The 53,467-nt window shown below is 67.6% G+C and carries 47 protein-coding genes; 12 read left to right on the top strand and 35 right to left on the bottom strand.

All coding sequences use genetic code 11. The features are described 5' to 3' along the window. Positions 1-433: 433 nt before the first annotated feature. Positions 434-1,306 (bottom strand): NAD(P)-dependent oxidoreductase, encoded by an 873-nt coding sequence (locus NA11_RS35540; RefSeq protein WP_084655331.1) that lies wholly within the window; start codon positions 1,304-1,306, stop codon positions 434-436. Between the two features lie 125 nt (positions 1,307-1,431). Next, positions 1,432-2,139 (bottom strand): nitroreductase, encoded by a 708-nt coding sequence (locus NA11_RS35535; protein WP_245746425.1) that lies wholly within the window; start codon positions 2,137-2,139, stop codon positions 1,432-1,434. A gap of 99 nt (positions 2,140-2,238) precedes the next feature. Here NA11_RS35535 and NA11_RS35530 point away from each other — a divergent pair, with 99 nt between their 5' ends. Beyond that, entirely contained in the window at positions 2,239-2,844 is a 606-nt protein-coding gene (locus tag NA11_RS35530; protein ID WP_069166458.1) for a TetR/AcrR family transcriptional regulator, read from the top strand. Between the two features lie 1,189 nt (positions 2,845-4,033). On the opposite strand, the gene NA11_RS35525 is transcribed toward NA11_RS35530, so the two are convergent. The 4 genes from NA11_RS35525 to NA11_RS35510 all read right to left on the bottom strand — a co-directional run bounded on the left by NA11_RS35525 (position 4,034) and on the right by NA11_RS35510 (position 6,992). Beyond that, positions 4,034-4,543, bottom strand: coding sequence for a PH domain-containing protein (locus tag NA11_RS35525; protein ID WP_069166457.1), 510 nt, complete (start codon positions 4,541-4,543; stop codon positions 4,034-4,036). A 2-nt stretch (positions 4,544-4,545) separates the two neighbouring features. Further along, positions 4,546-5,025 carry a 6,7-dimethyl-8-ribityllumazine synthase gene (gene ribH / locus NA11_RS35520; RefSeq protein ID WP_069166456.1) on the bottom strand — a complete coding sequence of 160 codons (480 nt, stop codon included), beginning with the start codon at positions 5,023-5,025 and terminating at the stop codon, positions 4,546-4,548. A 21-nt stretch (positions 5,026-5,046) separates the two neighbouring features. Then, positions 5,047-6,291: a bifunctional 3,4-dihydroxy-2-butanone-4-phosphate synthase/GTP cyclohydrolase II gene (locus NA11_RS35515; protein WP_069166455.1), complete on the bottom strand. Its 1,245-nt coding sequence runs from the start codon at positions 6,289-6,291 to the stop codon at positions 5,047-5,049. Positions 6,292-6,368: 77 nt separating this feature from the next. Continuing rightward, positions 6,369-6,992 (bottom strand): riboflavin synthase, encoded by a 624-nt coding sequence (locus NA11_RS35510; protein ID WP_069166454.1) that lies wholly within the window; start codon positions 6,990-6,992, stop codon positions 6,369-6,371. 565 nt (positions 6,993-7,557) lie between these two features. On the opposite strand from NA11_RS35510, the gene NA11_RS35505 reads away from it, so the two are divergent. Next, positions 7,558-8,028: a hypothetical protein gene (locus tag NA11_RS35505; RefSeq protein ID WP_069166453.1), complete on the top strand. Its 471-nt coding sequence runs from the start codon at positions 7,558-7,560 to the stop codon at positions 8,026-8,028. Positions 8,029-8,153: 125 nt separating this feature from the next. Here the strand turns inward: NA11_RS35505 and rpe are convergent, their stop codons facing one another. Continuing rightward, positions 8,154-8,810, bottom strand: a complete 657-nt coding sequence (gene rpe, locus NA11_RS35500; protein WP_069166452.1) for a ribulose-phosphate 3-epimerase — start codon at positions 8,808-8,810, stop codon at positions 8,154-8,156. A 96-nt stretch (positions 8,811-8,906) separates the two neighbouring features. On the opposite strand from rpe, the gene NA11_RS35495 reads away from it, so the two are divergent. Beyond that, positions 8,907-9,329, top strand: coding sequence for an ATP-binding protein (locus tag NA11_RS35495; protein ID WP_069166451.1), 423 nt, complete (start codon positions 8,907-8,909; stop codon positions 9,327-9,329). Between the two features lie 149 nt (positions 9,330-9,478). Beyond that, positions 9,479-10,252 (top strand): SigB/SigF/SigG family RNA polymerase sigma factor, encoded by a 774-nt coding sequence (locus NA11_RS35490; protein ID WP_069166466.1) that lies wholly within the window; start codon positions 9,479-9,481, stop codon positions 10,250-10,252. A 6-nt stretch (positions 10,253-10,258) separates the two neighbouring features. Here the strand turns inward: NA11_RS35490 and NA11_RS35485 are convergent, their stop codons facing one another. After that, positions 10,259-10,609 carry an MmcQ/YjbR family DNA-binding protein gene (locus NA11_RS35485; protein WP_069166450.1) on the bottom strand — a complete coding sequence of 117 codons (351 nt, stop codon included), beginning with the start codon at positions 10,607-10,609 and terminating at the stop codon, positions 10,259-10,261. A 134-nt stretch (positions 10,610-10,743) separates the two neighbouring features. Then, positions 10,744-11,379 carry an HD domain-containing protein gene (locus tag NA11_RS35480; RefSeq protein ID WP_069166449.1) on the bottom strand — a complete coding sequence of 212 codons (636 nt, stop codon included), beginning with the start codon at positions 11,377-11,379 and terminating at the stop codon, positions 10,744-10,746. 378 nt (positions 11,380-11,757) lie between these two features. On the opposite strand from NA11_RS35480, the gene NA11_RS35475 reads away from it, so the two are divergent. Then, positions 11,758-12,906 (top strand): serine hydrolase domain-containing protein, encoded by a 1,149-nt coding sequence (locus NA11_RS35475; protein WP_069166448.1) that lies wholly within the window; start codon positions 11,758-11,760, stop codon positions 12,904-12,906. Positions 12,907-13,126: 220 nt separating this feature from the next. On the opposite strand, the gene NA11_RS35465 is transcribed toward NA11_RS35475, so the two are convergent. The 6 genes from NA11_RS35465 to NA11_RS35445 all read right to left on the bottom strand — a co-directional run bounded on the left by NA11_RS35465 (position 13,127) and on the right by NA11_RS35445 (position 19,000). After that, a complete protein-coding gene (locus tag NA11_RS35465) occupies positions 13,127-14,506 on the bottom strand; it encodes an RsmB/NOP family class I SAM-dependent RNA methyltransferase (protein WP_084655329.1) in 1,380 nt (459 codons plus the stop codon). Positions 14,507-15,216: 710 nt separating this feature from the next. Further along, a complete protein-coding gene (locus tag NA11_RS47105) occupies positions 15,217-15,348 on the bottom strand; it encodes a hypothetical protein (RefSeq protein ID WP_281197143.1) in 132 nt (43 codons plus the stop codon). Between the two features lie 218 nt (positions 15,349-15,566). Then, positions 15,567-16,490 (bottom strand): methionyl-tRNA formyltransferase, encoded by a 924-nt coding sequence (fmt, locus tag NA11_RS35460; protein ID WP_069166446.1) that lies wholly within the window; start codon positions 16,488-16,490, stop codon positions 15,567-15,569. After that, the gene (gene def, locus NA11_RS35455) at positions 16,490-17,056 is read right to left on the bottom strand and encodes a peptide deformylase (RefSeq protein WP_069166464.1); all 567 of its coding nucleotides are present in this window, start codon (positions 17,054-17,056) and stop codon (positions 16,490-16,492) included. The genes fmt and def overlap by 1 nt, the downstream gene beginning before the upstream one ends. A 215-nt stretch (positions 17,057-17,271) precedes the next feature. Continuing rightward, positions 17,272-18,195, bottom strand: coding sequence for an esterase/lipase family protein (locus NA11_RS35450; protein WP_084655333.1), 924 nt, complete (start codon positions 18,193-18,195; stop codon positions 17,272-17,274). Between the two features lie 145 nt (positions 18,196-18,340). Next, complete coding sequence (locus NA11_RS35445) at positions 18,341-19,000, bottom strand: PadR family transcriptional regulator (RefSeq protein ID WP_069166444.1); 660 nt, start codon at positions 18,998-19,000, stop codon at positions 18,341-18,343. Between the two features lie 149 nt (positions 19,001-19,149). On the opposite strand from NA11_RS35445, the gene NA11_RS35440 reads away from it, so the two are divergent. After that, entirely contained in the window at positions 19,150-19,701 is a 552-nt protein-coding gene (locus NA11_RS35440; RefSeq protein ID WP_069166443.1) for an SMI1/KNR4 family protein, read from the top strand. Between the two features lie 14 nt (positions 19,702-19,715). Here NA11_RS35440 and NA11_RS35435 read toward each other — a convergent pair whose 3' ends face one another. The 14 genes from NA11_RS35435 to pyrR form a co-directional block, all read right to left on the bottom strand. Continuing rightward, on the bottom strand, positions 19,716-20,129 hold the full coding sequence (locus NA11_RS35435) for an SSI family serine proteinase inhibitor (RefSeq protein ID WP_069166442.1): 414 nt from the start codon (positions 20,127-20,129) through the stop codon (positions 19,716-19,718). Between the two features lie 84 nt (positions 20,130-20,213). Beyond that, entirely contained in the window at positions 20,214-23,126 is a 2,913-nt protein-coding gene (locus NA11_RS46865; protein WP_245746428.1) for a primosomal protein N' family DNA-binding protein, read from the bottom strand. 193 nt (positions 23,127-23,319) lie between these two features. Continuing rightward, positions 23,320-24,531 (bottom strand): methionine adenosyltransferase, encoded by a 1,212-nt coding sequence (gene metK, locus NA11_RS35425; RefSeq protein WP_084655328.1) that lies wholly within the window; start codon positions 24,529-24,531, stop codon positions 23,320-23,322. Positions 24,532-24,744: 213 nt separating this feature from the next. After that, positions 24,745-25,968, bottom strand: a complete 1,224-nt coding sequence (gene coaBC / locus NA11_RS35420; protein WP_069166441.1) for a bifunctional phosphopantothenoylcysteine decarboxylase/phosphopantothenate--cysteine ligase CoaBC — start codon at positions 25,966-25,968, stop codon at positions 24,745-24,747. 137 nt (positions 25,969-26,105) lie between these two features. After that, a complete protein-coding gene (gene rpoZ / locus NA11_RS35415; protein ID WP_069166440.1) occupies positions 26,106-26,387 on the bottom strand; it encodes a DNA-directed RNA polymerase subunit omega in 282 nt (93 codons plus the stop codon). A 91-nt stretch (positions 26,388-26,478) separates the two neighbouring features. Further along, a complete protein-coding gene (gene gmk / locus NA11_RS35410; RefSeq protein ID WP_069166439.1) occupies positions 26,479-27,063 on the bottom strand; it encodes a guanylate kinase in 585 nt (194 codons plus the stop codon). An 8-nt stretch (positions 27,064-27,071) separates the two neighbouring features. Beyond that, entirely contained in the window at positions 27,072-27,392 is a 321-nt protein-coding gene (gene mihF / locus NA11_RS35405; protein ID WP_014986450.1) for an integration host factor, actinobacterial type, read from the bottom strand. A gap of 604 nt (positions 27,393-27,996) precedes the next feature. After that, the gene (pyrF, locus tag NA11_RS35400) at positions 27,997-28,821 is read right to left on the bottom strand and encodes an orotidine-5'-phosphate decarboxylase (protein WP_069166461.1); all 825 of its coding nucleotides are present in this window, start codon (positions 28,819-28,821) and stop codon (positions 27,997-27,999) included. Between the two features lie 31 nt (positions 28,822-28,852). Then, entirely contained in the window at positions 28,853-32,203 is a 3,351-nt protein-coding gene (gene carB, locus NA11_RS35395; RefSeq protein WP_069166438.1) for a carbamoyl-phosphate synthase large subunit, read from the bottom strand. Next, positions 32,203-33,348 (bottom strand): glutamine-hydrolyzing carbamoyl-phosphate synthase small subunit, encoded by a 1,146-nt coding sequence (gene carA / locus NA11_RS35390; protein WP_069166437.1) that lies wholly within the window; start codon positions 33,346-33,348, stop codon positions 32,203-32,205. The genes carB and carA overlap by 1 nt, the downstream gene beginning before the upstream one ends. Positions 33,349-33,374: 26 nt before the next feature. Next, on the bottom strand, positions 33,375-33,890 hold the full coding sequence (locus NA11_RS35385; protein ID WP_069166436.1) for a PH-like domain-containing protein: 516 nt from the start codon (positions 33,888-33,890) through the stop codon (positions 33,375-33,377). After that, positions 33,891-35,198: a dihydroorotase gene (locus NA11_RS35380; protein WP_069166435.1), complete on the bottom strand. Its 1,308-nt coding sequence runs from the start codon at positions 35,196-35,198 to the stop codon at positions 33,891-33,893. It lies immediately after the preceding gene. Next, positions 35,195-36,151 (bottom strand): aspartate carbamoyltransferase catalytic subunit, encoded by a 957-nt coding sequence (locus NA11_RS35375; protein ID WP_069166434.1) that lies wholly within the window; start codon positions 36,149-36,151, stop codon positions 35,195-35,197. The genes NA11_RS35380 and NA11_RS35375 overlap by 4 nt, the downstream gene beginning before the upstream one ends. Beyond that, entirely contained in the window at positions 36,148-36,783 is a 636-nt protein-coding gene (gene pyrR, locus NA11_RS35370; protein ID WP_069166433.1) for a bifunctional pyr operon transcriptional regulator/uracil phosphoribosyltransferase PyrR, read from the bottom strand. Before pyrR ends, NA11_RS35375 begins: the two co-directional genes overlap by 4 nt. A 235-nt stretch (positions 36,784-37,018) precedes the next feature. Here pyrR and NA11_RS35365 point away from each other — a divergent pair, with 235 nt between their 5' ends. Both NA11_RS35365 and NA11_RS35360 read left to right on the top strand, forming a co-directional pair. Then, complete coding sequence (locus NA11_RS35365; RefSeq protein WP_069166432.1) at positions 37,019-37,645, top strand: alpha-ketoglutarate-dependent dioxygenase AlkB; 627 nt, start codon at positions 37,019-37,021, stop codon at positions 37,643-37,645. Between the two features lie 141 nt (positions 37,646-37,786). Next, complete coding sequence (locus tag NA11_RS35360) at positions 37,787-38,236, top strand: SgcJ/EcaC family oxidoreductase (protein ID WP_069166431.1); 450 nt, start codon at positions 37,787-37,789, stop codon at positions 38,234-38,236. 246 nt (positions 38,237-38,482) lie between these two features. Here NA11_RS35360 and NA11_RS35355 read toward each other — a convergent pair whose 3' ends face one another. Beyond that, positions 38,483-39,325 carry a hypothetical protein gene (locus tag NA11_RS35355; RefSeq protein ID WP_084655327.1) on the bottom strand — a complete coding sequence of 281 codons (843 nt, stop codon included), beginning with the start codon at positions 39,323-39,325 and terminating at the stop codon, positions 38,483-38,485. Between the two features lie 145 nt (positions 39,326-39,470). Between NA11_RS35355 and NA11_RS35350 the strand changes: the two genes are divergently transcribed. After that, positions 39,471-40,184: an HD domain-containing protein gene (locus tag NA11_RS35350; protein WP_069166430.1), complete on the top strand. Its 714-nt coding sequence runs from the start codon at positions 39,471-39,473 to the stop codon at positions 40,182-40,184. A 6-nt stretch (positions 40,185-40,190) separates the two neighbouring features. On the opposite strand, the gene NA11_RS35345 is transcribed toward NA11_RS35350, so the two are convergent. After that, the gene (locus NA11_RS35345; RefSeq protein WP_069166429.1) at positions 40,191-40,685 is read right to left on the bottom strand and encodes an HIT family protein; all 495 of its coding nucleotides are present in this window, start codon (positions 40,683-40,685) and stop codon (positions 40,191-40,193) included. Positions 40,686-40,745: 60 nt separating this feature from the next. After that, positions 40,746-41,321, bottom strand: coding sequence for a TetR/AcrR family transcriptional regulator (locus NA11_RS35340; protein WP_069166428.1), 576 nt, complete (start codon positions 41,319-41,321; stop codon positions 40,746-40,748). An 86-nt stretch (positions 41,322-41,407) separates the two neighbouring features. On the opposite strand from NA11_RS35340, the gene NA11_RS35335 reads away from it, so the two are divergent. After that, the gene (locus NA11_RS35335) at positions 41,408-42,388 is read left to right on the top strand and encodes a quinone oxidoreductase family protein (RefSeq protein WP_069166427.1); all 981 of its coding nucleotides are present in this window, start codon (positions 41,408-41,410) and stop codon (positions 42,386-42,388) included. A gap of 363 nt (positions 42,389-42,751) precedes the next feature. Further along, positions 42,752-43,903, top strand: a complete 1,152-nt coding sequence (locus NA11_RS35330) for a serpin family protein (protein ID WP_069166426.1) — start codon at positions 42,752-42,754, stop codon at positions 43,901-43,903. 361 nt (positions 43,904-44,264) lie between these two features. Here the strand turns inward: NA11_RS35330 and NA11_RS35325 are convergent, their stop codons facing one another. The 3 genes from NA11_RS35325 to NA11_RS35315 all read right to left on the bottom strand — a co-directional run bounded on the left by NA11_RS35325 (position 44,265) and on the right by NA11_RS35315 (position 51,976). Further along, the gene (locus tag NA11_RS35325) at positions 44,265-45,500 is read right to left on the bottom strand and encodes an FAD-dependent oxidoreductase (protein WP_069166425.1); all 1,236 of its coding nucleotides are present in this window, start codon (positions 45,498-45,500) and stop codon (positions 44,265-44,267) included. A gap of 38 nt (positions 45,501-45,538) precedes the next feature. Continuing rightward, the gene (locus tag NA11_RS35320) at positions 45,539-46,090 is read right to left on the bottom strand and encodes a DUF4334 domain-containing protein (RefSeq protein WP_069166424.1); all 552 of its coding nucleotides are present in this window, start codon (positions 46,088-46,090) and stop codon (positions 45,539-45,541) included. A 147-nt stretch (positions 46,091-46,237) separates the two neighbouring features. Beyond that, complete coding sequence (locus NA11_RS35315; protein ID WP_069166423.1) at positions 46,238-51,976, bottom strand: WD40 domain-containing protein; 5,739 nt, start codon at positions 51,974-51,976, stop codon at positions 46,238-46,240. A gap of 35 nt (positions 51,977-52,011) precedes the next feature. Here NA11_RS35315 and NA11_RS35310 point away from each other — a divergent pair, with 35 nt between their 5' ends. Next, the gene (locus NA11_RS35310) at positions 52,012-53,271 is read left to right on the top strand and encodes an ArsB/NhaD family transporter (protein WP_069166422.1); all 1,260 of its coding nucleotides are present in this window, start codon (positions 52,012-52,014) and stop codon (positions 53,269-53,271) included. Positions 53,272-53,467 lie beyond the last annotated feature (196 nt).

The raw sequence follows: 53,467 nt of genomic DNA, 5'->3' as shown, positions 1-53,467 counted from the left end.
TTTCTCTCCCGTCGATCGAGCACCGCAACCATGTGACTGCCGCCGATGGGGGTCAACTGCCACTCTCTTCCCGTCGATGGTGATCGGGCCCAGAGTTGGCTCGGCCATGGACCATTCGCGACGGGAAACCTCCGCGAGTGGTACATGACGGAGGCGCTCACGGCGTGTCGCCTCCACCATGTCCCACTCGTGAGAGTGCGGCACAGGAAGTGGGGCGCTGCGGTTGAGCGGATCTCGGCGACACCCGCTAGGGGATGTGCCGAAGTTCCACCCGGCGCTTCCGAGGGCTCGATCGTCGCCTGGCACGGCGGCGGAGGAGCTGATCACCGGGGGTGAGTACCGGCGACGATGACAACGCTTCCCTGGGCGATCCAGCCTTGGAAGCGCGGGGAGGGAACTCGGCGCAGGACCTAGGTGTTACGGGGCGGCAACGTCATTCGCGCAGGAGGTCGATGAGCTTGGTTTCGTTGAGGTCGCCGTGACCGGCATCGATGAGCCGCTCGAAGATGGTGAATGCGGCGTGGCCCATCGCGGCGGGCGCGTTCAGCGCGTCGGCTTGCTCGACGCCGATTCGGGTGTCCTTCAGACGCAGTGTGCCGGTGAAGGCGATGTCGCGATCGTGGACCCCGTTCAGCATCAGTTGGCTGGCGTAGACGAGCGTCGGGCTGGCCACGCCACCGCCGGAGAGGGTTTCGACGACGGTTGGCAAGTCCAGTCCGGCAAGCTCGGCCGTGCGCAAGGCCTCCGCGGTGGCGGCGATCTGGATCGAGCCGAGCAGGTTTTGCAGCAGCTTGTACGCGGTGCCCGCGCCGACCTCGCCGAAGTGAACGATGTTGGTGCACAGCGGTCGCAGGAGTTCGCGTGCCGCATCGAGATGATTCCGGTCAGCACCGACGAACAGGGTCAGCCGGCCTGCCGCGGCGGCATCCGGAAGTCCCGTTACCGGTGCGTCGATGAATCGAAATCCTCGCGCATCAGCACTTTTCGCCAACTCGAGCATCCACGGCCGGGACAGGGTCGAGCATTCGATCGCGAAGGCGTCTGCTGCGCTCTCGGCCGCCAGCGCACCGTCCTCGCCGAGCCATACCGCTCGCGAGGCCGCGTCGTCGGCCACCATCGCGAAGATCGCGTCCGCTCGCTCTGCGGCCGCGCGTGGTGTCGCCGCGAGCACAGCGCCTGCGGCCGCCAGCTCCGCTGCTTTCTCCGGCGACCGGTTGAACACGGTCACCTCGTGCCCAGCGGCCAGCATCCGTGCCGCCATCCCCGAACCCATCCGACCCACACCGAGAAACGCAATCTTCGCCACTCTGGGTACCTTACCGGTCGCCGCACGTTCGGGGAGTGCCCACCGAACCGCCAGCACGCACCGAATCCTGTTCAGCACCAAGGTAATCCGCAAGCTCTCCCCTGCTGCGGTCTGAAGCTACTGCGCTACACGTGGAATCTCGTCGTCTCGGCGAGATCCGCCCTGGCGATCCTGATGTGGTTGACGGGGGCGCAGTCGAGGGCGTACCCGAAGGAGACGCCGAAAAGCACCTTGCCGGTCCGGATCTGCAACGTTTCGCGGATCGTGTTGCCGTAGAAGCCGATCAGACCCTGCGGGCAGCTGGCCACGCCATAGGCGGTCATCGCCAGGAGCAGCGTTTGCCCGTACATGCCCACGTCCGCGGCCATCCGTGGGTCCGCGTTGGCGGGCGCGCACACCAGTGCGACGTGGGGAGCACCGTAGAACCGCAGACTTTCCGCGTTGTGGGCGTCGCGCGCCGCGCGGTCTTCGCGAGCGATGCCGAGCGCTGTGTACATCTTCTCGCCGAAGTCTTTGCGTCGCTGCTGATGAACCTCGCTGTAGAGCTCGTCCGCGTAGGGGAAGTCGACCGAAAGGTGTTTGCGTGCGTCGGCGGCCACCAATGCCTCGCTCAGTCGATCGCGTGCCGCCCCACTGACCACTTCGACGGTCCACGGCTGTGTGTTCGAGTTCGACGGAGCCGCGGCTGCCAGGGAGAAGATCGCCTGCATCGTGTCGTCCGGGACCGGATCGGGATGGAAGGCGCGCACGGCTCGCCGATTACGGATCAACCGCTCGGCGTAGTCGGGCAAGGAATCCTGCGTCGCGATGCTGCGGGCGTGATATCCGGTCAAGGCTCTCTCCTGATCCTTATGTACACATGATCGTTTACATAACGTCCGCAGGCTAGCACCGAGCCACCCGTTAAGTACACGGTCCCGTATGCTTTAGAGGTGAGCGAGGTGAAGACGATCCAGCGTCGCCGCGGCCGTGGCGGTCGTGAGCGCATCATCGCCGCGGCCACCGCACTGTTCGAGTCGCAGGGGATCACCGCGACGGGCATGGAACAGGTGGCCGCCGCCGCGCCGGTGTCCAAACGCACCTTGTACGCGCACTTTTCGAGCAAGGACGAGCTCGTCGTCGACTACCTCCGGCACCTGCTCGAGTCGGGACAGACCGTGGAAGGCCTGCTCGATCGAGCGGATCTGCCCGTCCGCGACCGCCTGCTCGCCCTGTTCACGATCCCCGACGGCGACGGCCCGATCCGCGGCTGCCCCTTCGTCGACGCGGCCGCCGAATACCCCGACCCGCACAGCCCCGTCCACCAGTACGCGGCCGCACAGAAACAGCGTTTCGTCGACCGTCTGGTCGAACTGGTGCGCACACTCGGCGCCACCCAACCCGAAGTCCTCGGCGAACAACTCGCCGTCCTCGCCGACGGCACAGCCAGTCGCTCGATGGTCCTCAACGACCCCACCTGCGCGCAGCACGCAAAAGCAGCAGCAGCAGCCCTACTAGACGCAGCCCTCCCCGCGCCCCCTCCCCGTCAAACCACCTAACCACCACCCCAAAGCCGAAGGCTCCCTTGTACGCCCGCCAATGCGCTCAGCAACCAGCGGTTAACCGAGCCGATGGCATCCGAGAAGGCCGTGTCCAGGTCCAGAATCGGTATAACCAAGGCCAATTCGCCGACGACACCCCACGAGTGGCACATGGCTGAGGCGTTTTACGGCGTGTCGCCTCCACCATGTACCACTCGCGCGAGCACATCTCAGCGAGCGGGACAGCAGCGAGGTCCGAGGTCAAGCTGGATCACCACATGGGCGGACACCGCTGCGAACAAGCCGCGCGCCCAACAGAACTGCCGATTCGCCGCCAAAATCCGGCCCACCGGTAGTCGTCCGCTGGCCCGAACCCAACTCGCATGGGCGGAGTGACTATTGGACGCCGGCCTACTTGGGCGTCAGGGTGCTGGACGGCCGGAGCTACTTGGGGTCAAGGCGCTGGGCGGCGGCCTATTTGGCGTCAAAGCGCTGGGCGGCCGGGCCTACCCGACATCAAGGCGCTGAGCGGCCAGGACTACCCGCCGACAAGATGCTGGGCGGGCACGGCTACCCGGCGTCAAGATGCTGGGCGGCCAGGGCTACCCGACGACAAGATGCTGAGCGGCCGGGGCTACCCGACGTCAAGGCGCTGAGCGGCAGCCTATTTGGCGTCAAGACGCTGAGCGGCCAGGGCTACCCGACGACAAGGCGCTGGGCTGCGGGCTACCTGGCGTCAAGGCGCTGGGCGGCCCGGGCTACCTGGGGTCGAGGCGCTGGGCGGCCAGCGACAAGGCGCCGGGCGGCGGGCTCCTTGGGGTTGAGGCGCCGGGCGGCCAGGGCTACCCGACGTCAAGGCGCTGAGCGGCAGTCTTTTTGGCGTCGAGGTGCTGGCGGCCGGGGGTCGAGGTGCTGGGCAGCCGGGCCTACCCGGCGTCAAGATGCTGAGCGGCCAGGGCTACTCGCGTCAAGGCGCTGGTCGGCGGCCTATTTGGCGTCAAAGCGCTGGGCGGCCGGGGCTACCCGACCACAAGGCGTTGAGCAGCCAGGGCTACCCAGCAACAAGGCGCTGAGCAGCCAGGGCTACCCGACGACAAGGCGCTGAGCGGCAGCCTTTTTGGCGTCGAAGTGCTGGCGGCCGGGGCTACCTGGGGTCGAGGTGCTGAGTGGCCAGGGCTACCCGGCGACAAGGCGCTGAGCGACTGGCCTACTTGGCCTCGGGGTGCTGGGCTGCGGTGTACTTCGCGCCGAGTGCGCGGAGTTTGTCCATTGATTCGGCGGCGTATGCCTTGTCGTTGGAACGGATCGCGAGGAGCGGCACGTAGTCGTCGTTGACGAGTTCTAGGCGGGCCCATGATTTGCGGTCGGGGAAGGTGACGCCGACAACGGTGTTCCAGGGGAAGTCGCTGTCGCCGAGGACGTTTCGGACCGAGACACCGGCGGGGCCGACGCGGACCCGTGGCCGGGTCAGCATCAGGACGGCGCCTGCGATGAGCAGGCCGATGACCACCATCGCGATCTGGTCGGCGACACGGAAATTCACACCGGTGGATCCGGTGCGCAACCAGATGCCGCCGGCGAGGAAGGCTGCGGCGATCAGGACGGCGACGATGCGCGCGGTGCGGACCGCGTGCCGTGGGCGAACCTCGAGGTCCCACTCGGGTGTTTCACCGACGGCGGGTTCCGCACTGCGGCGGAAGATGCGGCTGACCGGCATCGCTACGCGGACTGCCGCAGGGCACGCAAAGTGAGCGCGGCATCCAATGCCGCAGCGCACGCCTGCTCGCCCTTGTTCTCGGCGGACCCGGGGAGCCCGGCCCGATCCAGCGCCTGCTCCTCGTTATTGGTGGTGAGCACCCCGTTCGCGACCGGCGTGCCCGCGTCGAGCGAGACCCGGGTCAGCCCAGCAGTCACCGCATCACACACGTACTCGAAATGCGGTGTGCCACCACGGATCACGACGCCGAGCGCGACCACCGCGTCATGCGAGCGGGCCAGCTCCTGCGCCACCACCGGCAGCTCCATCGCGCCGGCGCACCGCACCACCGTGACATGCAGCACGCCCGCATCCTTGGCCACCTGTTCGGCGTTCGCCACGAGCGTGTCGCAGATCGTGGTGTGCCAGCGCGACGCGACGATGCCGAGTTTGAGGTCCTTGGCATCCGCGAGCGCGAAGGTCGGTACGCCGGTACCGCTCATCGATGTGTGCCTTTCCGTGCGTCAGCGGGCGGTCTCGCCCAGATCCAGGTCGTCGAGCCCGATCAGGTCGTGACCCATCCGGTCACGCTTGGTCCGCAGGTAATGCAGGTTTTCGGCGTTGGCGCGCAACGGCATCGGCACCCGCTCGGTGATCCGCAGCCCGTAGCCGTCCAGCCCCACCCGCTTGGCCGGATTGTTGGTGAGCAGCCGCATCGACCGAATCCCCAGGTCCACCAGGATCTGTGCGCCGGTGCCGTAATCGCGGGCGTCGGCGGGCAGCCCGAGCTGCAGGTTCGCGTCGACGGTGTCGTGGCCGGAGTCCTGCAGCTGGTAGGCCTGCAGCTTGTGCATCAGCCCGATGCCGCGCCCCTCGTGACCGCGCATGTAGAGCACCACGCCACGGCCTTCCATGGCCACCATTTCCAGCGCGGCGTCCAGTTGCGGTCCGCAGTCGCAGCGCAGCGAGCCGAACACATCACCGGTGAGGCACTCCGAATGCACCCGGACCAGCACGTCGTCGCCGTCGCCGAGATCGCCGCGCACCAGCGCGACATGCTCGACCTCGTCGTAGATGCTCTGGTAGCCGACGGCCGTGAATTCGCCGTGCGCCGTGGGGATCCGCGCCTCCGCGACCCGCACCACATGCTTTTCGTGCTTGCGCCGCCACGCGATCATGTCGGCGATCGAGATCAACGCGAGGTTGTGCTCGTCGGCGAAGACGCGCAGCTCCTCGGTGCGGGCCATGTGGCCCTCGTCCTTCTGACTGACGATCTCGCAGATCACGCCTGCGGGCCGAAGTCCGGCCATCCGAGACAGGTCGACCGCGGCCTCCGTATGGCCCGGCCTGCGCAGCACGCCGCCGTCCTTGGCGCGCAACGGCACCACGTGCCCGGGCCTAGTGAAGTCGTCGGCCTTCGCCTCAGCGGCCGCGAGTAGTCGCATGGTGGTGGCGCGGTCGGCGCCCGAGATGCCGGTCGTGATGCCTTCGCGCGCGTCGACCGACACCGTGTAGGCGGTGCCGTGCTTGTCCTGGTTCATCGCGTAGGCAGGCGGCAGGCCGAGGCGATCGCAGTCGTCGCCGGTCAGCGGCACACAGATATAACCGGAGGTGTAGCGAATCATGAAGGCCACCAACTCGGGGGTGGCCTTCTCCGCCGCGAAGATGAGGTCGCCCTCGTTCTCACGGTCCTCGTCGTCGACGACGACGACCGCCTTACCGGCGGCGATGTCGGCGACTGCGCGCTCGATGGTGTCGAACCTGGTCACGTCTGTTGTGCTCCATCTCGAATGGGTCCGTCCTTACACTACGGCGTCGGGCAGTGGCGTTCCCCGACCGGCCGCTGTCACCCGCGTTGCTGCAGGCGTTCGACGTATTTGGCGATCACGTCCACCTCCAGGTTGACCGTGGTGCCGACGGTGGCAAAGCCGAGATTTGTCAGGGCAAGGGTGGTGGGGATGAGGGATACCTCGAACCAGTCGGTGCTGTCCGAATCCGCGGGCTGGTCGGTGACGCCGAGGCCGGAGACGGTGAGCGAGATGCCGTCGACGGTGATCGAGCCCTTCTGTACCACGTAGCGGGCGATCGAGTCGGGCAGCGAGATGCGCACCACGTCCCAGTTTTCCGAGGGGGTGCGGGAGAGCACGGTGCCGGTGCCGTCGACGTGGCCCTGCACGAGGTGTCCGCCGAGCCTGCTGTTCAGCGCGGCGGCGCGTTCCAGGTTGACCTTGGCCCCGGCGTCGAGTTTGCCGATGCTGGAGCGGTTCAGCGTCTCCTGCATGACGTCGACGGTGAACGAGTCGCCGCCGATCACCTCGACCACGGTCAGGCACACCCCGTTCACGGCGATCGAATCACCGTGGCCCGCATCGGAGGTCACCAGCTTGCCCCGGATCGTCAGCCGAGCGGCGTCGGCCAACTGCTCGGTGGCGACGATCTCGCCGAGCTCCTCGACGATGCCTGTGAACATGCCTGACTCCCTGTCGTTGTCCTCGGTTGCGGAACAGTCCGGATCCGGCGGGTATTCCCATCGGTCGGCCCCCGGTGTTCAGCGTAACGACGGCCGGTCGTAGCCGACAGGACGGTTCCGCTCAGCTGTCCGTCAGGACCTCGTCCCGGCAACCGCCGGAAGAAGCAGACCGTCGGCCGGACATCTCGCGACTGAGCGAGCACTCATGAAGAATTAGCGATGAATTGCATTCGAGCATGCGGAAATATCGCCCTTTAACCGTCGGCGACATTCATTTGATCGGATTTCGATACCGCTAGAAAGCAATTATCGGCCCCGAATCCCCTGTTGTACCCACCGGCAACACACTTTTAACGTTTGCTTGCGCCGTGATCAAAATAGACGCAATATTGTTATGTAGCTGATTCTTACCGTTCAACTTCCAAACCGAGCAGTTCAGTGCAGAACGCTTCGACCTGGGGACGCTGGTTGCGCCAGGGAAGTTCGATCCAGGGATGTCCACCACTCGAGGAAGTCAGATAACCACAGTGGGTCAAAACAAGTTCGACACAGTTGGGGGCGCGGCGTGACCACTCTTCTCGATTCGACGCTGGAGGTTCGCTGCGTGCAGTACCGGCGTAAATTCCACCTGCCCGCATCGATCGACCCGACCTCTCGCCGCATTTTGCTGCACATCGGCACACACTATGGCGCGATCACGATGCCCGCCGATCTCGGCGCGCGCGTGCAACAGCGGCTCGAACAGGCCGAGATCGCGGGACCGGTCGTCGATCATCCGCGCGCCAAGCGCTGGACCTTCCTCACCGGGCCGTACCGGCCGGAGGCGCTCACCGCGGCGGTGTCCGCCGAGTTGTTCCGGATGTACGCGACCGTCGCGTGCACCGGCAGCGAGGTCGTCCTGCCCTCGCCGGACGACGAGCACACCGGCTACCGCACCTGGATCCGGCCGCCGGAAGCCGCGACGTCGCGCCCGCCGCTCACCGCGGTGATCGAAGCGACCCGCGCGGTCGGAGCTCGCAAAACGCCTGCGCTGTAACCGAATTCAGGGATCAGCCGACGAGGAAAGACCGGGCGGTGCCGCGGCTCAGACGGCGCCGACCGAACGACCTCGACCGATATGACCGACTGATACGACAGCGCCGACAGACGCTGTGACCGTTCTCAGCCGGCGCGCACCGCAGCGGCTTGCCTGCGCAGCGCCTCGACCGTGGCACCGGGATCTGCCGTGTTGTAGACCGCCGAACCCGCGACGAAACAGTCGATGCCCGCTTCGGCTGCCGCCTCGATGGTGTCGGCGTTGATGCCGCCGTCGATCTCGACGAGCAACCGCAGCTCGCCCGCGTCGACAAGCCTGCGGACGATGCGGGCCTTCTCCAGCACGCTGGCGATGAACGATTGACCGCCGAAACCGGGCTCCACGCTCATCACCAGCAGCGTGTCGAAGTCCTTCAGAATCTCCAGGTACGGCTCGATCGGCGTATTCGGCTTCACCGACAGGCCCGCCTTCGCGCCGGCCGCGCGAATATCGCGCGCCACCGCAACCGGGTCATCGGTCGCCTCCGCGTGAAACGTCACATTGTGTGCACCCGCCTCCGCGTACGGCGGCGCCCAGCGACCCGGGTTGTCGATCATCAGATGGCAGTCCAGCGGAATGTCGGTCGCCTTCAACAGGCTTTCCACGACGGGCAGCCCCAACGTCAGGTTCGGCACGAAATGCGCGTCCATCACATCGACGTGCAACCAGTCGGCGGTCGCCACCTTCTGTGCCTCGTCCGCGAGGTGCGCGAAGTCGGCGGAGAGGATGGAGGGAGCGATCATGGGGGCGGCCGGGCGCGCATAAGTCGGGGTGGACACAACGCCGCAGTCTATCGGTAGTGAGGGTTGTCCAGCGCCGGAGTGGGTAGCCTGCATAGGGTGATCAACATATCGGCGGAACAGGGGCTGTACAGCACCCCGGTGGAGATTCGGGTGGCCGCATCGGTCACACAGCTGCCCATCGTTCGTGGGCTCGCCGAAACTCTCGTCCTACTAAGCGATTTCACGCTGGACGAGGTCGCCGACATTCGGCTTGCCGTCGACGAGGTCTGCTCGACACTGATCGCTGTCGCCGGACCCGACACCAGCCTGAACTGTCGATTCACCGTCGGGGAGACCGAGCTGCTGGTCCGGGTCAGTGGCATCGCCGCCAAGGCGGGCTTACCCGATCAGCGCAGTTTCGGCTGGCACGTGTTGCGTACGCTCACCGATGAGGTGCAGGCGACGCAGGATTCGTTCGATTCGTCAGTTTCCGGATATCCGACGACGGTCGAGTTCCGTCGGGTCCGGGGGAAAGCGTAGTGGCAGACGAGGACACCGTGTTCGAGCCCGAGCGAGACGACAGCGATACCGTCACAGCGGATGCCGGGGACGGCACCGAGGACGCGGAGAGCGTCACCGAGGATGCGGAGAGCGTCACCGAAGCAGACGCTGCGGAGGAAACCGAAACCCTGGAGGCCGTAAGGACGGTCGCCAGTTACGACGACCTCGGGTTGCTCTTCGGGCAGTTGCGTTCGACTACGCCTGGCACGGCGCGGCACACCGCTCTGCGCGCCGAATTGATCAGCCGTTGCATTCCGCTGGCCGATCACATCGCGCGCAAATTCAGTGGGCGCGGTGAGCCGTTCGACGATCTCACACAGGTGGCACGCGTCGGATTGGTGCACGCGGTCGACCGTTTCGACGTGGAACGCGGTTCCAACTTCCTGTCGTTCGCGGTGCCGACCATCATGGGCGAGGTCCGTCGCTACTTCCGCGACAACACCTGGGCGATGCGAGTGCCGCGGCGGGTCAAGGAAACTCACCTGCGCATCGGCGCGGCGATCGATGCGCTGTCGCAGCGCCTCGGCCGATCGCCGACCGCGAAGGAGATCGCCGCCGAACTCGACGTCGACCCGGACGAGGTGACCCAGGCGGTCATCGCGGGCAACGCCTATCAGCCCAGTTCCATCGACGCGGCCACGCTCGGCCGCGACACCGACGCCTCGCTGCTGGACACCCTCGGCGAGGAGGAGACCCAATTCGACCGGGTCGAGGAGTATGTCGCGATTCGCCCGCTGCTGGCGGGCCTGCCCGAACGCGAACGCCGGATCCTCACCATGCGGTTCTTCGAATCCATGACGCAGACCCAGATCGCCCAGCAGATGGGCATCTCGCAGATGCACGTGTCCCGCATCCTCGCGAAAACCCTTGCTCGGCTGCGGGATCAATCCAGCCGGGAATAGTGCAGCTCAATCCGGTTGCGGTGCACGCTGTTTGCGGATCTTCGCCGGAGCGGTGAGCCACCATGCGGCGTCGAGCAATTCGCGAAGCTGCTCGGGATCGACCTTGTCCAGGTCGATGAGAATGTAGCCGTAACCGTCGTAGTGCGGTGTCGTGTAGAACGCCGGGTCGCCGGACGCGAGCAGGGCTGCTTTCTCGTCGAGGTCGCAGGCCAACGCCAGACCACCCTCGGCCTCGTCCCGCAGGCGGCCGAATCCTTTGCCCCCGACCTTCAGGGCCGGGCTGCGCCACCAGGTCGATTCCTCGACGGCAGGCAGCTCGGTTGCGAGGGCGACCACGTCTTGCCACGTCAGAGCCATGTGGTCAGTGTGCAGGAGGAGGTCGTTGCGGGATTGGACGAATGGAATCCGACGCGATTCGCGGGGTGGGATCGAGGTCCTCGGACTCCGCCGGCAGCCCGCGTCTTTGCACGACGCGGGCTGGCGGGCGCTGGCTATTCGCCCCAAGGAGACACACCGGCGGTCAGCAGTTCCAGCTCGGTGACGCCGGTGGCCTGGCGCTCTTTGAAGAGCAGACTGCCGAGGGAGAAGATCGGGGCGCTGGCCGCCGAGCGGCGGGCGTGGTCGACGATCGCGTCGGTGAGCACCTTCACCATGTTCAACCGCGGGTAGGCCGCGTGGATCGCCTCCTGGTATTCGTCGGTGACCTCCGCGTTGTACCCGATGTCCATCTTGCTGCCCTCTGCCGTCAGATACGGCAGCAGACCGCATCGCTCGGCAATGCCCTCCGAGGTGTGAAAGGCGATCGCTTCCCACACCCGATCGACGTCGACGGCCGGCAACCCGTGCGTGGTCAGCAGCGCCGCGGCCATATCCGCGCCTTCGACTTCGAACCGCGCCTTACCCGGCGCCCGCTTCCCGGTCCCGAGGTCGTGCAGCACCGAGGCCACGAACACCAACTCGCGGTCGTACTCCGGGTCGTCGATCAGCCCTCGATGCTTGGCAAGCAGTTCAGCGAACAGGAAGCTACGCACACTGTGGTTGACGATCGGCTCCGGCAGGGAGCTCCACACGATCGCCATAACCGCATCGGCGAGCGAGCTGGACGGCAGATCCAGGGAGAATTCCATGGCGGCGAGAGTATTCGCCCGCGGCGCCGATTCCCGGAGTCAACCACGCCGTGTCGCACCACCGATCCCACTAGCCGACCGCCATAGCCATGGCTATCCCCGAGTAATACCGGCTTTCCGGATCCCCCGTCAGACGTGATACTCGGCGTGGCGGCCGGTGAGATCCCGGATGGCATCGCCGGAATTCCACTGTGCTCGCGCCTCTCATAATGGCTGTATTTTGTTGCGCGGCAGGCTGACCGAAACTGTTATCGTGTGCCGCCCAACAGTCGCGACTACCTGGTCGGTACTGCTGCCCTGCGCTTGGTCGACGATCGGCCTGGTCGACGGTCGCCAGGACCGAAAGGTCATCCGTAGTGCGAGAAGGGATTTACTCGTATGAGCCCGTTTCGGCGTGTGCTGGAACGCACGGTCCTGCTCGGCGCGACCGTAAGCATGATCGCAATGAACTCCTATGGCGTCTATGCGAATTCGGAACCAACGGAATCGGGTCGCGCAGAGGTCATGCAGGCGTTGGATGCCGTGGTGCGGGCAGGGGTGCCCGGAGTTCAGGTCGTGGTCAGCGAGCAGGGGCGGGACTGGACGGCCGCTGCGGGCGTCGGCGATATCGCCACCGGTGCCCGATTCCCCGACGACGGGCGGGTCCGGATCGGCAGCGTCACCAAGTCGTTCACGGCCACGGTACTGCTGCAACTGGTCGCCGAGGGGAAGGTGGAACTCGACGTTCCGGTGGAGCGATACCTGCCCGGCGTGCTGCCGGGCAACGGTAACGACAGCATCCTGGTACGGAACTTGTTGCAGCACACCAGCGGTCTGGCTAGCCACACCGATCTGCCCGCCCCGGAGACGGGCGAGATTCTGAACCGGTGGCGACGGTTCGACACCGCCGATCTCGTCCGCCGGGTACTGGCGTTGCCGCCGCACTTCGCGCCGGGCGCGCAGGCGGAATACAACAACATCAACTACCTGATCGCTGGATTGGTGATCGAGCGGGTGACCGGGCAGCCTGTGGACGTGGCGATCACGCGCCGCATCATCGAGCCGCTCGGGCTGCAGGCGACCTACTATCCGGCGGCCGGTGAAACCGCGCTGCGCGGACCGCATCCGTCGGGGTATCTCGAATTCAGCAATCAGCACATCGAGTACACCGATATGGACACGTCCCTCTACGGAGCGGCGGGCGCGATGGTGTCGACCGGTGCCGAGGTGAACCGGTTCTTCACCGCTCTGCTCGGCGGAAAGCTTTTACCGCAAGCACAATTGGACGAGATGAAGCGCAGCCTTGTGCCGCTGACCAACCGAAACAACAGGCCGTACGGCCTCGGTCTCGCCCCCAGATCGGTGTCATGCGGCAAGGAGGTGTGGGGAAGCAGCGGCACAGTCCCGGGTTTCACCACGTACAACGGCGTCACCTCCGACGGCCGTGCGGTGGTGGTGACGCTCAACCAGACGGCCGTCGACAGCAGTCCGCACACCGACAACGCGATGATGAAGGCGTTCGAGACCGCGATGTGTGCCGCGTCCTGACCGCAGGCCCCACGGCGCGCCTGCCCGAGGTCATGCTGTGGATCGACACTGACCTCGACGAAAACTGCTCTGCCACAACATGCTCGACCGCGGATGAGCGCTTGTCACCGAAACCGTTCGCAACGCCGCCGGGCCGGTGGTTGCCAGCCGCCTCGGAGACGGCGCTCGGTAGTCACAGCATGCGGCTGTGACTACCGACGCGCTCTCGGTGTACCGCGGGTCACGGCTTGCGAAGAGCGGCCATGAACATCGCGTCGGTGCCGTGGCGGTGTGGCCACAGTTGGACGGTGGGACCGTCGCCGATATCGGTGACGCCGGGGAGGAGCTCCCTGGTGTCCAGCTGTTCCGCGCCGGTGCGGCGGACGGCGTCGGCAACGACGGCCACCGTTTCCGGAAGGTGCGGGGAGCAGGTGGAATACAGGAGAACCCCGCCGGGGCGCAGGAGATCCCATGCGGCGGTGAGTAATTCGCGTTGCAAGGTGACGAGCTCGGCGACGTCGGCGGGGGTGCGACGCCAGCGCGCTTCGGGTCGGCGGCGGAGCGCGCCGAGGCCGGTGCACGGAGCGTCGACCAGGATGCGGTCGTAGCCGGGAGTCAGGCCGCTGGTGCGGCCGTCGGTCACATGCACGTCGACGGGCAGGCCGTTGACGGACTTGCGGACGAGTTCGGCGCGGTGTTCGGCAGGTTCGACGGCGTCGACGCGGTAACCGTCGATTCCTGCGAGTGCGCCGAGGAGTGCGGCCTTTCCGCCCGGTCCGGCACACAGGTCGAGCCAGCGCCCGCCGTCTGGTCCGTTGAGTGGCGCGCGGGTCAGCGCGAGCGCCACCAGTTGGCTGCCTTCGTCCTGCACGCCCGCCATACCGTCGCGCACCGGTTCGAGTTTGCCTGGGTCGCCGCCGTCGAGGTAGACCGCGTAGGGCGACCATCTGCCTTCTTCACCGCCGGTCACCAGCGCTAATTCCTCGGCGGTGATGTCGCCGGGCCGAGCAACCAGATGCACGGCAGGGCGCGCGTCATCGGCGGCCAGCGCATCGTGCAACTCCCCCGCCCGCGCACCGAGCGCATCGGCGAACGCCTGCGCGATCCACACCGGGTGCGCGAACTCGAAAGCCAACCGCCCCACCGGATCCCGCGGCGCCAACGCCTCGACCCACTCCTCGACGGTCTTCTCCCCTGCACGCCGCAGCACCGCGTTCACGAATCCCGCTTTGCCCGCACCGAACTCGGTGCGCGCCAACGCCACCGAGGTGTCCACCGCCGCGTGCGCCCCGATCCGAGTCCGCAGCAGCTGATACGCCCCGAGCCGCAACACATCCAGCAACGGCCCGTCGATCTCCGCGATCGGCCGCCCCGCCCCCGCCTCGATCACCGCATCGAGCAACCCGAGCGACCGGCACGCCCCGTACGCCAGCTCGGTCGCCAACGCCGCATCGCGCCCGGAAATCCGCCGATCCTTCAGCAGCCCAGGCAGCACCAGGTTCGCGTAAGCATCCCGCTCCCGCACCGCCCGCAGCACATCCCGCGCCACCAACCGAGGACCATCACCCTCCTCCGCCCCACCACGCCCCCGCGCAGCCCCGACCCCCCGATCCTTCGCCACCCCACCCCGTTTCGCCGCAACAGCCCCCCGCCCCGCACTCCGATCAGCCGAACGCGACCCACCCTGCGCCGAACGCTGATCCGAATCCGAACGCCCCTGGCCCGCTCCGCCCGAACCGGCCCGATCACCCGAACGCGAATCACCCTGCGCCGAACGCTGACCCGAGCCCGAGCGACCCTGACCCGCAGTACCCGAACCGGCCCGCGCCGAACGCTGACCCGCCGCCTCATCCCGTGGGCCGCTCACTCGACCACTCTGCGCCGAGCCGGAACGCCCCGAAGAGCGATCGGCCGAACGTGAACCACCCTGCGCGGAGCCCTGACTCGCTGCGCCGGACTTGCCATTGCGCGGCCGATCGGCGCGCACGAAACGATCGCTTGTGTTGCCGGACCGCGAATTGTCGCCTCGGGCATCCTGTGCGGGGCGCTGACTTCCCCCTGAGCGTCGATCAGTCGACCGGGAACTGCCCTGTGCGGAGCGTTGATTGGCGTTGTCGGGTCGACCACTGGCCGCCCGACCACCCTGTGTGGCGCGCTGGCTCTCGGCGCCGGACCGGCGGACCGCATCGGTCCGTCCACCGGCGTTCGCACCGCGTGCAGATTGCCCCGCGCGGGCAGCGCCCTTTCGGACACCGTTCGCACGCCCGGCATCGGCGGTGCGATCACTGCCAGAACCGCGGGACTCGTTGCCGCGCTTGTCCTCCGGGGACGTCATGCGACCACCACACCGGAGTCGGCGCCAACCTGGTCGATCAACGCCATCGTGCGCCGTGCTGTCATGCTCCACCACTCTCGTTGGGGTCGCGGCGCATCGCCACGGACAAAGGTTTGCGTGTCCAGCACCAGGCCCACCGCACAACTGCGGGCGCCGGCTAGCTGCGCCGAGAGACGGCGTCGGCCCGAACCGGCCGCACGGTCACCGCTGGCGGCGGCGACACCGCGCCGCGTAGCTGAACTCCCCCGCGGTGCGGTCGCCGACACTGCACACGACACACGCCCAGCAATCGCGCACGCCGCCGAACTCTGCGCCCGAGTTGGGTATTGCCGACGATCGAGGATCGTCACGCGAACACCGCACCAGGCTGCAGTCGGGCGCCGCGAGCCCAGTCGAGCGCTGCCATCATCCGTTTTCCTTGCGGCTGAACCTGGTTCAGGCGCAGGGCGGTGGTGGCGGTACCGACGTAGACGCCGGATTTGCGGACCTCGATGGTCCAGGCGGGGAGTTCTTCTTCGACCATTTCGGCCGGGCCGAGTTTCAGGCGGTGGCCGTCGATCTCGGTCCAGGCGCCGGGAGCCGGGGTGACCGCGCGGATTCGGCGGCTGATGGCCAGTGCGGGCTGATCCCAGCGGATGTGCGCGGCCTCGGCGGTGACCTTCGGCGCATGCGAGACACCGTCGGTGGACTGTGGAACCGCGTGCAGCGTCCCATCTTCCACGCCGTCGAGCGTCGTCTCGAGCAGCCGGGCGCCGCTGTCGGCGAGCCGTTCGAGCAGCCCGCCTGCGGTGTCGGTGACAGCGATCTTCTCGGTCACCGTGCCGAAGACCGGACCGGTGTCGAGCCCGGCCTCGATCAAGAAGGTGGCGGCGCCGGTGATCTCGTCGCCCGCATTGATCGCGGCCTGCACCGGCGCCGCACCGCGCCAGGCAGGCAGCAGCGAGAAGTGCAGGTTGATCCAGCCGAATCGAGGAATGTCGAGCACGCGTTGCGGCAGCAGCGCGCCGTACGCGACGACCGGGCAGCAGTCCGGCGCCAATGCCGTGAGCTGCTCGATGAATTCGGGCTCGGCGGGGCGGCGCGGCGTCAGCACGGGGATGCCGTGCTCGTCGGCCAGCAGCCCGACCGGCGACCTCGTCACCTTGCGCCCGCGGCCTGCGACGGCGTCGGGCCTGGTCACCACGGCGATCACCTCGTGCCGTGTGGAGGCAAGGAGCCGCCGCAGCGACGGCACAGCAGGCTCAGGGGTGCCCGCGAAGACTATGCGCATCAGCGGCCCTGCCCGAACGGTCCCGGCTGGCCGGTGCGGCTGACCGACCGCGACTGCCGCACCGTCACTCCCGCACTGAACCAACCGGATTCGCGAATGGTCCGCATCGCGTCCTTGCGCGCCGCCGGATCCAGCCGATCGATGAACAGCACACCGTCGAGGTGATCGGTCTCATGCTGCACACACCGCGCCAACAACCCTTCGGCGGTGAATTCGACTGGGGCGCCGTGCATGTCGACGCCGGTCGCGCGCACACGCAGCGCTCGTCTGGTGTCGTAGCGCACGCCGGGGATGGACAGGCACCCTTCCGGGCCGACCTGCTCTTCGTCGCCGATGACTTCCCACCGCGGGTTCACCAGGTGCCCGGCGGCGTCATGAGTGTCGTACACGAAAACACGCAACCCCACTCCGATCTGCGGCGCCGCCATGCCGACACCACCGTCGTCGTGCATGGTGTCGGTCAGGTCGGTCACCAGCTGCTGCAGTTCCCTGTCGAATTCGGTGACCTCGGCCGCGCGAGCACGCAGAACGGGGTCGCCGAACAGGCGAACAGGCTGAATGGTCACGGCAAACTCCCGGAAGCGGACGAACACGGTCGTCTCATTCTAGTGAGACGACCGAATGTCCCCGATCCACCAGTCATCACCTGGTAAAACTCGAGTGCGGTCGGGCGGGGTGATACTCCCCCGCCCGGCTGCCCACGCGCAACCGACCCTCAGCTCCGCCGCAGGTCGATCACCTCGATCACGCCACACGCATGTCGCCGCGGTGCGTTCTCGATTCACGAATTCCCGGCGATGATCACCTCGGGGATACCCGTGCCGAGCATCACCGGCCTGCACACCGGTGCAGGCGCGGTCGGGTCGAGCACGGTGAGCAGCAACTCCTGCACGAACGCGTCGTACACCATGTGGAAGTGCCCGGTCAGGTTGATCGCGCAGCGGTCCTGCAGCGTGATGTTCTCCGCGCCGGGCCCACGCAGGGCGATGTTGCTGAACGGCTGGATCATCTCGTCGACCCGGCTGCCGATCGTCACATACTTCGGGCCTGGCACGGTGTCACCGCCCGCGTTGAGTTCGAGCATGATCGGCGACCCTTCCGCCTGCTGCACCGCCGCCACCGAGGTCACCCTGGCGAACGCCTGCATGCCGCCGGGCACCGCGTTCACGACCGGCACCAACCCGTACATCACGCCGCCGTAGCTCGGCGACGCGAGGCCGACCCACTGTCCGACCTTCGGCGCGCCGCCGAGCTTGTTGACGTAGTACCGCGTTACCGTGGCGCCCTGCGAAAACCCGACGAGGTCGACCTGGGTCGCACCGGTCGCGGCGAGCACCTGGTCGACGAACGCGCCGATCTGATGCGCGCTGAGCACGACATCTTCGGTGCCGTAACTGTCGGCCGCAGGCTTACCCCCGTAGTTGAGCGCGAAGACACAGAACCCGGCCGCGGCCAGCTGCGGCGCGATCGCCGAATAGTCCGAGTACGCGGACGAGTCGGTGCCGTGTGCGAGCACCACCGGCCGTGGCCGCGCGGCGCTCGGCACGCACCCGAAGTTGTTGGTGCCCAACGGAGCCACGTCACTGTGGTTCTTCTGATACTGCGCGGCGGCCATGTGGTCGGTCTGCACCGGACCGATCCGGGTCGGCACCTCGGGCGGTCGATATCCAGCGGGCGCGGCGTGCGCTACCCCGGAGCCGAGCATGACGACTCCGGTCAGCGCAACAAGCCACACCGCCCGCCTAAACTGTGAATATCCCCAACCCCAAAGACCACGAGACTGTCGCATCTCACAATGATCTCCCGAACCCGGTTCAAATGTGCACCCCGACGCGGCATTTCACCCGCCGTTACTTTTCGGGGGTCTCGTCTTCGGCGAGAATTCGGTAGAGGGACTTCCTGGTCTCGGTGAGCAGTTCCGCCGCTCGTGCCGCCTGCGCCGGAGTGCCCGCCGCCGCGACCTGTGCGACCGCGCCCATCAGCTGGCCGACGAGCGAACGCAGGTCCATGGCCTGGGTTCCGACGTCTTCCTTGACGTCCGCCCACGGGTCGCCCAGTTCGTCCTTGTGTTCGGTGACGTAGGCGGTACCCGCCTCGGTCAGTTGCGCGGTCTTGCGACCGGCCACCTTCTCGATGAGCACCAGGCCCTCGTCTTCGAGCTGCGCGAGCGCGGGGTAGATGGATCCCGGGCTCGGACGCCAGACGTCGTCGCTGCGCTCACGGATTTGCTGGATGAGTTCGTAGCCGTGCATCGGCCGCTCGGTGAGCAGCAGCAATACCGCAGCCCGCACGTCGCCGCGCCGACCTCGGCCACCGCGGCCACGGCCGCGACCGAAGCCACCGGGCCCGAAGCCGGGTCCGAAACCTGGACCGAAGCCACCGGGCCCGAAATCGGGTCCGTGGCCGTACCTTCCGCCACGGCGGAACCGCTGCCGCGGATCGAAATCCTCGTGACCGGCCCAGCCGCGGCGTCCGCGCCGTCCGAATTCGCGTTGTTCTTGGTTTTCCATGTCAGCCTCCTCAGGCTCTCGTGTTCGTTTCATGTTATCGACGATATATCGGCAATGCATCTAACGCAAGAGGATGTTCGAAATTTTCGGCGTGCCCACGGCGCTACCTGCGCTACCTTGTGGTCAGCAGCGACAGTCGGGGGTATGCGATGAGCGACAGTGGCCATGCCCGCGCCATCGATCGAGTCCACGCCCTGTTCCAGGACGTGCTCGCGCACGGTCTACGCGCCGACGCAGTGTCCGGGGCGACGAATGCCGAGATCGACGGCATGGCGGTGGCGCAACAAGCGGCAGCCGTTCCGGCGGCGCTGCGCGAGATCCTGCGGCTCATCGGCTACGACCGAGGGCCGTACTTCGGCGACGGAAGCGCCTTCGGCGTAGAGCTCCGCCTCGACGAGAAGAGCATGGCGCTGGAATTCTTCGATGAGATCGCCGCGCCACCGGCCGAATTCCGGGACCCAGAAGGCATGTTGGTGCTGCACTACCACGGCGGATACCAGGTCTGCGTGCTCGACGGCGCCGACCTCGACGATCCCGATCCCCCGGTGTGGCTGCTCCGCGAGGACGGCGAGCTGGCCCGGCTGTGGTCGACGACGACCGAATGGTTCTCCGGCGTCTGTGCCGAGGTCAAAAGCAGGGTCGACCAGCTGGGCCTGGCGCGGCACCAGTCGGACCTCGACTGGGCCGCGTACTTCTGCTGACAGTCAGCTCCGAATCAGAAGACCGGGGTGGTGCGACCGCTCAGCTCGCACAGGTTGCCGAAGGTCTTGCGCCAGTCCACCTGCTTGCCCTGCCAGGTGCCGGTCGCCGCACCGGTCACCGGCTCGTAGACCTGAGCGCACACCGCGCCGGGATCACCGGGCAGCTTGTCGAAGTCACCGCCGACAGCGGTCAGCGCGGCACACGCCGCCTCCGCGTTCTTGTGATCACCGCCGGTGGGTTCACAGGTCAGCGTGACTTGGGTCGGGGTCGAGTTCGGCGCTGCCGGAGTGACAGTGAGCGTCAAGACAGACTTGGCCGTCGACTTGGCATCGTCTTTGTTGTCGCTGGAACATGCCGTCGCGAAACCGAGTGCGACGACCGCAAAGCACACGGTCGCGAAGATGCGGCGGAGCGAGGAGATCGTCATCGGCACAGTTAATCACGAGCAAAAGCGCAACGCCCGATTGTGCGCGGCGCGTGGCGCGGTCAGTAGAAACCACGGGCGGCGCGGTCAGCCGATGTCGACCGGGTCGATCTGCACGCGGAGCGGAGCATCGGATCGGTGCGTGCTGCGGATGGCTTGACTGGTGGTGAGGGCGCGGGCCAGCGCGTTGCCGGATTTGCGGTCGACGCGCAGCAGCATGCGCTCGACCTCGGCGGGGGAATCGCCCGAGGAGAAGGGCTTGCGGGCGCCGACCGGGAGCGGGACCGGGCCGAGCACGTCGACGGCGTCGGGAAGGGTTGTGGCGGAGAGCAACTCGGCAATGGAATCGGTAGTGCCATCGATCGCCGCCAAGCGGACGGCCGGCGGAAAGCCGACCTCGGTGCGGGCGGCGAGTTCGGCGCTCGCATGCCAGACCGGGTCCCAGCGGAGCAACGCCTGAACGGTAGGGATGGTCGGTTCGGCCATCACGATGACCTGGCCGTGCGTGCGGACCAGGGTGGCCGCGGTCATCCAGCGGCGCAACGCGTCTTCGGCGGCGCGCAGGTCGGCGCGGCCGAGCAGCGCCCAGCTGTCGAGGAGCAGAGCAACACCGTAGCCACCGGGCAGCACGGGTTCGGCGCCGACGGTGGCGACCACGACCTGCGGGCCGGGCGGCACGGTGTCGAGCATGGCGCCGCCGCCGGAACCGCGGATCGGCACGCCGGGGAAGGCGCGGCCGAGTTCCTCGGCGGTGCGGATGGCGCCGATCACCACTGCGCGCAAGGCACGCGAACCGCAGGACGGGCAGCGGAACGCCGCCTCGGTGATGCCGCACCATCGGCAGCTCGGGCTGTGCGCGGCGTCCTGCGATTCCTGGTGTCGCGCACGACCATCCGGAAGGGCGAGCGGGCCGTTGCACCGCCGACACCGCGCAGGTGTCCGGCATTTCGTGCAGGCAAGCGATGGAATGTAGCCGCGCCGCGGCACCTGCACCAAGACGCCCGCGCCTTCCTTCAGCGCACTGCGCGCGGCACGGAACGCGGTCTCGGGGATACGAACCGCGCGGGCGATCGGATCGCGTTCCAACGCGGCATCACTGTCGCCCGGCGCGCTGATCCGCGGTGACGCCGCACGCACCACCGCCCGGTCTGCGACGAGATCGTGCGCCCACCCGCTCTCCACCACCGCCTGGATCTCCGCGGTCCTGGCGAACCCGGCCGCGACGAACGCGGCCCCCGTCTCGTGCGAGCGCAGCATCGCCACCTCGCGCGCGTGCGGATACGGCGCTCGCGGCTCGGCGTAGGTATCGTCCCCGTCGTCCCATATCGCCATCAGCCCAAGATCTTTGGCGGGCGCGAACACCGCGCTCCTGGTGCCGACCACCACCCGCGCCGTCCCACGCAGCACCGCGAGCCACCGCCGATACCGCGCGGCAGGACCGAGCCCCGCCGACAGCCCGACCGCCGAATCCCCCACCAGCCGATCACATTCCGCCAGCACCCGGTCGAGGTCCCGCTGATCCGGCACCATCAGAATCGCACTGCGCCCCTGCGCAACCACCGCCGCCGCCAGCTCCGCCAACCGCCGCGCCCAATCCTCCCCCGGCAACGCCTGCCAAGCCGCCCGCGGCCCCTTCCTTGTCGCCAGCGCCGTCATGAACGCCGCACCATGCAGATACCGCCCCCACGGCGCCAGATCAAACGAAACCAACGGCTCCTCGTCACCGTGAGCAAGCGCCTGCGACCCCGCGCCTACCGAATCCCCCTCGCCCAGAGCCGGATCCGATCCCACCGTGTCCATACCCGGCGACCCCACGCCCACCAAATCACCCTCGGGCCCATCAACACGGTCAGCATCCGCCGAATCAACTTCGTCGCCAGCGGAATCCGCGCCCGCGGGATCCGCGTCGGGCACAGCACCCGATGGTCCGAGCGGGCCACTCCACTTCTCGACAGCGCCGTCAGCGGGAGCCGAAGCGACCGAATCCGCGTCCCCGCCAACAGAACTCGACGGTCGCACGCCAGACTCCGCCGTCGCCGCGCCACCAACATCCGACGACTCGGACAGGCCAGCCCCCATTCCTGCAGGGCCATCAGCGCGAGCCGCATCCACCGAATCAACCTCGCCGCCAGCGCGACCCGTGTCAGGCACAGCGCCAACGCCCGATGGTCCGACCGGGCCACTCCGCTTCTCGGCGGCGCCGTCAGCAGGAGCCGCGTCGAGCGAATCAGCGTCCCCACCACCGGGACCGGGGGTTGGAGGGGCCATCTCGACCATCGGCTCCGCCGCAGTGCCCACAGCGGGTACCACAGGCGGTCCACTCCGATCCCCGACCGCGCCCCCAGCAACGGCCGACTCCGCCGAATCAGCTTCGCTAGCAGGGGAATCCGCATCCACGGATGTGGAGGCGGCAGGTTGCGACCGGGTCGGCGCATCCGTATCGGGCGACTCTGGAAGGTCTCCCGGCCTTTCTGCGGGATCAACCTCGGGCTCTCGAGTCGAATCGAGTTCGATGTCAGCAGGTTTCACCCGGCGCGGCGCTTTCGCAACCGACGATGCGCGCGGGTCGTCTCCTACGGAATTCGCCGGATCCGACGGGCTGGTCGTCGAATCTTCTTCCTCCGCACCGGAATCCCCCGCCTTCTTCTTCGACCCGCCGGTCTCGGTGCGGGCGTGGCGTGGCGGGATCGCCAGGCGCAGGACGTCGGCGCGGGTGCCCGCGTACCGAGCCGCCACTATCGTGGCGAGTTTCGCGATCTCGGGGGTGAGGACGCGTTCGCCGGAGACGACGCGTTCGAGTTTGACCAGTTTCCCGCCGTGGTCGCTGTGGGTGCGGCGTTCCAGGAGGTAGCCGTCGATCAGCCGCCCTGCGAAGCGGACTCGGACTCGGACTCCGGGCTGGGCGACGGCGTCCAGGTCGGGCGGAACCAGGTAGTCGAAGTCGCGGTCGAGGTGGGCCGGAGACAGCAAAGGGAGCACCCGAGCGATCGGGTGCTCCATTGCCGTTTCCTCGGTCCGGCCGCCACCCACAGGCAGTTCCCCCTGGGTGGCGGGGGTGTCCGCCGCGGGTTCGTTCACTCTGTGACGCTGAACCGCATCAGTCGCCTACAGGCCGACGGCCGCGCGCAGCTTGTCCGCGCGCATCTGGCGCGGCCTCCCACGGCAGGTCGACGTACGCAAGCCGGCCGACGCACTACAGGCCGACGGCCGCACGCAGCTTGTCCGCGCGGTCCGTGTGCTCCCACGGCAGGTCGACGTCGGTGCGGCCGAAGTGGCCGTACGCGGCGGTCGGTGCGTAGATGGGGCGCAGCAGGTCCAGGTCGCGGATGATCGCGCCGGGGCGGAGGTCGAAGACCTCGGCGATGGCCGACGAGATGCGCGCCGGGTCGACCTTCTCGGTGCCGAAGGTCTCGACGAACAGGCCGACGGGCGCCGACTTGCCGATCGCGTACGCCACCTGCACCTCGACCCGGTCGGACAGCCCGGCCGCGACGACATTCTTGGCGACCCAACGCATCGCGTAGGCAGCGGAGCGGTCCACCTTCGACGGATCCTTGCCGGAGAATGCACCACCACCGTGGCGAGCCATGCCGCCGTAGGTGTCGACGATGATCTTGCGTCCGGTCAGGCCCGCGTCACCCATCGGCCCGCCGAGCACGAACTTGCCGGTCGGGTTGACCAGCAGCCGGATGTTCGAGGTGTCCAGGCTCGGCAGCTCCAGGTCGGCGAGCACCGCGTCGACCACCTTCTCCCGAATGTCCGGTGCGAGAAGGTTGTCCAGGTCGATGTCGGCCGCGTGCTGGGTCGAGATGACGACCGTGTCGAGCCGAACCGGACGGTCTCCGTCGTATTCGATGGTGACCTGAGTCTTGCCGTCGGGCCGCAGGTACGGCAGCACGCCCGATTTACGAACCTCGGTGAGCCTGCGCGACAAGCGATGTGCGAGCGCAATCGGCAGCGGCATCAGTTCCGGAGTGTCGGTGGTGGCATAACCGAACATCAGGCCCTGGTCGCCCGCGCCCTGCTTCTCGATCTCGTCGTCGGAACCGCCGACGCGCGCCTCGTGCGAGGTGTCGACACCCTGCGCGATATCCGGCGACTGCGCACCGATCGCGATATTCACACCGCAGGAATTACCGTCGAATCCCTTTGCCGACGAGTCATATCCGATTTCCAGGACCTTTTCCCGAACGATCCGGGGAATATCGGCGTACGCCGACGTGGTGACCTCACCTGCGACATGGACCTGACCGGTCGTGACGAGGGTTTCCACCGCGACACGGCTGCGCGGGTCTTCCGCGAGCAGGGCATCGAGAATGGAATCGCTGATGGCATCACAGATCTTGTCCGGGTGACCTTCGGTCACGGACTCACTGGTGAATAGCCGGCTGCCGGACGTGCGCACAGTTTTTCCCTCTCCCTCAACGGGTTGTTCGTGTCGAATTGCGACAGTAACGTGCTGCTGCTACCGCACAACCCTTCATCTCAGACTATGGCAAGTCGCCGACACGCTGGCCCCCGAGAGATCTCTATCTCAGACAGCTCGCCCTGAATGGCATCGGGGACCACGGCATCGACGACGGGGTCATTGGGAATTATCCCAGCACTGCAATGGATTTCAGTTCAACAACGGCCCGAGCGCGTCGAGTACCCGACTGGCGAGCAGTGCCTTCGACCCGTGGTCGAGTGCCTGCTCGGTGCCGTCCGCACCTAACAGCCAGCCATCGTTGGTGTCGACCTCGAACGCCTTGCCGTCGCCGACCGCGTTGACCACGAGCAGGTCACACCCCTTGCGGGCCAGTTTGGCCCGCGCGTAGGTGAGCACGTCGCCGTGTTCGTCGCCGGTCTCGGCGGCGAATCCGACGATCGCGGTGCCGCTCAGCTGTCCGTCGCGGCGTGCCTGCACCAGACCGGCCAGGATGTCGGTGGTCTTGGTCAGCGCGATGACGTCGGGTTCACCCGCGCCCTTCTTGATCTTGGCGGCGGCCACGTCGGTCGGCCGGAAATCGGCGACCGCCGCTGCCATGATCACCGCGTCCGCGCCGACGGCGTGCTTGTCGACCGCGGTCTTGAGCTGCTCGGCGGTGGTGATGTGCACCAGATCGACGGCAGCGGGCGCGGCCATCTCGATCGTGTTGCCCGCGATGAGCGTGACGTGCGCGCCGCGTTGGGCCGCGACCCGGGCCAGGGCGTACCCCTGCTTCCCGGAACTGCGGTTGCCGAGGAAACGCACCGGATCCAGCGGTTCCCTGGTGCCGCCCGCGGTGATGACCAACCGGCGGCCTTCCAGGTCACGCGGGATGGCGTCGGCGCGTTCGAGCAGCAGCGTCGCGAGTCCGAAGATCTCCTCGGGTTCGGGCAGCCTGCCTGGGCCGGTATCGGTGCCGGTGAGCCTGCCCGACGCGGGCTCCATGACGATCGCTCCGTGGGCGCGCAGCGTCGCGACATTGGCGACGGTCGCCGGATGCTCCCACATTTCGGTGTGCATCGCGGGGGCGAACAGGATCGGACATCGGGCGGTCAGCAGCGTGGCGGTCAGCAGGTCGTCCGCGCGGCCCTGGGCCGCACGCGCCATCAGATCGGCGGTCGCCGGGGCGATGACCACGAGGTCAGCTTCCTGGCCGAGCCGAACATGGGGCACCTGGGGCACATCGGTGAACACGTCGGTGTGCACCGGGTTCCCGGACAGCGCCTCGAAGGTGGCCTTGCCGACGAACTGCAGCGCCGACTCGGTCGGGATCACCCGCACCTGGTGTCCGGTCTCGGTGAACCGGCGGACAAGCGAGCAGGCCTTGTATGCGGCGATCCCGCCGCCGACGCCGACGACGATCCGTGTGCTCACTTACGCCTCCGGTGGCTGAACCCCGCGTACGCGGGGACATCAACGACAATCCGTGCGGTCACTACGGCCTCCGGCTGTGGATCTTCCCCGCCCACACGGGGAGTTCGGTGCTGCGGCATCGCGCGAACCCGGGGCGCTTACTCGCCTTCGGAGTGCTCGAGCAGGTCGGAGTGGATTTCGCGCATCGCGACCGACAGCGGCTTCTCCTGCAGGCCAGGCTCGACCAGCGGGCCGACGTACTCGAGGATGCCGTCACCGAGCTGGTTGTAGTAGTCGTTGATCTGACGCGCGCGCTTGGCTGCGTAGATGACCAGCGCGTACTTGGACGAGGTGCGCTCGAGCAGCTCATCGATCGGGGGGTTGGTCAGGCCGATCGGGGTGTCGTAGGCGGGAACGGTCTTGATGTCCGAACTGCTCACTAGGTGTGCTCCTGCGCGTATATGAGTGGCCGACGACGAAGCCGGCGGGCGGGTTGGGCTCAGCGGGTGGCCGACAAAAAGCCGACAGGGGTCACGAACTGGAATTCGTGCTAACGAACAACGATACCAACTGCTCACAGGCGCTGGTCACCTCGTCGTTCACGATGACGATGTCGAACTCGTCACACGCCGCCAATTCGGTCCTGGCGGTTTCCAACCTACGCTCGATCACTTCCGGCGATTCCGTGCCGCGCGAGGTCAGCCTGGACACCAATTCGTCCCAGCTTGGCGGGGCGAGGAAGGCGAGGATCGCCTCGGGGATGGCCTTGCGCACCGACCGTGCGCCTTCTAGGTCTACTTCGACCAGCACCGGTAGGCCCGCCGCGAGGGCGGCCCGTACCGGCTCGGCCGGGGTGCCCGAACGTTGCAAACCACCGTGGATGTCTGCCCATTCGAGCAGCTCGTTCGTTTCGATCATGCTGTCGAACTCGGCTCTGGAGACGAACCGATAATCGACACCATCGATCTCACCGGGCCGCGGGGCCCGGGTGGTTGCCGACACACTGAAGATCAGGTGGGGCAGTCGCTCGCGGACGCAACGGACCACGGTGGACTTGCCAACGGCCGAGGGGCCGACCAGTACAACCAGTCGACCCTTCTGCGTGTGTTCGACCACCCTCGTTATCAGGCGTCGAAGTCGAACCGGGCGAGCAGCGCCTTGCGCTGCCGATCGCCGAGTCCGCGCAGACGCCGGGTGGGGGCGATCTCCAGTTCACTCATGATTTCCGCCGCCTTGACCTTGCCCACCTTCGGCAGGGCTTCCAGCAGCGCGGACACCTTCATCTTGCCGAGAATCTCATCGGACTCGGCATCGGTGAGGACCTGCTTAAGGTTGGTGCCGCCTCGCTTCAGGCGCTCCTTGAGCTCCGCCCGAGCGCGGCGAGCGGCAGCCGCCTTCTCCAAAGCAGCGGCGCGCTGCTCGTCAGTCAGCTGGGGAAGGGCCACGGTTCCTCCGTCTCATCGTTCATTGCATCAACTCCTGCCGGTAACCCGGCAGTCTCAGCGACCGTACCCACGACGTCCACCGATTGCGAACCCACCCCCCAGGTCAGCGCATGATTCCGGATGCCGTAGACGCGAGAGCGGCACTATCCGCACCGCTCGTCTGTCGCTGCGCAGATCGTACCGCCGAAATCGCGAAATGCCCCCTCAGCAGGGAGTTTTCAGTAACGACACAGGTTTGCGGGAGGGTTGCGGTGACGTGACATCTGTTGCCAGCAAACCGGCGACGGCCCGACCAGGAACTTTCTCGGAATTTCCCGCGTGTCGCGGTGTTCTTCCGCGTGTCGTGCGTCACAGACACATCGAACGGTCGGCGTGGGCCACATTGGGTGCCGATTCGATACCGATTCGGTGGCGAGGAGATTGCCCCTCTCCGTGCATCCTGGCCCCACCGGCCGACGAGTGCACCACCGGGGCGGGAAATGGGCGCAGCAGGGCGCACAGGGCCCGCTACGGGCCATATGCATGCGTGCACATGACAGCACGCGGGACGAAACCGGCCGGAGACCGGCGCGTGTGCGCTGGTCTCCGGCCGGTTCACCGCGATTTATCGCTGCAGGAAGCCGAACTCGTCCTGCAGCGCGCTCACTCGCGCGCGCAGCGCGGTGACGTCGGGTCCGTCACGAAGGACCTCCCGCGAGACATTCGGCACAACGGCCGCCAACATCGCCGCGGGGACCAGGTCACGGATGGTTTCCGGGCCGCCGCCCTGCGCACCGACACCCGGCATCAGGATCGGTCCGTTGAGCTCGGACAGGTCGGGCGCCTCGGTCAGGGTCGCGCCGACCACCACGCCGATCGAGCCGAACTCGGTGCCTGCGTTGCGCGCGGCAGCCGCGTCGACCATCGTCTGGGCGATGCTGCGGCCGTCACCCGTGATGACCCGTTGCAGTTGCGCCCCTTCGGGATTCGAGGTGGCAGCGAGCACGAACACACCGCGCCGGTTCGCCGCGGCCAGGTCCAAAGCCGGTGCCAGCGAATCGAATCCGAGGTAGGGCGACGCGGTCAGCGCGTCCGAGCCGAGCGGCCCGTCGGCCAGCCACGCACTGGCGTAGGCGTCCATGGTCGAGCCGATATCGCCGCGCTTGGCATCGGCGAGCACCAGCGTGCCCGAACCACGCAAGACCTCGATGGTGCGCTCCAGCACCGCGATTCCGGCCGAGCCGTAGGTCTCGAAGAACGCGACCTGCGGCTTCACCATCGCGACCCGGCCGTCGAACGCCTCGACGCAGATCTCCGCGAACTTCTCCAGCCCGTCCGCGTCCGCGGCGAGACCCCACGACGCCAGCAGCGCCGGATGCGGGTCGATGCCGACGCACACGGGGCCGAAATGCGCCATGGCGTGCTGCAATCGAGCGCCGAAGGTCTTCATCGTGCCCGCTCCGTTCGCGCCGTTGCCGTCGTCACCCACGCAGCACCGAGTGCAGTTCCTGCAGGGACCGCACCCCGATGCCGCCGTTGATACCGGCCTCGATGCCCTGCACCGCAGCAGCCGCGCCCTGCACCGTGGTGATGCACGGGATGTTGGCGCCGACCGCGGCACTGCGGATCTCGTAGCCGTCCACCCGCGGACCCGAGTTGCCGTACGGAGTGTTGAACACCATGTCGACCTCGCCGTCGCGGATCTGCTCGACGATCGTCGGCTGCGGCGCGCGGTCCGGACCGTCCAGCGTTTCGGGCTCGGAATGCTTGCGCACCCGCTCGCACGGAATGCCGTTGCGGCGCAGCATCTCCGCCGTCCCCTCGGTGGCCAGGATGCGGAAACCCAGGTCGTGCAGGCGTTTCACCGGGAAGACCATGGCGCGCTTGTCCCGGTTGGCGATCGAGACGAACACGGTGCCCTCGGTGGGCAGCGAGCCGTAGGCGGCGGTCTGGCTCTTGGCGAAGGCGGTGCCGAAGTCGGCGTCGATGCCCATCACCTCGCCGGTGGACTTCATCTCCGGGGAGAGCAGCGAATCCACGCCGGTGCCGTCGGCCTTGCGGAACCGGTGGAACGGCAGCACGGCCTCCTTCACCGCGACCGGAGCGTCGAGCGGGACGTGCCCGCCGTCGCCCTCAGCGGGCAGCATGCCTTCCTTGCGCAGGTCGGCGATGCTGGCGCCGAGCATGATCCGCGCGGCGGCCTTGGCCAGCGGCACCGCGGTGGCCTTGGACACGAACGGAACCGTCCGGCTGGCACGCGGATTCGCCTCGAGCACGTAGAGCACGTCGTCCTTGAGCGCGTACTGCACGTTGAGCAGGCCCTTCACCCCGATGCCCTTGGCCAGCGCGATGGTCGAGCGCCGCACGGCCTCGATATCGCTGCGGCCCAGGGTGATCGGCGGCAAGGCGCAGGCGGAGTCGCCGGAGTGGATGCCGGCCTCTTCGATGTGTTCCATCACACCGCCGAGGTAGACCTCCTCGCCGTCGCAGAGCGCGTCGACGTCGATCTCGATGGCGTCTTCCAGGAACCGGTCGACCAGTACCGGATGCTCGGGGCTGAGCTCGGTGGCCCGAGAGATGTAGCCCTCCAGGGACGTCTCGTCGTAGACGATCTCCATGCCGCGCCCGCCGAGCACGTAGGACGGGCGGACGAGCACCGGGTAGCCGATGGTCGCGGCGATCTTCTTGGCCTGCGCGAAGGTGGTCGCAGTGCCGTACTTCGGCGCGGGCAGTCCGGCCGCGACCAGCACGTCGCCGAATTCGCCTCGGTCCTCGGCCAAGTCGATCGCGGCGGCGCTGGTGCCGACCACGGGGACGCCGGCATCGGTGAGCCGCTGTGCGAGGCCGAGCGGGGTCTGCCCGCCGAGCTGCACGATGACGCCGATGACGTGCCCCGACTCGCTTTCCGCGTGGTAGACCTCGAGCACGTCCTCGAAGGTTAGCGGCTCGAAGTAGAGCCGGTCGGCGGTGTCGTAGTCGGTGGAGACGGTCTCCGGGTTGCAGTTGACCATCACCGTCTCGTAACCGGCCTGCGAAAGGGTCTGCGCCGCATGGACACACGAGTAGTCGAACTCGATGCCCTGGCCGATCCGGTTCGGGCCGGAGCCGAGGATGATCACCTTGTCGCGTTCACGCTGCGGTGCGACTTCGGATTCGGCGGCGGGATCGAGCTCGTAGGCCGAGTAGTGGTACGGGGTCTTGGCCTCGAACTCGGCGGCGCAGGTGTCGACGGTCTTGAAGACCGGGCGAACACCGAGCCGATGGCGCAGGGCCCGAACGCCGGTCTCCCCCGCCAACTCCGGGCGAAGCGCGGCGATCTGGCCGTCGGACAGCCCATAGTGCTTGGCGCGGCGCAGCAGCTGCTCGTCGAGCACCGGCGCGTCCGAGATCTCCTCGCGCAGCTCGACCAGCCCGGCGACCTCCGCGACGAACCACGGGTCGATACCCGAAGCGAGCGCGACCTCTTCGATGCTGCCGCCCAACCGCAGGGCACGCTCGACCTGGTAGATGCGACCCTCGGTGGGCGTACGCAGGTCGGTGAGGATTTCCTCGATCGCGCCGCGCACGTCGCCGTCGACCGGCGCCCACTTGCCGTCGGGCTGCGTCCAGAAGCCTGCCGCCTTCGTCTCCAGCGAGCGCAGCACCTTGCCGAGCGCCTCGGAGAAGTTGCGGCCCAACGACATTGCCTCGCCCACCGACTTCATGGTGGTGGTCAGCGTCGCGTCGGCGCCGGGGAACTTCTCGAAGGCGAACCGCGGCGCCTTGACGACCACGTAGTCCAGCGTCGGCTCGAAGCAGGCCGGGGTTTCCTTGGTGATGTCGTTGACGATCTCGTCGAGCGTGTAGCCGATGGCCAGCTTCGCGGCGATCTTGGCGATCGGGAAACCCGTTGCCTTGGAAGCCAATGCGGACGAGCGCGAGACGCGCGGGTTCATCTCGATGACGATCAGTCGCCCGTCGGCCGGGTTCACCGCGAACTGGATGTTGCAGCCGCCGGTGTCGACGCCGACCTCGCGCAGAATCGCGATGCCGAGATCGCGCAGCTTCTGGTACTCCCGGTCGGTGAGCGTCATGGCCGGTGCGACGGTCATCGAGTCGCCGGTGTGCACGCCCATCGGGTCGACGTTCTCGATCGAGCAGACCACCACGACGTTGTCGCGGCTGTCCCGCATCAGCTCGAGCTCGAATTCCTTCCAGCCCAGGATGGATTCCTCGATGAGCACGTTCGCGGTCGGCGAGGCCGCGAGGCCGCCACCGGCGATGCGGTCGAGATCGGCATCGTTGTAGGCCATGCCGGAACCGAGGCCGCCCATGGTGAACGACGGCCGCACCACCACGGGGAAGCCGAGTTCACGGACCGTGTCGCGCACCTCGTCCATCGTGAAACAGACACGGGAGCGGGCACTTTCGCCGCCGACCTTGGCGACGATGTCCTTGAACTTCTGCCGGTCCTCACCGCGCTGGATGGCCTCGAAGTCGGCGCCGATCAGCTCGACGTTGTACTTCTCCAGCACCCCGTTCTCGTGCAGCGCGACCGCGGTGTTCAGCGCGGTCTGCCCGCCGAGGGTGGCGAGGATGGCGTCGGGGCGCTCCTTGGCGATGACCTTCTCGACGAACTCCGCCGTAATCGGTTCCACGTAGGTGGAATCCGCGAACTCGGGGTCGGTCATGATGGTCGCCGGGTTGGAGTTCACCAGCGATACCCGCAGGCCCTCGGCCCGCAGCACCCGGCACGCCTGGGTGCCGGAGTAATCGAATTCGCAGGCCTGGCCGATGACGATCGGGCCTGAGCCGATCACCAGGATGTGGTTCAGATCGGTGCGGCGTGGCATCAGGCTCCTTCCATGAGACCGGCGAAACGGTCGAAGAGATAAGCGGCGTCGTGAGGTCCGGCGGCGGCCTCCGGGTGGTACTGCACGGAGAACGCGCGGCCGTCGACCAGGCGTACGCCCTCGACGGTGCCGTCGTTCGCGCACACGTGGCTCACCTCGGCCTTGCCGAAGGGGGTGTCGAACCGCTCGCCCTGCTCGCCTTCCAGCGCGAAGCCGTGGTTCTGCGCGGTGATCGAGATCCGGCCGGTCTCGTGCTCGACCACCGGTATGTTGATGCCGCGGTGGCCGAACTTCATCTTGTAGGTCGTGCGGCCGAGCGCGCGGCCGAGGATCTGGTTGCCGAAGCAGATGCCGAACAGCGGAACTCCGCGCTCGAGCACGCCCTTGGTCAGCGCGACCGCGCCGTCCTGGGTGGCCGGGTCGCCTGGTCCGTTGGACAGGAACACACCGTCCGGGTTCAGCTCGAGGATCTGCTCGAGCGACGCGTTCGACGGCACCACATGCACCCGCATGCCGCGTTCGGCGAACATGCGCGGGGTGTTGGTCTTGATGCCGAGGTCGACCGCGACCACGGTGAAGCGGCGGTCACCGGCAGGCTCGATGGTGTACATCGCGTCGGTGCTCACCTCCTCGGCCAGGTCGGCGCCGAGCATGGACGGCTGGCCGGTGACGCGGGCGAGCAGCGTGTCGGTGTCCGCGAGTGCGGCGCCGGAGAAGATGCCCGCCTTCATCGAACCGCGGGTGCGCAGGTGGCGGACCAGCGCGCGGGTGTCGACGCCTGCGATGCCGACGATGTCCTGGCTCTGCATCGCCTCGGGCAGGGAGGTGGTGGCCCGCCAGTTGGAGGCGCGGCGCGCGGGGTCGCGCACCACATAGCCGGCGACCCAGATCTTGCCGGACTCGTCGTCCTCGTCGTTCCAGCCGGTGTTGCCGATCTGCGGGGCCGCGGCCACCACGATCTGGCGGTGATAGCTGGGGTCGGTGAGGGTCTCCTGATACCCGGTCATCGCGGTGCAGAACACCGCCTCGCCGAGCGTCTCGCCCACGGCGCCGTAGGCCGAGCCGCGGAATACCCGGCCGTCCTCCAGCACCAAAGCGGCTTCTTGTCCTGTCGGCCCACCCGTCACCCGACCGCCACCCCCCATGGAATCGCTTCGCGATACTGCCGTCATTACTCGTCGTCTCCCGTCGTCTTCGTCTGGTCCGCGTGCAGGCCCTGCGTCCAAGCCGGGTACACCGTCTTGTCGTCGCCGCGGAAACCGGTATCGATCTCGGTTCCGGTGGGCAGCTTCCAGCGAACTACCAGCACACCATCTTCTGTCATCACTTTGCCCGCATGCCCGCGCTCGGTGCGCACCACCGTGATGGACTCCTGCGGAATCCAGATCACCGTCGCGCCGTCACGCTCGAGCAGAATTCCTCGTTCGAATCGCGTGAGTTCCGCATTGGCCCGGAAACCCAAGTCGCCGACCGCGATTCGGTCCTGCCAGCTCGGCGCCATGGTGCTGCCGAGATACAGGCCGGTGGTCGGCTCCAGCACCTGGGCGCCGAGGTCGGCAGGCACGGTGGGCAGTTCACCGATGCTGGCCTGCTGTCGCTTCGCCCGGTTCTGCCAGCCGCGGTACATCAGCCAGATGCACAGGGCGAACAGCGCGAGCAGTCCGATAACCCACAGCGTTCTTTCCACTTACGGACCTCCGTCGCCACGATGCACTGCTTTGCCCTCGCGGGCGGTTACCCGGCCGCGCAGCAACGTCGTCGTCACTCGGGCCGGGAACGTCATGTCCTCGAACGGTGTGTTGTTCGAGATGCTGGCGAGCTCGCTCGCCCGCACCGTCCAGCTGGTTTCGGGGTCGACCAGCGTCAGGTTCGCGGGCTCGCCGACCTCGATCGGCCTGCCGTGCTCGTCGAGACCGACGATGGCGGCCGGGCGCTCGCTCATCACCGCGGCGACGCCGCGCCAATCCAGCAGGCCCGGTTCGACCATGGTCTGCACGATGATCGACAGCGCCGTCTCCAGGCCGAGCATGCCGGGGCGCGCCGCGGCGAACTCGCAGCACTTGTCCTGCTCGGCGTGCGGGGCGTGGTCGGTGGCGACGCAGTCGATGATGCCGTCGGCCAGTGCCTGACGCAGGGCGGCGGCGTCGGAGGCCTCGCGCAGCGGCGGGTTGACCTTGTTGACCGCGTCGTAGGTCTCCAAGCGCGAGTCGTCGAGCAGCAGGTGGTGCGGGGTGACCTCGGCGGTGATCGAAATCCCCTGCGCCTTGGCCCATTTCAGCAGCTCGACGGTGCCGGAGGTGGAGGCGTGGCAAATGTGCACGCGCGCACCGGCATCGCGGGCGAGCAGCGCGTCGCGGGCGACGATGGACTCCTCGGCGGCCCGCGGCCACCCGGCCAGGCCGAGCCGCGCCGCGGTCGGACCCTCGTGTGCGACAGCGCCGATGGTGAGTCGCGGTTCCTCCGCGTGCTGCGCGATCAGTACGCCGAGGGTGTTCGCGTACTCCAGCGCGCGGCGCATGAGCAGCGGGTCGTAGACGCAGTGGCCGTCGTCGGAGAACATCCGGACCGCGCCGACACCCGCTGCCATGGTGCCCATTTCGGCGAGTTGCTTGCCTTCGAGACCGACGGTGACGGCACCCACCGGGTAGACGTCGACCAGGCCGACCTCCTGGCCGCGGCGCCACACGTGATCGGTGACGACCACCGAGTCGGCGACCGGGCTGGTGTTCGCCATCGCGAAGACCGCCGTGTACCCACCCAGTGCGGCTGCGGCGGAACCGGATTCGATGGTCTCGGTGTCCTCGCGGCCGGGTTCGCGCAGGTGCGTGTGCAAGTCGACGAAGCCGGGCAGCAGGATCTGGCCTGCGGCGTCGATGACGTCCGCGTCGGCGGCCGCGAGATCGGTGCCGATCTCGCGGATTACACCGTCGGCGATCAGTACATCGACCGGATCACCCTCGCCGTAGACGCGAGCACCCTTGATCAGCACGGTCATGCCACCGCCTCCTGGGTACCGACCAGCAGCCGGAACAGGACGGCCATGCGCATGTGTACTCCGTTCGTCACCTGTTGCAAGATCGCGGCCTGCCCGGAATCGGCTACCGCGGAGGCGATTTCCATGCCGCGCAGCATCGGACCCGGATGCAGAACCACCGCGTGCTCGTCCAGCAGCGCCATCCTGCGCTCAGACAAGCCATAGTTGATCGAATATTCGCGGGCAGAAGGGAAGAAGCCGCCGTTCATTCGCTCGGCCTGCACGCGAAGCATGAGAACCGCGTCGGCGCCGGGCAATTCGGCGTCCAGCGCGTGCGAGACGCGGGCAGGCCAGCTCTCCACCCCGACGGGCAGCAACGTGCGTGGGGCGACAAGCACCACCTCGGCGCCGAGAGTGGCCAGCAGGAAGACATTCGAGCGGGCGACCCGGCTGTGCAGGATGTCGCCGACGATGACGACCCGCTTGCCCTCGATGTCGCCGAGGCGCTGACGCAGGGTCAATGCGTCGAGCAGTGCCTGAGTGGGGTGCTCGTGCGTGCCGTCGCCCGCGTTGATGATGGCAGGGCCGCCGCGACCGGAGGAGACGGCCCAGGCGTCCATCCAGCGCGCAATCTGGTGTGCCGCACCGGAAGCCGGATGCCGGACGATCAGTGCGTCGGCGCCCGCGGCGTGCAGAGTGAGCGCGGTGTCGCGCAGGGATTCACCCTTGGAGACCGAGGAGCTGCTTGCGCTGACGTTGATCACGTCCGCGCTCATCCACTTGCCCGCGACCTCGAACGACACCCTGGTGCGGGTCGAGTTCTCGTAGAACACCGTCATCACGGTGCGGCCGCGCAGGGTCGGCAGCTTCTTCACGTCGCGGCCGAGTAGTGCTTGCTCGAACCGGTCGGCCTCGTCGAGAAGCTCCGTCGCGGTAGCCCGATCGAGATCGGTCACCGTCAGCAGATGCCTCACGCTTCAGCCTCCTGTCGCAGGTAAACGCCATCACGGCCGTCGTGTTCGGTAAGTAGGACAGAGATGTCCTCGGAGCGCGAAGTTGGCACGTTCTTGCCGACATAGTCCGCGCGGATGGGCAATTCGCGATGACCGCGGTCGATGAGGACCGCGAGTTGCACCGCGCGCGGGCGTCCGAGATCGCGCAGCCCGTCGAGTGCCGAGCGAACGGTGCGACCGGAGAAGAGGACGTCGTCGACCAGCACGACCAGCGCGTCTTCGATGCCACCCTCCGGGACCGAGGTGCGTTCCAGCGGCCGGTGCGGGCGCGAGCGCAGGTCGTCGCGGTACAGCGTGATGTCGAGCGAACCGAGGGCCGGGCGGACGCCGGAGAACTCCTCGATCTTGTCCGTGAGTCGCGCGGCCAGCGAGGTGCCCCTGGTCGGGATGCCGACCAGCACGACGCGTGGCGCGTCCCGCTCGCCCGCGTCCAGCGCGGTTTTTTCGATGATCTGATGCGCGATGCGCGCGATGGTCCGACTGACATCGGAAGCTGACAACAGCTCCCGCCCCGCCTCCACCCCCTCGGGGGTGTGTCGCTGCGATGTCTCGGCAGCGCCGGACTTGGCGGCCCGTTCTTCGGGCACGGCCATGCCGACCTCCTTCCCCGCCTCACCGGACGGTCCGTTAAAGGATGTCTTACGGCAAGCAGCCTAACAGCGGCCGGTACCCCACTTTCACCAGGCATATCGCGGTGTGAGCGGCACCACGGACGAGCTGTGCGGCGCACCACTCGACGCCTCCTGGAATGTCGGGATTGTCGGGGATCATGGTTCGAATACCGCGCAGAACTAGCACACATGTTCGATTGACGGTACGCTCGGCGGCATGTCGACACCGCTACAGGGATCGCTGCTCGACGGGTTCGGGGACACCGAATTCGGGCCGCTTCGCGATGCGCGCCGGACGGTGCTCGACCGCGGCGCCTGGGTGGATGTGCTGCCGGGCTGGCTGTCCGGCGCCGACGCGCTGTTCGATCGGCTGGTCGACGATGTGCCGTGGAAGGCGGAGCGGCGGCCGATGTACGACCGCGTCGTCGATGTGCCTCGGCTGCTCAAGTTCTACGAGGAGCACGAGCCGCTGCCGGATCCGGTGCTCGCTGACGCACGGCGGGAATTGACCGCGCACTATCGGCGCGAGCTCGGGGAACCGTTCACGACGGCGGGGCTCTGCTACTACCGCGACGGACAAGACAGCGTGGCCTGGCACGGAGACACCTTCGGCCGCGGAGCGACACACGACACGATGGTGGCGATCGTATCCGTCGGTGCGCCACGGGCATTGCTGCTGCGGCCACGCGGCGGTGGCGAGAGCATTCGGTATCAGGTCGGGCACGGGGACCTGCTCGTGATGGGCGGCTCGTGCCAGCGCACCTGGGAGCATGCGGTGCCGAAGTCCCGCAGGCCGACGGGTCCACGCATCAGCATTCAGTTCCGGACCCGCGGTGTGCGCTGACGGACTGTGAGCTGAGCGATACCGCTTGACCTGAAGCATTGTTCAGGTTGGAAGCTGAACACCATGAGCGAACGAAGTGAGCGAATCATATTGCAGGGCGCCCCCGCGCATGACGAAACCGAGCGCCAGCGAGGTGCAGTCATGAGCGCAACCACTTCGCAGGCACCCGTCCTCGCCGACACCACCGTCGACCACACCGCGGACATCGCGGCCATCACGGCGATCGTCGGCAATGCCGAAACCGCGTACAACACCAACGATGCCGAGCTGCTGACCGCCGACTTCACCGCCAACGCCACGGTCGTCAACGCGATGGGCGTGCTGATGACCGGCCGAGACGAACTTCTCGCCGCGAATCGCGCTGGGCTGGCCGGGTTTCTGAAAGACCTCTACGTCCGCTACGAGGTCACCGATATCACCTTCGTGCGCCCCGACGTGGCGATCGCGCACAAGGTAGCGCGGGCCACCACCGCCGACGGCACCCTCATCGACATCGATCCGGCGATGATCGCGGTGTACGTCCTGGTCAAGGAGAACGGACGGTGGTGGGCGGCGGCGCGCCAGAACACCCTCGTCCCCAGCGCCGAATGAGCGGCCGTTTCTCGACGGCATGAAGCTCGAAGACGCAGTGCCGCAACAACATCGAGGGGTGCGGCGCTGCGTCGACGAGTTTCGAAACGAGGTCGGCAGTGGCGCGCACTGCGGTGCGTCACGAGGACCCGTGGCGTGAAACTGCCTCGACGAACCCGAAACACGTCCGGTGGTGACGCACAACGTGGTGCGACACCAGGACGCGCGGTGGCGCACAGCGTGGTGCGGTGACCCTGCGTGAAGGTGTCAGTTCGGCGCGTGATCGGCTAGGCGGCGTAATCTGTTGCGCCGCAACGTGGCCGCGTGGGACCAGATGGCGTGTTCGGCTTCCTCGGTGATCGGGCCGCTGCGCCGCCCGACGATGTCGATGCGGGCGCGACGGGCGGAGGTCACCAGGTTGCGGTACTGCCGGGAGATCTGGACTTCGCCGTTGGTTTCGGGGTAGTCCAGGTACTGGTAGGCCATGCCGCGGTAGGGGTAGTTGCCCATGGTGGCGATGGTTCGTGCCAGGTCGCGCAGTTGATCGGCGGCGGCGAATATCGTGATCAGCCCGCCGATCCGGTCGACGCGCAGCCAGCCGGTCGGCTGCGGGGCGTAGTCGTTGTTGTACCGCTCGTCGCTTCCCATCGCGCGTTCTGCCGCCAAGGCGTCGACCGCACTGTCCAACCCGAAGGTCTGCCAGCGCACGGTGCCCGCGGAACGGTCACGGAACGGCAGCCGACGCCGCAGGGCCGCGGCGGCAGCCGAGGTGAACACGGTCAGATCGGACGGCACCACCACGATCGGATCCGACGGTGCCCCGTCGAACGGATTCGTGTCCAGCTGCGCCGGATCGATCACGATCAGCGTGCCGGGTCGCCGCTGATACGCCAGCCCCCACAGCAGCCGGGCGAGCACCCGAGCCCCACGCCAGTCGGACAGCACATGCCAAGTGTCGTGAAAGTAGTTGGTGGCGAAGCGGAAATCGCTGCCGGGACGCAGGCTGACGACGGTATACACCCGCCCGTCGAGCACCATGGTGCGTCGATGCAATTTCAGCATCGCATCGGTGGCCGAACTCGGTCGCGGCCGTTTCTGTTGCGCGGCCACTCTTCCTCCGTTTCTGCCTCGCGATACCCAAAGCACATCACAGAAGATCAGTGCGTCGCAACGGGTTTTCCGCCGCTCGCAGGCGGCACCTGGAGTTCACCCGCCGTCTGGACTCGAGCCCGGCACGGCCCGTTAGATTGACATCATGAGCAATCCTGGGGCGGGGGTCTTGGCCGTGATGCCGCTGCATACGATCAGCGAGGTCTACGGCGAGTCCGGACTGCGTGAACGGCTGTTACTGGAGATCGCCGAGCTACCGGACGTCGACCGGCTCACCGCCGCGCTCGACCTGGCCGCCGACCTGCACCGCGACGACCGCTACGGCCGCGAGCCATATCTCAATCATCTACTGCGCGTAGCGATCCGGATCATCAGCCACTACCAGGTGCGCGACAGCGACTTGGTCGCCGCAGGCCTGCTGCACGACGCCGTCGAAGACCACGCGACCGAGTTGGCCGGCGACCGTCCCGGCGAGGCCACCACCGCCGCCCTCGCCGAACTGTCCGATCGCTTCGGCCCCCGAGTGGCCGAACTCGTTGCCGCCGTGACCAACCCGGAACCAGACCCCGCGCTCGACCGCCACGTCCAGTACCGCGAGCACGTTGCCGCCAATCTCGACCGCGCCCCGTGGGCCAGAATCATCAAGCTTTCCGACTTCACCGACAACGGCGTCGGCATCCTGTACGCCACCGGCCCGCACATGCACAAACTAGCCGTCAAATACCGCCCCCTCACCCCCATCTACCGCGACCTCGTCACCCGCCCCGACACCCCGCTGTCCGATGAGGTCAAGCAATACATCCTCGACCAACTCGACAGCGCCGACGAACGTTTCGCCGCCATCCTGGCCCGCGACTGATCACTCTCACGAATCGGCAAGCGCTGCACGCAATTGCCCGGCCAGCCGGGCGGCATCCGCCAGCGTCCACGGCAGCACACCGTTTTCGGACATGAGTGCATGGAATTGCTGCTCACGGTAGGGAACACCCGGTGGCAGCGGCGCGACATGCCAATGCAGGTGCGAATTGCCTTGCTGGCTACCCAGACTCATCACGTACATCCGCTCGGTCGGCAGCACGGTCTCGACCGCCCGCGCGACCCGGTAGACCATGCGCATCAGGCGCTGGTACGCCTCGTCATCCAGATCCCGCACCACGTGTTCGCGATGCTGCTTGGGCGCCACGAGTGCGTGCCCGATCAGCGTCGGATACCGGACCAGGAACGCGATGTGCTCGTCGTCCTCGGCGATGATCTGTTCCAAGTCGGAGTCGTGCGTACCGGCGACGATGGCACAGACGAAGCAGGGTCTCGTGTGTACCCGGCGCTCGTATTCGTCGATGTCGAACGGAATTCGTTGCATGCCAACCATTCTGACGGTCCGCAAGCGATCAGCGGCGTCAGCGCAGGCCGGAGGCGGTTCTCACGGTGCGCGGAGCACGGATTCGACCAGTTCGCGGATGGCGTCGAGGAGTCGAGCGGTCTCCCCGGAGCGGATCATGGCCGAAACCATTTCACCGCCGAGCGCGGCGAGCAGTAGGCGGCCGACCACTTCGGCGTCGATGTCCGGCCGGGCTTCGCGCAGCAACGTGGTGATGTGGTTGTCCCAGAACGCATGGAACTCCCCCGTCCGAGGATGTGGCGGCTCGGTCCGGTAGGCGACCATCAGCTCCGAGTTCTCGATGACCAGGCGCGTCATCGCATCGAAGTAGGCGAGCAGACGGTCGCCCGCGGGCGCGCCGGGGCCAAGCGGCGGTGGCCCGTTCGTGATGGCGTCCATCAGGGTGACAGCGCTTTCGGCGACCATTTCGTGCAGCAGGCCCGCGCGGTTGCCGAAGCGGTGGAAGATGGTGCCCTTTCCTACTCCCGCAGCTGCGGCGACGCGGTCCATCGTGATCGCCTCGGCGCCGTGTTCGGCGAGCAGCGCGCTGGTCGCGTCGAGAATCGCGCGGCGGTTGCGCGCAGCGTCTGCCCGTTCCCTGGGTCGCCCGTCGGCCATCGCACCCACTTTCGTTGACAACTTGACCGGCGGTCCATATCGTAGCGAAGGCAAGTGGACCGACAGTCAAGTTATGAGGTTTAGTGATGCAGGCAATCGTAATGACGGGGATCGGCGGGCCCGAGGTGCTGGTGGCCGAGGAGGTTCCCGTGCCGCAGGCCGGTCCGGGTGAGGTCGTGATCCGCGCCGAAGCGATCCCGGTCCTGTTCCCGGAGACGAAGCTGCGGTCCGGCGCGTTCCCGCTCGGCGTCGAGCCCCCGCTGGTCTTCGGTTTCCAAGCGGCAGGCGTGGTGACCGAAGTGGGTGCGGACGTCGACCCGACGCTGCTCGGCAAGCGAGTAACGGTGGCCACCAAGGGTTTCGGCGCGTACGCCGAATTCGTCAGCGCACCAGCCGCTTCCGCGGCACCGATCCCGGACAACCTGTCCTCGGCCGACGCGGCGGCGATACTGATGAGCGGATCGGTGGCGCTCCCCCTGCTGGAGACGGCCCGACTCACCGGCACCGAAACCGTGCTCGTCGAGGCCGCCGCGACCGGCATCGGCAGCATCCTCACCCAACTCGCCAAGGAATACGGTGCGGCCCGCGTCATCGCCACAGCCGGCGGCACCGCGAAAAGTGAACAGGCACGCAAGCTCGGTGCCGACGAGGTGATCGACCACAACGACCCCGAATGGCCGACCCGCCTCCGCGAAACCCTCGGCGAAACCACCCTGGACGTGGTCTTCGACTCGATCGGCGGCCCAACCGCCCTCGATATCCTCGACCTCACCACCCCGCTGACCGGCCGCATGCTCAGCTACGGCTGGCTCTCCGGCGCCCCCGCCCAACTCTCCGCCACCGACCTGATCACCCGCGGCCGCACCCTCATCGGCTGCGCAGGCCCCGACTGGCTGGCCCGAGTCGCCAACTCCAACACCGCAACCCTGCAACGCGCAGCCAAAGGCGACCTCGCCCCGCTGGTGGAAGCCGTCCTCCCCCTCGACCAAGCCGCCCACGCCCACCACCTCCTCGAAACCCGCGCCGTCCTAGGCAAACTCATCCTCCGCCCGGCCACCAACGGATAGCTGTCCGCAAAGCACGGCCCCCCAACGAGCCCCGCCGGAGCGATCAGAGCCAAATCCGCACGACCTCCCAACGAGTGGCACATGGCTGCGGCAAAGTACGAGTAGCCCACACAGTGGTGTGCCACTCGTCGCCGAATCCCTCCCGCTACGGCACGCTGATCGACTGCTGGGCCTCGTCGCCACCGGCGGCGGAGACCCAGGTTGTGAAGTACCGCCACCAACTCCCGTGACCATGAAATGGGCCGGGCGTGTGCATCCGCGAGAGCCAGTGATCGACCCTCGATCACCGGACGCTGGTGGGCGGACTCGAGACGCTCGAAATTCCGCCATCAGTTCGCGGTGAACATGAAATAGGGTCGGGGCATGGGTGATCTGGGGACGCACGTCGCGGCCGCGAACGAGCTGACCGCGCGGTGGTGTGCGGCGGCTGGGGTCGACAACTTTGTGTTGTCCGGGGGTGGCGTGTGGCCGTTGCTGGCGCTGCTTGCGGGGGCGGCGAACGAACCCGCCAGGTCGGAGTTGGCGGCTGCGGTCGGGTTGCCTGCGGAAGAGGCGCATGCCGCCGGACTGCGGCTGTTGCGCGAGCTGGATGACGCCGAGACGGTGTCCGCGGCGCTCGGTATGTGGGTGCGGGAAGATCTTCTGCTGCACCGTGATTGGTCGGATCGGTTGCCCGCGGGCGTGATCGAACGGCTGACCGGTCAAGACGCGCTCGACGCCTGGGCCAAGCAGCACACCGCCGGTCTCATCGAGCGCTTCCCGCTCAAAGTGGACCCGCGCGCGCTGCTGGTGCTGGCCACGGCATTGGTCGCCAAGACGAGCTGGCGCGAACCCTTCGTCGACGTGGCGCTGCAGGCGAATGACGGCCCGTGGCAAGGATTTCGCGGTCCCGGCCTGTTTCGCCAAACCCCGGACCTCGCTGCGGCCTCGCTCCTGATGGGATCGGAACCGGTGACCCGCGTCGTTGTCGCGGGCACTGCCGACCTCGACGTCCACCTGCTGCTCGGCACCGGCACACCGGGCAGTGTGCTCGGCGCGGGCCTGGCCGCGTTGGCCGGTGCGATACCGATCCGCACGGAGTTGCCGCCGGGCACAGACGGACCCGGCCTCACAGTGCGCAGCAAGCAGGTCACGGCACGCACCGATCTGCTGGTACTCCGGTTGCCTCCCTTCGCTGTTCGCTCGAAACACAACCTGCTGGACAACCCGGAACTCATGGGCCTGCACTCGGCCACCGACTGCGAACGCGGCCACTTCCCCGCCATCTCCCCCATGCCCCTTTGCATCGCACAAGCCGCTCAAGACGTGCTGGCGCGTTTCACGACAGAAGGATTCGAGGCCGCAGCGGTCACCGCGTTCAGCATGCGGGCCGGAAGCGCACCCCCACGCCCCCGCCTCGCCACCGTCATCTCCGCAACCTTCGACCGCCCCTTCGGCTTCCTCGCCGTCCACCGCCCCACCGGCCTGTCCGTGGTCGCAGGCTGGATAGCCACACCAGAATCCGCCACCGAGTAACCACCACAGCCGCCTCGGCCGCGTTCGCCTTCGGCGCCTCCACTCTGTCGGGCCGAGGTAACCGAAGCGCCACCAACACGGTCGCCGCGCCCCGCGAAACCCGGGACGCGTACCGGCAAAATGCCGCCCTCTCGATTCAGTACGCACTGAGCCATGGCGTGTCCCGGCGGAATGCCGCGCCCTCGATTCAGTACGTACTGCGCCGTGCGAAATCTGGGGCGCCTTCCGGCAGAATGGCGCACCCTCGGTTCAGTACGTACTGCGCCGCGTGAAACCTGGGGCGCGTACCGGCAGCATGCTGCCCTCTCGATTCAATACCCACCGAGCCACGGCGCGTCCCGGCAGATGCCACGCCCTCGATTCAATACGTACTGCGCCGTGCGAAGTCTGGGGCGTGTTCTGGCAGGATGCCGCGCGCGACGAGGAACGGCGGGATGCTGCGTATCACCGGAATTCGGCGGAGTATTCGGACAGGCAGCGGCGCCTGTGGGGAGTTGGCGATATCGATGGTGCCTTCGAGGGCCGGGCGGATCGCTCTGGCGTGTAGGAAGCGTTGTATCCCTTGGGTTACCGCGGTCGGCAATGCGCGGCGGCGTTGCACACGCGCCAGGTCGCGGGTGCTGACGGTCCCCGAAAGGAGCGGGGCGGCAAGGATTCTGGCGGCGGCGACCGCGTCCTGGACGGCGAGGTTGATGCCGACGCCTGCGACCGGCGACATGGCGTGGGCGGCGTCGCCGATGCAGAGCATGCCGACGGTGTACCAGGTGGTGAGGCGGTCGAGTTTGACGTCGAGCAGTTTGACCTCGTCCCAGCTGGTGAGGGCGTCGACGCGATCACGCAACCAGGGCACCGCGTCGGCCATGCTGCGCATGATCTCGTCGACCGGCCCGCGTCTGGCGACCTCGTCGGTGCCTTTGGCGATGAGGGTGGCGACCTGCCAGTAGTCGCCGCGGTCGAGCAGGGCTGCGGCACGGTGTGCGGTGACGATCGGGATGACACCCGCGGGATCGGTGTCGTTGCGCGGCATGCGGAACCACCACACATCCATCGGTGTCGGCCAACTCCGCGACGGCAGACCGGCGGCGGCGCGCAGTACCGATGAGCGGCCGTCGCAGGCGACGGTGAGGTCGGCGTTGATCTCACCTGTAGCGCCGTCGGCGGTCCGATAGACGACACCGGCGACCTTGCCCGCCGACCACAGCGGTTCGGTCGCTTCGGTATTCATCCGCAGATGGAAGCTCGGCTCCTTGTCGGCGGCCCGCGCGAGCAGGTCGAGCAGATCCCACTGCGGCACCATGGCGATGTATTTGTGTTTGCCTGGCAGGTCTTTCAGCAAGGCGAGCGTCTGCAGCCCCGAGGTGGTCGGCAACGCGATCTGGTCGACCTTGCGCGCGGACAACTTCGCGAATTCCGCGCCGAGCCCGAGCTCGTCGAGCAGGTCGAGAGTGGTGGGATGGACTGTGTCACCACGGAAGTCGCGCAGGAAGTCGTTGTGTTTCTCCAGCACGGTGACGTCGACTCCGGCGCGCGCCAGCAGCAGTGCGAGGATCATCCCGGCTGGGCCGCCGCCGACCACCAGGCAGGTAGTGCGCTCCATCTTCTGTCCTCCTCGTTCGCCCGCCGGCGAGCGGCGGATTACTGATGCAGGAGAAAGAAATACGGCTCTGCCAAGCCGCGCATGTCCATCACGCCGAGCAACGTGCGCTCGTCGACGCGCCGGAAGTGATCGATGATCGGCAGGTGGTCGTAGATCATCGCGGCGCTGCTGACCCCGCGGTATTCCACGTTGCGCAACCGCGCCGTCGGCTTGCCGGTGCGCAGCACGGGACGCAGCAGCGGCAGCAGCCGCTTGCCTGCTTGGATGCCGGCGACCGGCACCTTGCCTGCGAGCCCGAGCGGAACGCGACGCGGGTCGACCGGGAAGATCTCGCCTGCCCCGGTGGCGAACAGCAGCGGATGCACGGTGTCGACATCGTCGAACTGCTTGCCATACCACCCCGACGCGACGAGTACGCCTGCGAAGGGATGCCCGGTGTCGACCTCGTCGCCCTGCCAGCGTCCGGTCGTGATCTCGTCCGCCAGGACCGCGGGCAGGCTGTCGAACAGCGCCAATGCCTGCTCGGGCGCATAGTGCTCGGTCCGCAGCGCGGTGGCGTCGGCCGAAGCCGACTGCTCCTTCTCGACCATGGCGAATCTCCTCACACGGGAACGTTGCAAGAAGGACACTATCTTTCTCTCAGGACGTGTCGTCGACCGCCTGACCGATAGCGCTGATTCCCCTGCGACACCGGTATTTTCAGCATAGACGCGGGCGGCCCCGGTGGCCGTGGGAACTCAGAACGGCGCCTCCGGCGGCAGCTGCCCGACGTCCTCGAGGTAGGGATCCAGCTCCCCCGACTCGAACCGCGACATGCCGATCACCTGCCAGAACTGGCCCGCCGTGTTGCCCTCGAACTTGTACCGGCCGTCCGGCGCGATCGCCGCCCACCCCTCCGGCAGACCCAGCAGCTCCGCCCGAATGGCCGGCGCGGCCTGCGCGTCCAGGTGGTCGCCGCCAGGCACCGTCCACAGGATCGTGTTGCCGTCGTCGCCACCGCTGGCCAGCAGCCGCCCGGACGGATGGAAGGCCAGCGACCACACCCGCCGCTTGTGGCCCTCCATCGTGTGCAGATGTCGCCCGGTTGCCATGTCCCACAGGCGAATCACCAGATCGTCACCCGCGGTGGCGAGCAGCCCGCTCGCCGGATCGACCGCCGCCGCCCACAGCCGCCCGGCATGCCTGGTCAACTCGTGCAGGCTCGCACCGGTCGCGACATCCCAGAGCCGCACCGTCGTGTCCCAGGAAACGCTGGCGAGCCGGTCACCGCAGAACACCACGGTGTACACGCGATCGCTGTGCCCGCGCATTTCCCGCAGGAACTCGCCGGACTCGACGTCCCAGACCCGCACCACCGAGTCGTCGCAGCCGGTGGCCATCAGGCTGCCGTCGGCGCTGAAAGCGATCGACCGCACCCGTCCCCGATGTTCGCCGCACACCGCGTGCAGCGCGCCGGTGGTGCGCATCCAGATGATCACGGTGTCGTCGTCGTTGGCGGTGGCCACGTAGCGGTCCTGCGGATCGAAGGCGATCGCCCAGACCGGTGCGGACTCGACGTTGATATGCCGCTGGTACAGATCGCCGTCGAGATCGAACAGACTCAGCCGTCCGTCGTTGCCGACCAGGCCGAGCTGATTGGGCTGCTTCCCGCTGAACAGCGCCGACTCGAAGGTGAGCAGCCGATCCTCGCTGCCGACCAAGCGCCGAATCAGGCTGCCCGTCATCGGATCCCACAATCGCACCACGCCGTCGTTGCCGCAGGCCGCCAGCAGGCTGCCGTCCGCGTTGAAGGTCACCGACTTGACCTGCCTGCCGTGCCCGACCAGGACGTGTTTCGACGTCCCGGTGGCGGGATCCCAGAGCCGCGTGGTGAATTGGTCGTCGGTGACGGCGAGCTGGCCGCCGTCCGGCCGGAACGCGAACGGCCAGATCGATCCGGTGTGCGCGGTGATCCGGTGCCGCAGTTCCGCGGTCGCGCTGTCGCGCAGGCACAGCAGCCCGGCACTGTCACCGGAGGCGAGCAGGTCGCCGGTCGGATCGAAGGCCACCCAGTAGATGGCCGCGCCGTGGTCGGCCGGTGCATGCTCACACGCACCCGTCTCGGTGTTCCAGATGCGCAGTCCGCCATGGGTATCCCCGCTCGCCAACAGCGGAAGCCGCGGATGGAACGCCAGCGTGTAGACCCGTCCGGTGTGACCGGGCAGGTCGCGAATCCGTTCGCAGCGCACCGGATCCCACAGCGCGACCGTGCCGCCGCCACCACCGACCGCGAGCAAGGTGCCCGTCGGATCGAACGCGATCCGGAACACCGCGCCGGGCGACCCGACGAATTCACCACGCTCGCGACCGGTTTCGACATCCCACAGCCGGACCGCGCCGTCGCGGTAGGCGGCGGCGAGCACACCGTCGTGAAAGGCCAAGCTGTAGATCAACTCCCGGCCGCCGTCCGGAACACACGCATGCAGCAGGTCGCCGCTCGGCAGCGACCAGATCCGCAACGTGCCTTCCGCGTCGCCGGTGGCGAGCAGATCACCGGCGCGGTTCAGCACCACCGGCCACGGCCATTCGCTGTGCCCCTGCAGGATTCGGCGCACCTCGCCGCTTTGGGCGTCCCAGATGTCGACGGTGCCGTCGCTGGACCCGCTGATCAGCACGGTGTCGGTGTAGGCGACCGCGAACGAGCGGGCCCGATGTCCCAGCAGCGTGCGCAGCGGCAGGCCCGTCTCGGTGTCACAGATCAGCACGCCGCCGTCGTCGCTGCCGACGGCCAGGGTGCCGCCGTCCGGACTGTAGGCCAGCGGTTGCGGCAACCGGCCGTGGCGGGCGTGGAAGCCGTGCCGGACACCGACCGCGGCAGGCGCGAATTCGGTGCGCGCCACCGTTCCTGGCACCACGGCCGCGCCACGCAGGTCGGTGCCCATCGGCATGCCGGTGACGTTCAGCAACGCCGCCCGCGTCCAGCGACTGCCCGGCCCACGCGCGGCGGTCAGGTTGGTGCGCGCCAGTCGGGCCCTGGTGAAATCGGCGTCGGTCAGGTCCGCGTTGACCAGGCTCGCCTCATCGAGCCGCGCGCCGACCAACCGGGCGCCGTGCAGCACCGCGCGGTCCAGGTTGACCCCGACCAGGCGGGCGCCGGTCAGGTCCGCGCCGGTCAGGTCCACCTCCTGCATGTCGCGGTAGGACAGGTCCTCCCCGGCCAGGCTCGCACCGCGCAGGTCGGCGGTCGGTGCGGTGCGCAGCCGGGTGGTCAGCCGGATGGCGTTGGTCCGGGAGGCCTCGTCGGCGACCGGATCGTCCAGCACCTGGTCGGCCCAGGCGCGGGCGAGCCGGACATCAGCCAGGTCGCACAGGAAGTCGATGGACAGCTGAGACAGCGGCGCGTGCGCGAGCTGCGCAGGCGCACTCACACCCGCCGCGAACTGCTCGGCAATGTGGTTGGCGACAAGCCATTCCGTCACTGACGAGTGGATGAAGCCGAACAGGTTGTCGTCGGTGCGCACCAGCAGGCTCCCCGACCCGATGGCATGTGCGGACTGCTGCACCGACATTCGATTGGAGCCGGTCATCTCGACGAGATGCTGTGCCACATCGGTCAACTCGGCCAGCCGCAGATATGGTTCGCCGGTCTCCCAGATGCGCAACGCGAAAGCCGTGACCGCGAGCCACAATTCGTGCAGCCGCAGGCCGGGCATCGAGCCTGCGGTGGTCGCGGTGCGGTCCGTCTCGTACGCAAGCCAGGATTCGAGGATCTCCCGATACAGACCTGCCGCGCCCACCGTCTGCTTGGCGCCCGCCGCTGCCCGCAGCCGCCGCTCGTCCAGGTCCGCGATGAAGCTGAGCATGCGCGGGTTCTGCGCCAGCCCGAGCAGATCCTGGATGCCGGTGATCAACCGCATCCTGGCATCGGCGCGCTCGCTGTCGCCGCCGTAGCGGTTAGTGAGGAAGGCGTGCACCTGTGCTGGCGCGAACTCCTCGATGTTGAGGATGCGCCGATCCTGCAGCATGCCGACCCGCTCGCCGAGCGCGGTCAACACCTGCGACCGCGACTCGAAGTGCTGAGTACGGCTCGCCACAATGATTTTGGCCTTGCCGACCGCGGCCTGCAGCAGAGTTTCCAGGTGGTCTGCGGCGAACTCGTAGCTGATCCGGGTGACCAGCTCGTCGAAGCCGTCGAACAGCAGCACCACCCGTCCCTCACGGAGCATGTAGCGCAACGCCTTCAGATCGATTCGGTCCTCGCCGTGGTTGGCCAGGTGCGCGGCGACCAGGCCGTCCACCGAATGGGTCTTGTCCAGGGTGCGCAGCTCGATGAGGATCGGGATCAGCGCTGGCCTGGTTTCGGTGATCCGGCGGGCGAGCTCGTGCAGGGCGAAGGTCTTACCGCGCCCGAAATCGCCGAGCACCAGTACGAATCGGCCGTGATCCGCGGCGACCAGGCGCAGCAGTTCGGCGACGAGATCGTCGCGGATCAGCTGGTCGCCGTGTTCGAGTATCCGGAAGCGTTGCGGGACATAGAGATCCGGCGGGTAACGGCGGTCGGTACGCAGCCGGTCCACCTGTTTGGCGAGATAGTCGTCCAGATCGAGCAGGCCCTGGAACTCGGTGAAGCTGCGCACTCGCAGCCCATGGCTTGCCGCCTCCTCGCGCAGCGAACGCGGCGGTGGCGCACCGCGATAGACGAGTTCGGAGCCGTATTCCGGCTCGTTGCCGAGGAAGTTCTCGACCACCTGTCGCGTCATGTCGCCGACGTGCACGCCGACCCGCCACTGCGCGGTGACCTCGTCGCGCTGATGGGTGATGATCAGATGCGGCGGATCGGACTCGACGCGGCGGATCTTGGCGCCCTCGTGCCTGGTTTCGCACACCTCGGCCACCCGCTCGAGCAGCCTGCCGTGCGGGTCGATGATGGCTGGCGTTTCGACGGGCGGCTCTTCGTGCTCCTCCGCGGCGGTGAGTTCGTGCTTGGCGTGCGAAGCCAGTGCAGCAACGGCATTCGACCACGGCTGGGCCAGGCTCGCGATGGGTGCCCCGGCCGGCGCCGAGGTCGCGGAGAATCGGGAGAGGCCCTCCGCGGTGAAGTGGATGATTTCGTCGCGGCCCGCCGCGGCAGCGGGCAGCACGGGTAGCTTGTCGTCCAACCGATCCAGGTGCAGCCCACCGGGACCCGGGCCGTGCAGCAGCAGGTTGAGCCGCCCGCCGAGCAACCGCGACAGCGTGTCGGCGTCACGTAACAGCGCCGGATCATGGGGCGACGCAGCGGTTCCCGGCAGCGGGTCGTGCCGGACCACGCCGAGCCGCAGCCAGCCCATCTCCTCGAACGGACGCAGGCGCTCGGCGAACCAGGTGGCCTGCGGTTCGCCGATCCGGCCGTAGTCGTCGTCGGGCAGGTGGGTGGCGGCCATGGTCGAGTTCAAACCCGCTACCACCACCCGCAATTCGGGAATCGGGAACAGGGTCCACGGCTGCCCGACATCGAACACCAGATGATCGAGCCCCTGATACAGCTCGCTGAACAGCCGCGCGAACTGCTCCAGCTTCGGGAAGTACGGCGGCTGCGGCCTGCGTTCGCGCGCTTCACAATTCAGGAAGTAGGCGTGGCAGGCCATCTTCGAAACATCGTGGTTGCCTGGCACCACGATCAGCCGGTCCGGTTCGAGTCCGAGCAGCACCCGCAGCCCGGTCAGGAAGGTGAGCGCTTCGTCGACCTGGCGCGGGCGGCCGGATTCGGTGAGATCGCCGGTCACCACGATCATGTCGGGTTTCGGCACGCCGTTGCTGACCAGCTGGCTGACGTTCGACCAGATCCTGGCCTGCAGTTCGCGGGCCGTGCTCGGCTCGTCCGGCGCGAACAGGCCGCGGCCGAACCGGGGCCCGGCCACGTGCAGCACGCTGACGCCGGTGCGGTGCTCGTCGGGGCGCGCAGCACCGGGAAAGACCGGGGCGGCAACGGGAGTGCGCCTGCTCAGCGGCGACTCGACGGTGCCTGCGCGATCCTCCTCGGCATAGTGATCCGGAAGTACCGCCCCGTTGGGGAACCCGGGCTCGGTGCTCGGTTTCGCACGGCCGGCATGCAGGTGCCGCACGCGCTCGAGCAGGATACGGCGGGCCTCCTCCTCGGTCGGCACGTTCACCAGATCGACGTAGGTGAGCGTGGCGAGCAGGCCCTCCAATGCGCAGTCGGCGATCCGGATCGGCATCAGCTTCCCGGGATCGGTGCGGAATGCGGCCTGCCATTCCATTGTCCCGTAACGAGATTGGAGATAGTTGTCGGAGAGGATGGCGAGCACCACGGTCGAGTCGCGGACGCCGCGGTCCATGAAGTCGATGAAGTTGGTGCCTGGCACGAAATCCCAGGCTTGGATCAGGGTGCGGAAACCGGCGCTCTCCAATTGCCAAGCAAGCCACGTCGCCCATCGCTCGTCCGCTGGGGAGTAACTGATGAAAAAGTCCCGCGGCCGCCCACCCTGCTGTGTCACGCACCCAGTATGGCCCAGGCCAATAGCATGGCGGTGTGCCCGAACAGGTCGACTCCTCCGAACGGAACCCACCGTCGAGTGCCGCTGCGCCGTCCGAACGGCCCCGCTGGGGCCTGAGCGTGCTGGACTGGGTGCGGATCGCGCTGCTCATCGCCGGACTGCTGTGCGTGCTCACCGGGCTGCTGCCGCGCGAGGAAGCCGCCGACAACATGCGCAGAATCGGACCGCTGCTACTGTTCCTCGGCACCGTGATCGTGCTCGCCGAACTCACCAGGCAGGCCAAGGTGTTCGACGTGATCGCGCACCGGCTCGCCATCCTCGGCCGTGGCTACTATCCGGCGTTGTTCCTGCTGTGCGTGCTGTTCGCGTCGGCGACCACGATCCTGCTGAACCTCGATACCACCGCGGTGCTGATCACTCCGGTGATGCTCGCGCTCGCCGTGCCCGCCCGCATCCCGCCGCTGCCCCTCGCCATGACCACGCTGTGGCTCGCCAACACGGCGAGCCTGCTGCTCCCGGTCTCCAACCTGACCAACCTGCTCGCCGCCGACCGGGTCGCGCTGACGGCCACCGAGTTCGCCACCAAAATGTGGGCGCCCCAGCTCGTTTCGATCGTGGCTACCATGCTGTGCCTGTGGATCTGGTACTGGCGGCGCGGCCGCCGTGACACCGACCGGTACCTGCCGCCCGAGCCGGTCCGCCCGGAGAACGCGAAGGAACGCACCCTGCTCTACACCACCGCGGGCGCGTGTCTGCTGTTCATCGGCGCGATCCCCTTCGTCGGCGACCGCATCGGCATCGCCGCGACCATCGCCGCCGCCATCGCGGTGCTCGCGTTCGCCGTCTTCGACCGAGCGTCCCTGCGCCTGTCCCTGATCCCTTGGCAGCTCCTGGTTTTCGTCGTCGGCCTGTTCCTCGTCGTCCCTACCCTCGGCCGACTCGGTCTCTCCGACCTCATGCACACCTTGATCGGCTCGGACTCCGGTGCGGTAGGCGCATTCCGTGCGGCAGGCGCGGGCGCCACCCTCTCGAACGTGGCCAACAACCTCCCCGCCTACACCGCGGGCGAGGCCGTCGTCCCCCCGGAAAACCACAACCAACTCCTTGCGCTGTTGATCGGCACCAACATCGGCCCGATCGTCACCCCGTGGGCCTCCCTCGCCACCCTGCTCTGCCTCGAGTTCTGCCGCACCCACAACGTCCGAGTCCCCATGCTGCGCTTCGTCCTCACCGGCCTCGGCCTGGCCCTCCTCGGCACCACCGGCGCAGTAGCCACCCTCCTCCTCATGAGCTGACGTTGACGGGAGAGAAACGGTTGCCGCCCCATCGACGGGAGTGAAATGGTTGATCAACTTCATCGACGGGAGTCAAATGGTTGCAACACGCCCTGCGACACGCACCATTTGACTACCGTCGATTTCCTTTCAAGATCTTTGGACCGGACCACAGCCAAGCAACCCGGCTGGAACGAGAGAACCCGTGACTGACAGC

The sequence above is a fragment of the Nocardia altamirensis NBRC 108246 genome (genome assembly GCF_001612685.1).
Lineage (GTDB): Bacteria > Actinomycetota > Actinomycetes > Mycobacteriales > Mycobacteriaceae > Nocardia > Nocardia altamirensis.
The sequence above is the reverse complement of the archived record's forward strand: the minus strand, read 5'-3'. Positions and strand labels throughout refer to the sequence as shown.

Coding starts and splice junctions, on each gene's coding strand:
- NA11_RS35525 (WP_069166457.1), bottom strand. CDS start 4,543: ATGCCGGTCAGCCGCATCTTCCGCCGCAGTGCGGAACCCGCCGTCGGT.
- ribH (WP_069166456.1), bottom strand. CDS start 5,025: ATGAGCGGTACCGGCGTACCGACCTTCGCGCTCGCGGATGCCAAGGAC.
- NA11_RS35510 (WP_069166454.1), bottom strand. CDS start 6,992: ATGTTCACAGGCATCGTCGAGGAGCTCGGCGAGATCGTCGCCACCGAG.
- rpe (WP_069166452.1), bottom strand. CDS start 8,810: ATGATCGCTCCCTCCATCCTCTCCGCCGACTTCGCGCACCTCGCGGAC.
- NA11_RS35485 (WP_069166450.1), bottom strand. CDS start 10,609: ATGGCTCTGACGTGGCAAGACGTGGTCGCCCTCGCAACCGAGCTGCCT.
- NA11_RS35480 (WP_069166449.1), bottom strand. CDS start 11,379: ATGGAATTCTCCCTGGATCTGCCGTCCAGCTCGCTCGCCGATGCGGTT.
- NA11_RS35475 (WP_069166448.1), top strand. CDS start 11,758: ATGAGCCCGTTTCGGCGTGTGCTGGAACGCACGGTCCTGCTCGGCGCG.
- fmt (WP_069166446.1), bottom strand. CDS start 16,490: ATGCGCATAGTCTTCGCGGGCACCCCTGAGCCTGCTGTGCCGTCGCTG.
- NA11_RS35450 (WP_084655333.1), bottom strand. CDS start 18,195: ATGCTCGGCTCCGGGGTAGCGCACGCCGCGCCCGCTGGATATCGACCG.
- NA11_RS35445 (WP_069166444.1), bottom strand. CDS start 19,000: ATGGAAAACCAAGAACAACGCGAATTCGGACGGCGCGGACGCCGCGGC.
- NA11_RS35440 (WP_069166443.1), top strand. CDS start 19,150: ATGAGCGACAGTGGCCATGCCCGCGCCATCGATCGAGTCCACGCCCTG.
- NA11_RS35435 (WP_069166442.1), bottom strand. CDS start 20,129: ATGACGATCTCCTCGCTCCGCCGCATCTTCGCGACCGTGTGCTTTGCG.
- NA11_RS46865 (WP_245746428.1), bottom strand. CDS start 23,126: ATGGAGCACCCGATCGCTCGGGTGCTCCCTTTGCTGTCTCCGGCCCAC.
- pyrF (WP_069166461.1), bottom strand. CDS start 28,821: ATGAAGACCTTCGGCGCTCGATTGCAGCACGCCATGGCGCATTTCGGC.
- carB (WP_069166438.1), bottom strand. CDS start 32,203: ATGCCACGCCGCACCGATCTGAACCACATCCTGGTGATCGGCTCAGGC.
- carA (WP_069166437.1), bottom strand. CDS start 33,348: ATGGGGGGTGGCGGTCGGGTGACGGGTGGGCCGACAGGACAAGAAGCC.
- NA11_RS35380 (WP_069166435.1), bottom strand. CDS start 35,198: ATGACCGTGCTGATCAAGGGTGCTCGCGTCTACGGCGAGGGTGATCCG.
- pyrR (WP_069166433.1), bottom strand. CDS start 36,783: ATGGCCGTGCCCGAAGAACGGGCCGCCAAGTCCGGCGCTGCCGAGACA.
- NA11_RS35365 (WP_069166432.1), top strand. CDS start 37,019: ATGTCGACACCGCTACAGGGATCGCTGCTCGACGGGTTCGGGGACACC.
- NA11_RS35360 (WP_069166431.1), top strand. CDS start 37,787: ATGAGCGCAACCACTTCGCAGGCACCCGTCCTCGCCGACACCACCGTC.
- NA11_RS35350 (WP_069166430.1), top strand. CDS start 39,471: ATGAGCAATCCTGGGGCGGGGGTCTTGGCCGTGATGCCGCTGCATACG.
- NA11_RS35345 (WP_069166429.1), bottom strand. CDS start 40,685: ATGCAACGAATTCCGTTCGACATCGACGAATACGAGCGCCGGGTACAC.
- NA11_RS35340 (WP_069166428.1), bottom strand. CDS start 41,321: ATGGCCGACGGGCGACCCAGGGAACGGGCAGACGCTGCGCGCAACCGC.
- NA11_RS35335 (WP_069166427.1), top strand. CDS start 41,408: ATGCAGGCAATCGTAATGACGGGGATCGGCGGGCCCGAGGTGCTGGTG.
- NA11_RS35330 (WP_069166426.1), top strand. CDS start 42,752: ATGGGTGATCTGGGGACGCACGTCGCGGCCGCGAACGAGCTGACCGCG.
- NA11_RS35325 (WP_069166425.1), bottom strand. CDS start 45,500: ATGGAGCGCACTACCTGCCTGGTGGTCGGCGGCGGCCCAGCCGGGATG.
- NA11_RS35320 (WP_069166424.1), bottom strand. CDS start 46,090: ATGGTCGAGAAGGAGCAGTCGGCTTCGGCCGACGCCACCGCGCTGCGG.